Here is a 57671-nt window from a genome sequence, read left to right on the forward strand (position 1 = left end):
TATATCGTAACGGAAAGGTGTTTTTCTTGGTATAACCCTTGGCCTCCACCCGCATAGCGGGGGGTTTTATGTTTAAGAAGCTTACGCTACTTAAACTGGCTAAAGCCATAAACAAAAGAAACCCCACAACCTCTGCCGAGATTGTGGGGTTTCTACAATTATTTCATCATGCTCTCTGGTTTTCCTGTCTCGCTTCACTGCCTACTGTTTTGCAACCACGGATTCATTGTGAGGTAACCAGTAACGCCGATGTTCAAAAGCATATTTGGGTAATCGAATACGCAACGGTTTCTGCCCGGAAGGCCAGCAGGTACGCCAATCTATATCCTGACCTCGTAACCATAAAAATCGAGAGTCATCCTCTGCCATATGAAGCCATTGATCTTCTTTAGTTGAAGCAGACGAAGCAAAGTCCCGTAGCTGCTTCAGAAGATCCTGCCGTGATGTTGCAACAAATAATGCCCGATAAGATAACGCTGCCCTACCAAACTGTAATGTCCAGCTAACCGCTGGCAGTTCAATGCCTTCATCGTTCTCAATAAAATCCCCTAGTATAGCCACCATTTTTTGTAACGATGCCTGGCTATTAGCCGAGATGGGATAATAATACCCCTCTAAATTGGCTTTAATCTGTTGCTGCACTTGAGTTGGCGCCTCTTCCAGAATGACATGTGAATTGCTGCCACCCAATCCAAAAGAGCTAAGTCCAGCGAAACGTTTTTGCCCTACCCCAACCTGCCAAGGATTTTCCTCTGTAGCCAGTTGTAAACGCGAACCCACACTATCAATTTCAGGATTCAAACGCTGAAACGCGGCGCTAGGTACAATAGATTTATGCTGCAACATTAATAAAACTTTAACGATGCCAGCTAACCCCGCAGCGCCTTCTAAATGCCCAATGTTGGCTTTTACTGAACCAATATAGCAAGGTTGTGGCATCTCCCCTGAATTGTCATGGTTAAAGACTTCATTAAGCGCATTAAATTCTATGGGATCACCCAACGAGGTTCCCGTTCCATGTGCTTCAAGGTAACTGATTTGTTCCGCAGAAATTCCAGCCTGTAGCAAGCAATCTTTAACCAACGCAATTTGCTGCTCAGGATTAGGTGAAGTCAATGAATTAGCACGTCCGCCATGATTGACTGCCGATGCCCGAACGTATCCATAAATCGGATCCCGATCCTCTAAGGCCTGTTTTTGCGTTTTCAAGAATAGACAGACAGCCCCTTCACCACGGACAAAACCATTAGCATCCGCGTCAAAAACCCTACAACAGCCATCTTTAGATAACATTCCCGCCCGGTAATAAGCAGCCATGTTGAATGTGTTGCTCAATAGGTTAACGCTGCCAACTATCGCCTGTTGGCATTCCCCTGAACGCAATGAATTCACCGCTTGAGTCAGTGCCGTCAATCCACTTGAACACGCGGTATCAATTTGCAAACTTGGACCAATAAAGTTGTAATAAAATGACAATCTATTAGCCAGAAGGCAATTCAGTGTCCCTGTCGTTGCATAAGCATTTGCCATCGCCATATCGGCCGCAACAAGTTCACGATAATCATTACTGCACGAACCAATAAAAACACCCGTCTTTGATCCTGAATAGCCAAGCGGATTGGCGCCACTATCTTCGATCGCTTGCCAGGTCAGCTCTAATAGCATTCTCTGTTGCGGATCCATCATGGCCGCAACTCGCGGAGAAATACCAAAGAATGGCGCATCAAAACCATCAATACTATTGAGTAACCCCGCTTTCAGGGCTTTTTTAGGTAACGGAATGACGTAAGGTTTTCCGGATGCAAACCGCTGCTCTGGAATCTCTTCTATCACACTGCGTCCAGATCTTAAGATCTCCCACATCTGCTCTGGAGAATCTTCCGCCCCAGGAAGTCGGAAAGCCATGCCCACAATAGCAATAGGCATCTGTTTCGTATCACCCGCACTACTTACTGAGGAAGTCATGGAACTTAAATGCTCCAACAAGGCAGATTTAGCTATCCGTTGTTCATCCGGACTAAGCGAATGATATATGTGATACAGATTATCCATGCTTTCCTCCTTCTATGAGGCGCTGTAACCTTAATGCTGCTTCGCCATCAAGACTACGCATCGCATTAATAAAGTCATCTAAGGAATGTTTATTCTCAGTCAGTTCAGTTTTGGAAACGTCCAGATATTCAATCAATCGATGCGGCGAGCTATAACGCCAGAACAGCGTCGGCGATAATTTTCGACGAAAATGCGCCGACATCAACTCTGCAAGTTTTACTGCCTTGAGCGAATCAATGCCCAAATCAGCCCAAGTGCGCTGCATCATTGATTCAGTAAAATCTTCGTCCCAATTCAGGAAATCCGCCAGCAGCGTGCGTAATTGCCCGGAAACCGATTTACCTGATTTACCTTCTATCTGATGCGCGGTAGATCGTGGCCCAGACAGAACACGAACCTGAGTAATAATCTCGGTAATAAATTCAGACGCCTCTACCCCATTGAGCAGATAGTGATTAAATGCCAGAACGAGGTTCATCTCTTTGTTGTGAGGCGCACCGATGAACAATGTTGACTGAGATGGCGGCACAATAACAGGTACAGCAAAGGTAGCACCATCGTTGCCGGTATACGAGATCATCATAGGAACATCAATATCAACGGGCAGTTTTTCCACATCGGGATCAAGAACACCATTCAAGTGTTGCCTGAACTCAAAAAAGCTCATGGTCTGCGTTTCCGGTACTTTTAACGAGCTCAAATCGCCTTTTTCATCCAGAAAAGCAATACCCAAGTTGATATCCGTATAAGTGTGATAACGCTCTTGATCCAGCGCTCTCGAACGCAACATCGGGAATTTTTTCAATGCCTGAGAAATCGCATAAGTGATGACCTGAAATGGCGTTATCCATTCCTGTTGCCCGGAGGTTTCCGTTAAATGATGAATGGCGTTATCAACAAGCTCAATCGGTAGTGGTTTAGCTGCCCAACAAGGTTGTACCGTAGCACTATTTAACCGTATTGCACGATTAAGACGCTGCTGATCTCTGGACAGAAAACCCACATTGTCATTTTCTGCATTGCTCTTTTCTGACGGCTTAGTTTCACGGTACTGCTGGAGGTAATCATCTATATGACCAGGCAATAATGTCCCATGTTTTTCCGCCAGTTGGCTAAGAATGTGCGGCTCAATTTGGTGTTCTTGTGCGTACTGACGGGTTTTTGGCGGAATACGCGCAGGAGGAGCGGATACTTCTGGAGCCGCCTCTACTTTCTCTATTTTTTCTACTTCCTCCGCCACTCTCTCCATTTTCTCCGGCGGAGGCGTTAACTCTTCACTGACAGAGGAAGGCTCTGCCATCTCGCCAACAGCTCTGATGACTGCAATAGGCGATCCAACAGGGATAATATCATTTTCCGCCGCCAACCATTTTTCCAAGATCCCCTCAACATCAGACTCAATAGTAAAGGCGGCCTTATCCGTCTCCATTTCATAAACAGGTTCATCACGCTTGACATGATCCCCCACCTGCTTAAGTAACTGGATGATGACGACTTCAGTGGTTCCTTCTCCCATCGGGGGAATAAGCAACTGTGCCATAAGTTCTCCTTAGCTCATTACCGCATAGACGGAGGCCAAAATGTCATCCGTGCCGGGTAAAACAGCTTTCTCTAAACAAGGATTAAAAGGAATATGAATATCTTCACGCGTCACCAAGCGCGGAGGTGCCAATAAAGAGAAGAAATTGTCATTCTCATCCAAAATATCAGCAATAATGGATGCACCAACACTGGCCGTCCGGGTATCCTCCTGTACAACGATAAGCCGCCCGGTTTTGCGTAAAGATTCCGCAATCCGTTGTTTATCCCAAGGTACCAGACTACGTAATTCAATCACTTCAATGTCAATATTGTCTTTTTCCGCCTGAAGAGCTGCCATAGTCGCAAGTTGAATCGTATTTCCCCAAGCAACCAGTGTAATATCTTTTCCTGCCCTGACGATATTTGCCTGCCCAAGCGACACCGGACTCACCAACCGACGCTCATGGCGCTCTCTCATAAGGTGTTTAGGGATCAGGATCAGACTCGGCATATCCAGACTTAACGCGGTACGGAACAATGCGACGGTATCAGCCGGTGTCGTTGGAACAAGAACGTTAATACCGGGAATATGCGCCAGGATACCGTCCGAGCTTTGGCTGTGCCATATACCGCCGCCAGGGAGATAAGCGCCATAAGGAGCATATATCACTACCGGACAGCGCCATTTTCCTACCGTTCTCCAACTTAAAGTGCCAAGTTGTGACTGTAACTGATTGAGACCTAGCCCAACAAAGTCAATAAATTGCAGTTCAACAATCGGACGCCAACCACAGGCGGACAATCCAACAGACGAACCAATAATTGTGGCTTCTGAAAGGGGAGCATTAATAACACGATCAGGATAGCGAGTGGATAAGCCACGGGTGAAACCAAAAACACCACCTTTAGGATCTTCAATATCCTCACCAAATAGCAGCACATTCGGATGCTGACTCAATGCCTCGTCCAAAACCTGATTTACCGCTTTGACCTGTGTCTCTTCGGCTTCCATCTCAACATGTACGGTAGGCGTTCCTTCACGATTGCATAAATAGGTACTGACACTTGCAGGATCCGGCTCTTCTTCGTGGTAAACACGCTCAAATATTTCCGCGACATCCGCTTTAATGCGCTCTTTTTGTTCAGCCAGAGCTTGCTCGGTAATCGCTCCTTTTTCCTTTAAATAAGCGACATAATTTTCAATAGGATCCTGTAGTACCTCCAGTTCATCCGGGGTACGGTACAGTTTGTGAGAATCTGAATTGGAATGAGAATCTAACCGATCCATACGACAAACCAATATGCAGGGAGTCCGCTCAAATCTCGCCTTATTGAATACCTCCTGTGCAACAGGAAACAAAGTTTCCGGTTTGCGGGCATCAACACGGCGAATCAAACACTCGTTAAATATTCCCAACCGATACGGAGCCATCTTCTCCGTTGAGGTACTAATACCCAATTTATTATCGGAAACCACAAAGACTACCGGCAAACGCCTTTCAACTGCAAAGCTGACCGCTTCATAAAATTCTCCCTGCCGAGTCGCCGCATCGCCGACACCACACACGACAAGCCCATTTTTATTGTCCAACACGCTTGCCCAGGCGGCTCCAGCCGCGGGAATACATTGGGTTCCGGTCAAGCTGACTACCGAGAAGATATTATGCTCTTTGGAGCAGAAATGATTCGACATGGTTCGGCCGGCCGAGTGAGAAGTGGCCTTACCCATAAGTTCCCTTGTCATTTCAACAATAGACATACCACGCGCTAATACTAATGCCCGATCACGATAGTAAGGAACCAGTACATCATTCTTTTCCATAAGCTGAGGCAACACAGCCAACCCTTCATGTCCAGCAGCCGACACATGGAACCAAGCTCGACCTTGTCGTGTGACTATCGCACTACGATTATCAAATTCCCGTGACAGCAGCATGTCATAAAGTAACTTTTGCTCATCCAAACAATCATTAATTGAAGGGCTGTGTTCCTTAAGAGGTACTTCATTGATCTGTACGTCTATCACTCTCTTTTTCCTCACAAATAGTTAACGTGGTAGTTGTCGTTATTGCGCTTAATGCTTGATAAAAAAGCGAATACGGGGTAGTCCCGTTCATGATTACTTGAGAGACTATAGATCCCGATATAAGAAGTGAATGTAGGGCTATTGCCTACACGAATTGCAAAAGACAGAGGTATACGGTCACAATTTTTAATTACGTTTATACCCGTCATCTTTCAAGTTGCCTCTTTGTTGGCTGCACTCACTCACCCCGGTCACATAGTTCGCTATGCTCCCGGGGATTCGCTCCCTTGCCGTCGCGATGCATCTTGAAATCCATTGGGTATATACACCTAACATGGGGGGAAAAATTATCTCCATAACCAGAAATGGTTTCGGTCGTCATGGTATTCCCTAAATTTTTATCATTGTCCTGAACATAATGTGACACCATTTAAAAAACTCCAACCGATGAACAACCGCCATTCGTTAAGAGTAGGGCCAACAAGCACCGGCATTTCCATGATTACAATACAATATAATCACAATACAATTAAAAAATAGGTTCTTACCTATATCTTTGAGCTCTGCAATGATAAGACATAGGAATAATTCATTACTTTGCTAAATTATTTTGATAATCAGATTTTTTCGACAAGCTTTTCATTAGGTATTTTTATGTTTAACCAAGACATAGCCTCAATAATAACACGTATTATATCAATCGAACTTGAGCCTTTATGCTCACATTAGAATTCATTATGTTTTGTGATGAATATCAATAATGACCTCCTCATATCAAACAATAGATAAAGCTGAATTGACGACATCATCCAGCATCAATCCTGATATTTTATAAAAATTTAGCTTATTATCTCTTATGTTTTATCATAAAAAAAACTGTAGTAATGCGGGAATGATCACAAAAAGGGTAGCAAAAAATTTAACTATATGATTATTATGAAGTTATCATCCCAAACAGCGCTGATATTATAATGCAATCAGTAGGATATCAACATATAAAAATATATTTCATAACCTTTTGAATATATTACCAATCATTCAAATAGTAAATTTAAAAAATGATAAGATAAAATATAATTCCCAACAGATTGATTTTAATGAATTTATCTCTATAAATAATAGAATCAAATGTATCATTTCCACACTTCGAAAAATGATTAATTCATGCAATTATTTCTACTTCAGATACTCTTTCTCATTTCAAATAACAACAACTTTGACAGCCCCCTTTGTTTAACATTGACAAACAATTCCAGCACTTTCGTACCATGCCAATCATTCCTGTTGATCTTGAAAACGCAACCTTGACCACTCGGTGGTGGAAATCCATTCCACCGTTACTTATCTTTCATACCGAATTTGAGTATTCGATCACAATAGCTTTATCTGGTTAGTAGAGTTGATTGCGATCTGCTAATCAACTCAATTATCTTTTAGCCCAAAAACCAGCTTGATAATTTAACTACGATATAATAACTCATATCCCAAAAGGATAGCATATCATGAAAAACCTTCACTATCTGATTGTCATACCAGGATTAATATTTTCAGCCTCTGCCCTTGCTTCACCCACCAATAGCATCGAGGCACGCCTGGATGCACTGGAGCAGCGACTGCAACAAGCAGAACAGCGAGCTGCCCAAGCAGAAGCACGAGCCACTGCCGCCGAGCAACGCGCACAGCAACTAGAACAGCGCGCTATCGAAACCAAACAACAGACCATACAAATAGCACAAAGCACCACTCCGCTGGAAAACAGTGCTTCATCAACCAGCAACTTGAAATTGAATGATTTTGGCGATCTAAAATTGTACGGCGATGTAGAATTCAATCTCGATAGCGCCAGCCGAACCGGTCAGCTTACTTCACTTAAAACCAGCGATAATAAAGACTGGAAACCTGGCGACAAAGAGCGTTGGAATGTTAATGGCCGCATTTTGATCGGGCTGGACGGTTACCGCCGTGATCAAAACAACAACTTTGCCGGCTTTAGAGTGCAACCATTAGCAGACATGACTGGCAAAATGAATCTCGACGACGCCGCTTTTTTCTTCGGCAATGAGAAAAACTGGCAGGTAAAAATCGGGCGTTTTGAAGCTTACGATATGTTCCCACTCAACCAAGATACTTTTATTCAGTATTCTGGTAATACCGCCAATGATTTGTATGCCGATGGTTTCGGCTATATCTACATGATGAAAGAAGGACGTGGCCGCAGTAACAGCGGGGGCAACTTGATGCTGAGCAAATACGCTGGCAACTGGTATTTCGAACTCAATACTCTACTTGAAGATGGCACTTCGCTATTCCGAGATAACACTTACCACGGCAACACACTGGAAAATAAAAAAAATGTCGCCTATTTGCGCCCGGTAGCAGCCTGGAAAAAAGATCAGTTTAGTGCAGCCATAGCGATGGAGAGTAATGTCGTCAATAACGCCTATGGCTACCAGAATAATCAAGGGCAATGGGTCGATCAATCCAGACGCAATGGTTACGGCATGACATTAAATTGGAACGGTCTGGAGACCGATCCTGATGATGGCATTGTCGCTAACCTGAATACCGCCTATCTGGATGCCTCAGATGAACATAATTTCACTACCGGAATTAATGTGATGTGGCATCGTTTCGAACTGGGTTATATCTATGCCCATAACAATATCAAAACGTTCAATACTGACGATACAACCGCATATATTAATCACCCATTCAATGAGCCGGGTAAATACGATATAAATACCATCCATATGTCATATCAGATTCCTAATATTATGAATATGAAAAACTTTAATCTCTATCTTGGCGCCTACGTCTCTATGCTGGAAGCAAATGCCAACAACAAAATTGCCAACAGTAATAATGACCGACGCTACGGCGCACGCGCCAGATTTAAATATTTCTTCTAATTGCAAACTAATGGGTGTGCAGGACCAAGACGAGCAATGTCTCCAACTATCCACTACGGTTGGGTTCATAAAACATCTTGCGAAACTGGAAAAATAATCATGGCTACTTACAGAGAACTGTTGGCTAAAGAAAGTCCTGAAATGCAGGCACGAGTCGCGGAACGGGTCGAAGAAGCCAGTATCCAGATCGCCCTTAGCCAACTGCGTGATGAGTTAAAAATTTCACAAACAGAATTGGCCGCTGTTATAGGGGTTAAACAGCCTTCCGTTGCTCGGATGGAACAAGCTGACAATGATCCAAGGCTATCAACACTTAAGCACTATGTGAAAGCATTGGGCGGTGAATTGAGCCTTGAGGTGACTCTTCCAACAGGTAAGCGCATAGCTTTCCACCTTTAAGGAAGAAAGTCCGCAGAGCGGACTTTCTTCAGATCATTGACAACGTGCTGTTTTTTATCCGGCACTTTGGTTTAATTAATCTCGGTTTCGTTTAAAAATAGCGATATCACAATCCCGTAAACTCAAGCTCGGTTTTTAGGTTGGAATGTATAAGCAATTAGTCCAGCGACGATTTCCAATAAAAAACCGATCTGATTACAGTGTCTTAAATGCTCTATCTGAGAAATATTTCTTGAGTTGGTCCACGACTGGTTCTATCAAAAGTTTATCCCTGAGAGATAAAGACACATCAATAATATATTACATTCTTCACCTTGATTATGTATTTTAGCATTATATTTAATCTAAAAAAAAATAAAAACAAATAACGTAGAAATATATCTCCTATTAAATTAACTTATTGAAAAAATTAATAATTATATTATAAGTACTTTTAAAGCATATTAGTTACCATTAAACACACCACGTTCAGTACCATTACCCCAATTTTATTATAATTCCCCAATTATTCATATGGTTTAAAGATCTATTTTAATCCATGTTGAGTACCAGTATTAATACTAAAATCCGTAAAACAGATAAATGGAAGATAGAATTTAATGAGTATAGTGCCGTTCCTACAAGGAATAATCAGACAAAGATCGTATTAATAAAAGATTAGCATGAAAAATTAAATCCACGTTTTCTTCCGAAGATAGTAAGAATTGATGGATATTTGAAAAATTGGCAATCTATTTATATTCAAAAAATATAAATGGCAGAATTTTATTACTGACAAGCCTTTACTAGCTAAACTGGCACTAGATAGTCCATTAATTTCTTGAGTTGATGATATACCAGATTTAAAATCAATTAAAAATAATATAATATTCTAACACCCCTTTATATGTAAATTTTTTTTGACAAATAAAAAATAAAAACCCAAGTTGACATTGTATATTCTGCGATCTATTTTCTAATTAAATTTTAATGAAAATATTTTTATTGTTAGGCTGTTTATATGATTGGCGGAAGTTACAGCAAAGGCGCTTCACCCATTAAAAAAGGGTTAAAATAATGATGTTTAATAATGAGTTAGGATTTTCGAGTCATGAAATGATCAGTGAAGAATTTAGATAAAAAAATTGACTTTACTAATCCTTATGCGCTGCTAGCCAGGGATGATAAAGGAAAGATGGATGTCAAAGTATTGTCGGAGGACGCTATTGTTTCACCCAGCAAGAAAGGCAATGCTATTGAGGTGATTAATTCACTCAAAAAACGGTTGTTATACTATAGTAGATTTGTCTAATGGCCTATTGATTTAAAACTATCTCTCTCATTTATCTAGCAATATTCTTTACTATCTGACTTGTCAGAAATTGATTGATTGATTTTGTAGATCGACAAAAAGCATGGCAATGTTGTTGTACTTACTATGCGAAATCGAGATATTCTTATTTATAGGTGTTTTTTTAAATCATTAAATATAACTAAATAATCTTTTAAGTTAATTAGTATTAACTGGTTTTTCCTAAGATATCGTAATTAATTTAATACGATGTCATCGTAGTTCACCCTAATAAAGAGATATTACAATGGGCTGGAATATATTTATTAACGCACCAGATAGTTACCGTCTTACTACCGCACATATCCGCAACAGCTTGCATCAACAAGGGTTTGCCACTTTCAATGCCACCGATCTTGACCTTTCTGACAGTGAAAAAATCGATCTTATCTCTCTGTGTGAATTATCGAAGTCACTGCCGTTAGATCGATTTGGTGAAGATGGTCGTCACCGCAGTTATTGTGAAGGAGTGTGGAGCCGTGAAACAGAAACTATTGATTGGAAAACAGGTCATCAGCAGCCAGATGGTAGTATAGAGATTGATTATCATCAGGGAAGTGAATATCAACCTGAATTTGGTGGCGTGGTACGTAAATTCCTGCGCATGCCTGATGAAATACTGAATAAAGGACTGCTTAATAAACTCATTTGGCACGATCTGAGTCTAACCGGCATGGCAGAGCATTATTCCCGTTTGCTGTGTGGTGTACATTTGATCCGAATGCAAGCACTACCTGGTAAACCGGCAAAAATTACGCCTAACTGTTTCCATCGTGATGGTCAGCCGTTCACCGCTGTACATTTGATTGAACGTTACAATGTCGAAGGCGGTGCAACGCATATCGCGCCGCCTTTTTATGCAAATTGCCAGCTTGAAGAAGTCCCTGCTCATAAGATAACTCGCTTTACCCTTAATGATCCCCTTGATAGCTACATCATCGACGATGCAGCGATTTGTCATTACATCAATCCCGTAACTTGCGATGAAAACTCCAGCGTTGGAGTCCGTACTATCATTCTGATTGATTTCACCCCGCTAGAACAGAGTGACACGTGTTCCCAGTAGCGCTTTTGTCACGAAAACGGCCGACAACCAGGAACGATAGTTTTTACGGCAATCACTAAGCTTCAAGAACCCTTTTATCTTAGGAAAAATGTTGTGAGTAATCATTCAAACACCTCATCAAATGTTCCGTTCTTATTGCCAACACCTGCTCAACGCAGGCTATGGCTTATTAGCCAAGGAAATATGGACTCAGCATTATATAACGTGCCATTTTCGTTACGTTTGCGTGGTACGTTAGATAGGAAAGCGCTTGAACAAACTATTATTTTTATGATTGAGCGTCACCCCGTGTTGCGTTCACAATTTCATGTTCTCAATGGAGAATTGCAGATAACGTTGCATCCGCAGTGGCCTGAATTACGTATCAGTGATCTCAGCTATTACTCCCCGGAAGAATGCGAAACCAAAATAAAGTCAATCTATAATAACGAAGCCAGATATTGTTTTAATCTCAGTAACGATTTGCCTTTTCGTTGTTTATTGCTTCGTCGGCAAGAAAACGATCATCAGTTGATATTTACGCTTCACCATATTGTATTTGATGATTGGTCTACTCACGTTTTTCTTAATGATTTTAGCCATGCCTATAACCAGTATAAAATCGGTCAACAACCTAAGTTGGCAGCAATTACCTACCCGCATGTCAGTGACTCTGTAACAGATATTCATATGAATAGCGCCCGTCGGCAACGCTTACGCAGCTATTGGGGAAAACAGCTCGCGGAATTGCCTGAATTACATAAATTACCCACAGATCGGCCGCGGCTATTGGAACAACGGGGATGTGGCGCGGTATATCAGACGTCACTTCCTCTATCTTTCGTTGGACGTATTTCTAAAATCTGCCAACGTTATGGATTAACACCTTATATGGTGGCGATTTCCGCTTTTGCAGTATTACTGAATCGTTATTCACACGATGACGACATCGTTATTGGCAGCCCATTTGCGAATCGTCACAGTATTGATGAACATGTCCGTCTTGGCTTTTTTATCAATTTGTTACCACTGCGTTTTCGCTTTAATAAAGGGATAAGTTTCAGTGATCTATTGGTCCAAGCGCGCGATATATTGCTTGATGCATATGAAAATGCTGATTTGCCGTTTGATGAGATTGTCGATGTGGTACAGCCCCTGCGTTCTCTGAGCCATCCCCCTGTTTTTCAGATTATGTTTGATTATTTGAAGAGTCCGGGACAAGCATTGCAACTGGGTGGATTAGAAGCAGAAATACAATTTATCCATTCTGATACTGCTAAATATGATTTGACGTTATCGATAGAAGAATCCCCGACCTCACTACTCTGTCTGGTTGAATTTGATACCGATTTGTTTGATAACCTCACCATTATTCGCATGGTGAATCACTATGAGAAATTGTTGGATTCCTTGTTAAGTGAACCTGAACGTTCTGTCGCCACATGTAGCATGTTGCCGCCAGAAGAGCTGGAAACACTGGCTCGCTTCTCTCGGCCGGCAGAACCTCTACCTATATTGGAATTTATTTCAGTAGCTGAACGCATCAAGTCACAGGTGCGTAATAATCCAGATGCACGAGCGATTGTTTGGCGTGATCAACGTTTCACCTATGCTCAACTGGACGAGTACGCGCAATGCCTGCTCGCGAAGATGCGCCAGTGTGGCGTTGGGCCGGGTAGCCGGGTTGCAGTATTGATGAGCTACCGGCCAGAAATTGTCATCTCTTTTTACGCTATTCTCTCTGCCGGTGCGGTTTATGTGCCGTTGTCCCCCTCTGATCCTCGCTTCGCCGATAAGATAAATGATGCACAGCCAGTACTGATCCTCACCAGTGAACAGGATGCTGTTAATTTGCTTGATTTTCGTGCCATTGTGCTGGAAGTTGATGGGCTGTTTCGTCAACCAGCGCCGCCGGATGTGCAACCAATCTGGTCAGTTCAGGAGAGTGATTCAGCCTATGTTATTTACACTTCTGGTTCAACCGGTAATCCAAAAGGAGTAGAGGTAAGCCACGGTAGTCTGCATGCATCGTTCCATGCCTGGTGCCATGACTATCGTTTCACCCAACCCGGTGAGCCGGTATCACTACAACTTGCTGCACCTATTTTCGATCTCAGTATAGGGGATTTCAGTCGTACTCTGGGCTGTGGTGGATGCTTGGTTATGTGTCCGCGTGAGTGGTTGCTAGATGCCCCTGAAATGCACCGCTTAATGATGAGCGAAGGCGTGACCTTCGGTGATTTTCCTCCTGTGGTACTGCGTCAATTAATTCAGTTCTGTCAGGATAATGGGAAACGTCTGGATGGATTATCAACACTGGTATGTGGAGCTGATGTCTGGTTCGGTCATGAGATGCATGCAGCACAAGCGCTGTGCCGCCCAGACGCGCGTATTCTGGGTTCTTACGGTGTAACTGAAGCAACCATTGATAGCACTGTTTTTGATCCAGAAACACATCCATTGGAAGCCGGGCGAGTAATTCCATTAGGTAGGCCGCTGGCTAGCTGTGAGCTATTCATTGTTGATAAACACCTGCAACAAGTGCCGATTGGCGTTAGTGGTGAATTATTGATTGCGGGTGTTACCGTAGCAAAAGGATATCTCAATAATCCTCAACTCACGGCAGAGAAATTTATTACCGGCAAATTCGATAGCCAAGGCCGTTTTGTGGCAGACAATAACAATAATAGCAGTACGCGATTCTATCGTACCTCAGACATTTGCTGTTTCCTGGCTGACGGCACTATTGATTTCATGGGACGCAGTGATCATCAGGTTAAAATTCGCGGTTTTCGCGTCGAGTTAGGCGAGGTGGAGAGTGCATTACTGGAACACGCAGATGTGCGCCAGTGTGCGGTTGTCGCCTGTAATGACAGTACAAATAATAAAGTGCTGGTCGCCTATGTTGTGTCATCGGCTGATACTGACAAGTTACGTGGTTATTTGTCCCTGCGGCTACCCAGCCATATGATGCCGCGTGCTTTGGTGTTTCTCGATAAATTACCAACCACCCCTAACGGGAAGGTTGATCGCAAGCGCTTGCAAGTTCCAGATTTTTCGCTACCAGAAAATCAGGAATCTATGGCAGAACCGACTAACGCCTGTGAAGAACAATTGCTGGCATTATGGAGAACAGCATTAGGGGTTCAGGTCATCGGTACGGAAGATAATTTCTTCTATTGTGGTGGCAATTCATTAATTGCTGCCAATCTGATTACACAGATCAATAAGACATTTAATGTTCAGCTTAAGCTTTCCACTATTTTCAATCATCCGACTATCGTCGGGTTAGCCTCGTTACTGGACAGTATTGAAAAGGACAGCGTTAAAAAGAGCGGTGCGAAACAGAGTATTACTGTGCAACACGTTTCACAGGTCAGTGATTTACTCTCATTCGGTCAGCGCAGTTTGTGGTTGATTGCGATGCAACGGCCGGATGATTGCAGTTACAACTTGCCTTTCACATTGCGACTGCATGGTAATCTGCATTTTAGTGCATTAATGCAAGCGCTGAATGACGTCATGCAACGTCATGATGTATTGCGTACCACATTCTCTAGCCAAGTCAGCAAAGTAAGCGGGCCGGATGGAACATCCAGTTTTGAACCCAGTTATCAGGTTGCGTCTGCATTAACGCTAACCCTGCGCCAGCAAAATATCGCCGGCGATGAGTCAGCTCTGGCACCGAAGTTGCGGGAAGAAGTGATGGCAAGTTTCAATCTCGCCAATGGGCCACTCATCCGTGCAGTACTGTTTACGTTATCCCCGCAAGAGCATGTGCTTTGTATTACTCTGCACCACATTATTTCCGATGGCCGTTCGCTGGCAATACTTTTTGATGAGTTACGGCACTGCTATCAGGCACGTCTGGTCGGTAAGGTCCCCACACTACCCGTGTTGGAAGCAAACTATGGGCATTTCATTACCTGGCAGCGCACTCGACTGACTGAACCAGCGGTACAGCAACAGATTCATTTCTGGCGTCAACAATTGGCGGATGCGCCAGCGACTCTGATACTGAATGAGATGGCTGCGCCAACTGACGAAGCGGCTGCAATAAGTTGTGTTGTTCCCCAGGTGTATGTTGAAGGTGTAGAGAAACTGGCTCGCGAGCAAAACTGTACACCGTTTATGGTCTGGTTGAGTTTATTTGCACTCCTGTTGCGCCAGCAAAGTGGTGAGCAGGATCTTATAGTCGGAACACCGGTGTCGCTGCGCACCATACCTGCATGGGATGCGCTGATTGGCTACTTTGCTAATACTTTGCCGGTACGTATCAATAGCGGTAAGTTGCAAACTTTTCAGCAACTCTTGATGCATACGCGACGGGTTAGTCTCGACATCCTTGAAAATCGTGATTTGCCGTTCGATTATTTGGTACAAACACTCAATTTGCCTCGTATGGCAGGTAAAAATCCTGTTTTCCAAACTATTTTTTCCTGTGAATTGGATCAATCAAACGATGCAACATTGGGGGACATGAAGGTTTCAGACGTCGAGTTGGGGGACTATCGCGCCAAAATTGATTTGGAACTGGCTATTAACCGGGTAAATGGTCAGGTTTACGCTCACTTTATGGCAATGCCGGGGGTGTTATCTGCCGTTACTCTGGGACGGATGAGTAAGCATTTGCTGGCTATGTTGCCACAAATCATTGAAAAACCAGATACTGCATTGGCTGATTTGTTGGCGATTAATTCTGGCGATATTGCTCAACCAGAACTCGCTGTTGATAAACCACAGGGGCTGTTTCAGTTATTTCAGCAGAACCTGTCCCGGTATAGTGAACATGTGGCGCTGGAAAGTGATGAATTAAGTCTGAGTTATCAGCAGCTTGATACATTGACGGCATATGTGGCGCAGCGACTACAACAAGCAGGTGTAGGCCGTGGTGATCGAGTTGGCATTCTGATGGGGCACCATCCACATAATGTCACGGCGATGCTGGCAATTAACCGGATCGGTGCGGTGTTTGTGCCGCTGGCTCCTGATAACGCCGAACCAGCAAATCGGTATGTGATTAATAATGCGGAAATAAAAGCGATATTGTGCCGAAATGAAACAGCGCCTCTGTGCCAGCGTCTTGGTCTGGCGGCAATTAATATCGATGAGTTAGATATAGCCAATGCACCCTATATGACTATGGAGGCGATCTGTCAGCCGGATGATTGTGCTTACGTTATTTACACTTCTGGCTCAACGGGTAAACCGAAAGGTGTTGCTGTCACCCACCGCAGTGTCTGCCATAACATTCTGGCAATCCGCGATGAGCTGAGGCTTGAACCTTCTTCTCGCATAGTGCAGTACTCCTCGCCCGTGTTTGATGTGATGTTGGGAGAAATTTTTCCAGCGCTTGTAGCGGGTGCTTGCGTGGTCTTCGGTAAGAAACAGCAACTGTTGCCTGGCAGTGATCTGACAGAGTGGCTGGCACATAAACAGATTACGCATATGTGGATTGTACCTTCCGCGTTGGCGATAGTGCCGTTAGTACCGCTGCCTAATCTCCAGGTGCTTATCGTAACCGGTGAACCTTGTATGCCCGAAGTCGCCCAACGTTGGTCTGTAGGGCGCAGGCTGATGAATGGATACGGCCCTACTGAATGTGCGATTGTGGTATCCCTTACCGATTATCATGCCGAAGGACAAAATCTAGTGCTGCGTCCAATGGGCGATGTCCGCTTCCATCTGCTTGATGAACAGAGAAAGCCCGTGGCACCGGGGGAAATGGGTGAACTTTATTTAGCGGGAACCTGTGTTGCACAGGGCTATTTGGGTATGGATGAAAAAACCGCTGAGGTGTTTTTACCCGATAGCTTTGCACCACAATTAAAGGCTCGTATGTACCGTACCGGCGACATGGTGCGCCAACGCATGGATGGCGCACTGGAGTTTGTTGGTCGGGTTGACCGTCAGGTAAAAATCCGTGGTCATCGAATTGAACTGAATGCTGTGCGTGCCGCCCTAAGTGCGTTACCGGGTGTACGTCAGGCCGAAGCGCTGGCGATCACCGATAGCCAAGGGAATAAAGAGTTGGCGGGATACATTGTCGGCGAAACCAGCCGCAGTGAGATCCTGAGCGAATTACGCCAACAGGTTAATGAAGTGATGGTGCCAACAGCGCTGTTCTTCCTTGATGCCCTGCCTACCGGTATTACGGGAAAAGTCGATCTGAAAGCGTTGGCTGAAATGAAACTGACACGTGCCGGTCAGCATCAATCTTCTCCTTTGTCAGCCAAAGTTGTGTCATCACTCAGTCGCGTTGAGGCTATCTGGCGTGAACTGCTGGAGAGGGATGAGATCGGTTATGACGAAAACTTTTTCGATGCTGGCGGCCACTCACTACGGGTTATGGCGCTATTCCAGCAATTGAATGAGGCGTTTGGTGGAGGCTTGTCTGTGACCGATATTTTCGCTCATCCCACCATTCGACAACAGGCTCAACTACTGGACACGCTATCGCAGCAAAAAACACCTGTTGCAGTCGCAGTCACACCGCTGATAGTCACTGAAAAGAGAGCAAGACCAACGTTGGATGTTTCGACTCAGGATAGCAATGCCATTGCGATCATTGGTATGACTGGCCGCTTCCCACAAGCGCTAGATCTCGACACTTTTTGGCAGCAGTTGTTGGCAGGTTACGATGCCAGTGTGGAGTTGTCTGACGAGGAATTGTTACAACGTGGTGTCGATCCAACGCTGTTAAGTCACCCACAGTTTGTCAAACGCGCACGTTTGCTGGAGGGTTGTGCGGAGTTTGATGCACGTTTCTTTGGTTATTCATCACGTGAAGCGCAGGTGATGGACCCGCAACAGCGGTTGTTTCTTGAAATGGCATGGGAAACGCTGGAACTATCTGGCTACGGCAATGATAGTACACCGCGTTCAGTAGCTGTCTTTGGTAGCAGTGGCTTCAATTATTACCTGCTGGAAAACGTCATGCCAAATAAAGACCGGATGCACCTCGACCCCGGTCAGTGGCAAATAGGTAATGACAAGGATTTTATCGCTACACGTACTGCTTACAAGCTGAACCTTAGCGGACCGGCTGTCAGTATTGGCACCGCTTGTTCGTCATCACTCACCGCTATTCACTTTGCCTGCGAAAGCTTACGACGCGGTGAATGTGACATGGCATTGTCAGGTGCTGTAGCGCTGGACCCGCAACAGGTTGGCTTTGTCCATGTCAGTGGTGGAATTATGTCTCCAGATGGCCTTTGCCGACCATTTGATGCGGCGGCCAACGGTACAGCCAGCGGCAGTGGCGGTGGGATGATATTACTAAAACGTCTGTCCGCTGCTTTAGAAGATGGCGATACCATCCATGCGGTAATTAAAGGTTCTGCTGTCAATAATGATGGTGCACAAAAGGTGAGTTACACGGCACCAAGTATTGACGGCCAATCTTCAGTGATCAAAGACGCACTACGTAATGCCGGGGTATCGCCTGCCAGCATCAGTTATATCGAAGCACATGGTACGGCGACCTCTTTAGGCGATCCAGTAGAAATACGTGCGCTGACTCAGGCTTTCCTGGAACAATCTGATGGTGAAGTGTTACCTGTAGGGAGTTGTGCAATAGGCTCTGTGAAAGGAAATATAGGACATATTGATGCTGCTGCCGGTATAGCCGGTGTAATCAAAACCGTGTTGGCGCTGCGTCACCAGACTTTGCCACCAAGTATTCACTATCATCAAGCCAATCCTGCGATCCACTTCGAACAGACCCCGTTTTCTGTAATCAATACAGCATGCCCTTGGCCGCAAACAAGTAAGCCACGTCGTGCCGGTGTAAGTTCTTTCGGCATTGGCGGCACTAATGCGCACCTTATTCTGGAGGAAGCTCCGCGTCAGCAAGATGTCCGTATATTAGATAACGAGTGCTGGCATCTGCTGCCGATTTCAGCGAAAACGCCACAAGCGCTAATTCAGCAAGGGGAACGCTTGGCAGTCGCACTGACTACCGGTAATGAGCCATTGGCGGATATTGCCGGGACTTTGCAACAAGGACGCAGCGCTTTCAGTGAGCGTGCTTTTGTTGTGGGAAGAGATCGGGAGCAATTAATCAATCAACTACGCCGACTATCACCACAGACTAAGACTATGAGTCGCAAACAACAGCCTCGATCGGTGATTTTTATGTTTCCGGGACAAGGCAGTCAGTCTATTGAAATGGGTCAATCGCTCTATCTACGTAATGGTGTATTCCGCCAGCAATTTGATCGCTGTGCCGAACTGCTACAGCCACACATCAAACTGGATATCAGGCAGTTAATTTATCCGCAATCGGAACGCGACAATGCTGTCAGCCGGTTAAATGCTACACGTTATACTCAGCCTGCGCTGTTCACTGTTGAGTATGCGCTGGCCCGCCAGCTACAAGCTTGGGGTATTACCCCCCAAGCAATGATTGGTCATAGCCTCGGTGAACTGGTTGCGGCCTGTGTAGGGGGTATGCTTGAGCTGGAAGATGCACTGGCATTGGTAGCAAATCGAGCTGCAATCATGCAGCGCCAGCCCACAGGGGCAATGCTGGCGGTACAGGCATCATCTGAACGTATGGTTTCGCTGGCACCAGAGTGTGAATTTGCAGCGCTCAACGGGCCTGAACAGTGCGTGATAACTGGCAGCCATGACAATATTGCGGTACTGGAAGAGCAATGCAACAAGGCAGATATTTCTTGCCGGCGACTAACGACATCACATGCATTTCATAGTTCATTGATGGATGCTGCCGCGCAACAGATGCGGGAATTCAGCGCAGGCTTCACGCTACAATCCAGTACCATTCCGATGATATCCAATATCAGTGGCAGTTGGTTCAGTGAACAAGATCGCGATAATTCTGGTTATTGGGGAGATCATCTGCGTCGGCCGGTACGCTTTTATGATGGTATTCTTACGTTGCTGAACCATTTTGACAATCCAATCCTGCTTGAAGTCGGTCCAGGGCGTGCACTGACCAGCATGCTGAAAGATCTACAGCAGAAAGGCCAGGCTCAGACACTAACCACGATGCGCCATACTCACCAGCAGAAACTGGATGAAGAGGTACTGTTCAATACCATCGGGCAATTATGGCAGCAAGGAGTCGCTATCGATTGGGCTGCATTTGGTCATTCACACAAATTACATCGGGTTATACTGCCTGTGTATCCCTTCCAACGCCAACATCTCTGGCTGGCACCTCCTGTCACTACATCAGCCGCAGTAATGAATACACTACCGGCTTTCACACAGTTATCAGATAGAGAGGGAGTCACACAGTTTATTTGTAAGCTAGATGATAATGTCTGGTTTATTGATGAACATCGCATTTTCGCAGGGAAAGGTGTATTACCGGGCACAGGTTGCCTGGAATTAGTGCGCCGTGCTTTTCACGAATTGCAACCCGGGGGCACAGCTACTTTCAGTGAAGTTTACTTCCCCTCACCGTTGGTACTATCGTCAGGTGTTGAACGTCAGATACGCATCAGCTTGACCACCATTGATCGTAGCTTTGCCTTTACGCTGGAGTCTCGCGATGATGGTAATGATATGTGGCAACTTCATGCAAACGGCAACGTTACTGCCGTATGCTCTCCACCAGCAGAGATTGCTTCACCTTATGAGTTACGTCGGAATTTGCAGCTTGAAGCAGTTGCAGAGGCGCCGGAGCGGTTCAATCAGGCATTTGCTGACTATGGACCGCGCTGGCAATGCATTGCAGGTGTGTGGATGGGTGATCGCTGTGCGTTGGCACAGTTGCGACTCAATCAGGCATTTATCGATGATTTGCCTGATATTGCATTACATCCGGCTTTGCTCGACTTAGGCACGGTGTTCTTACATGCCTGTCTGTTGCCGGGTGATGCTTCAATACCGTTCCATTATGGTTCGCTGACGCTGCACCAGCCATTATGCGCCGAATTTTACAGTCTGGCGGTTGAAACGGCTCCACGGACTTATGACATAACGCTATTTAGTTGGGATGAGAGCCAGAATTGCAAGCAGGTGCTGGTTGAAATCCACGGTTACAATTTACGGCAGTTCAATTCTTTACCATTCCAGCCAGCAAGCGAGTCGAATGTAGTACGGTGGTGTCGTTACCCTCGATGGTTGCCGAAGCCTCTAGGCGAAGCAAAACAGAATCATGCGCCGTGGTTGATTTTTGGTGCCCAAGCCGCTGAGCTGAGTGATTTATGGGAAGCGGCGGCGCCCGGCAGTATCGTTGTTGAAGATGCTGATGAATTTCTGCAACAGAGTACCTACCGCTTTCGTTTGCGTAAGGATCAGCCCGAAGATTATCAACGACTGATAGATTGTCTGATACAGCAACAAATGCTACCAGAACGTATTATCTGGTGCTGGACTGCGGCAGGAATTTCTCAACCAGAGGCTGCATTTGAACAACTGGCGGCTGCAATTAAAGCGCTTACCGGTCATCACAGGGTTTTTAATATTACCCTAATTTCCCGTGGGTTACAGGCAGCCAAGGTGCTGGAAGCCTGTAATGCCGCACCCGCGCTTGGTTTGCTCGGAATATTGGCGGCCGAGTACCCGGGGTGTTCTGCACGTCATATCGATCTGGATGATGACACTGTTGCTACATATCAATCGCTGATTGCGGAACTGTATACGGATATGCAACCGGAAGAAGCAACAGAAGGAATACCAGTTACCAGCATTACGCTTAAGCAGGGTGAGCGTGAATTGCAGACATTTACTGAGCTTGATGAGATCCCGCACCGGCAAATTCTGCGTGATGGCGGTGTTTATCTAATTACTGGTGGGCTGGGAGGTATCGGTCAGTCACTGGCGCGTCACATCAGCAATAAATGCAGTAAGGTTAAACTCGGTATTTTGAGCCGCCGGGGAACTAATGCGGCAAGTGAAGCTTTACTCGATGTGTTACGGAAATCTGGTGCTGAAATCATGATGCTGTGCGCTGATGTTGCTGACGGTGTGGCATTAAATGAAGCATTGGCACAGATGCGAGCAAGATTTGGTGCTATCAACGGTGTGATTCATTCAGCGGGTATTGAAGCCAGTGGATTGCTGGAGCATGGCACGTCGCAGGATTGGCGGCATGTGATGGCGGCAAAAGTCAGTGGTACACAGCAATTGATGACGGCGATGAGTCAGGACTCTCTCGACTTTGTTCTGTTGTGCTCTTCACTTGCCTCATTGGTAGGTGGAATGGGTCAGGCAGACTATGCGGCGGCGAACCGTTATCTTGATGCTGTGGCACACTACTGGCGACAGCAGACTATACCGGTAACGTCAGTTAACTGGGATACCTGGGCAGAAGTGGGTATGGCCGTGGATTATGCTGCACGCCGTCAAGAAAGTGTGATTGGTCTCAGTAATCAAGAAGGCTGCGCTATTTTCGATCTGGCTATTGCCGGAAGGGAAGCACAGGTCGTTGTCAGTAAATTTACTCCTGTTCGGCGCGTACAATTGCAGAATTCATCGGCGATATCTGATTCTGCCAGCCCAGAGGAAGCAGTTCGTCAATTGTGGTATGAGCTACTGGGTGAAGAGACGATTAACCTGGAAGATGATTTCTTCGAGCTGGGCGGTCATTCGCTGTTGGCAACGCAGATGATCTCCCGTTTGCGTGACCATTTCCAGCACTGTCTGACGCTGGCGGAGTTTCTCGAACAGCCGACGATGGCACGTGTTGTCCGTTCACTATCTGACGATAAAAAGAGCCTGGCTCCTGAAAATGCTCATATCCGCTACTGCCTGGTACCAATTAATCACGGCGGTAATGGTAATTATTCACCTTTCTTTTGTGTGCCGGGTATGGGAGGCAATGTTACCCAATTTATGCCCCTGGCCGCGGCATTACCACGAGAACTGCCATTTATCGGTATGCAATATTTGGGGCTTGATGGAAAAACTGCGCCGCACCAATCGGTGGAAGAGATAGCAACACATTATATTGCCTGTTTGCGCTCGGCTCAAAAACAGGGGCCATATCATATCGGAGGTCATTCATTGGGCGGCAAAGTGGCTTATGAAATGGCACGGCAGCTTCATGCTGAGGGAGAAAGCATCGGTTCTCTGGTGCTACTCGACTCTGCCGCGCCACCCTATGCACCGGTTCCGTATCAGGAAGATGCTGATATTGCCAAAGTTATTCTTGGTATTTTTGCCTACTACACTGACCGACTGGAAATGATCGACAGCTTGGATGACGACGAAATGCGTGCATTACCCCGCGAGGCGTTACTAAGCTATATCAAAGAGCAGCTAAAACGTTTCTCGTTGATTCAGGCGCAGAATGATATGGGCTCAATTAACGGATTGTTCAATGTTTATCGGGCTGCGTCGGATATGTCACCGAAATATCGTCCAATACCCGTACAGTTGCCAATTCCTATGCTGTTAGTAAAAGCGGTGGAACCACTACCGAAAGGGGTTGTTGTGCCGGAGATCCGCGAGACCAATGCCTGGGGTTGGGAGAAGTTCTCCAGCCTTCCCATTCGTATCGCAGAAGTGCCGGGGAATCACTATAGCTGCCTGATGGAAGAGCACGTAGCACATGTATCGCGGGCGATAATCCATCACTTTCCGTCAATAATAAAAGGAGGACAGGTATGAATGATTCTTCCCCAACGGTTCACCTTCCTGAAAACCGCCAGCATAAACGCCGATTGGCCGTGATCCTAATGACATTGGCTGTGGATGCTTTGGGTATCGGGATTGTACTCCCGGTTTTACCCGATCTGTTGCGGGAGGTTGCCCCTCAACCACCGGAAGCGGGTGTGCCGTTAATCGGGTTATTTGTCTCACTATATGCTTTTGCACAGTTCCTTTTCGCCCCATTGTTAGGGGCGCTTAGCGACGCTTGGGGAAGGCGGCCGGTATTACTTTCAACACTGTTTGGCACAGCGCTGAGCTATACGCTGGTGGCGACAACACCGTCATTAGGATGGCTGGTAGCCGGTATATTTCTTTCAGGCTCCACTGCCGCCAGTACTTCCGCTGCATCAGCTTACGTAGCAGATGTGACACCAGAAGCACAGCGGGCAGCGCGTTTCGGTCTGGTCAGTGGTGTTCTTGGCTTCGGCATGGTTGCCGGGCCAGCCTTCGGAGGGTTATTGGGCATGATTGCACCGCGCCTTCCGTTTGTGATTGCTGGCTCACTGGCAGCCGTGAACGCTATTGCCGCTATGTTCGTTCTGAACGAAAGTCTGACCAAAGAGAACCGGCGTTCGTTCGACTGGCGCCGTGCCAACCCTTTGGGCAGCCTGAAACTACTGGCGACGGATGGGGTATTGAGACGACTGGTTTATGCTTCAGCTCTTGGCATGGTGGCTTATGGCATTTTTCTGGCCTGTTTTGTCTTACTCAATGAAATGCGTTTGGGCTGGGGACCACGTGAAAACGGTCTGGCTCTCACCGGGCTCGGCGTCGGGATCATCATAACGCAAACTTGGTTGCTAAAAATGTTCGTAGCGCACTGTAACGAATACCGCACAGCGATCATCGGTTACGGACTCTATATGTTGGCGTTTATCGCTTATAGCCTGGCGGTATCACCACTTATTGTTGCTGGTGCAATTGCTTTGCATGCACTGGCGTTGATCAGCGATTCAACGCTTCGTGCTTTGATTTCATTGCGTGCCGGTAATGAGCGACAAGGGGAATATCTGGGAGCACAGAACTGTATGTTGGGTCTGGCTATCACTGCTTCACCGCTGTTGGGAGCATTATTGCTGCATTTTTCATCTAGCCAAGGACAATCTCTCTATTTTCAAGGGTTTCCCTTTGTTATTGCTGTCGTTGTTTGCTTCTGCGCCATATTGATTTTGCTACGTGGTTCTCAGGCAGACATCACATTACGCAATTTATATAAATAAAAATATCACCAGCCTGTGAGGATTAATTATGAAACAACATCAAGGGAGCTATTACCCCCTGACCGCAGCACAGCAGGAAATTTGGCTGGCTGAACAATTAAATGTAAGCGCAGGAATTTATAACACGGGTTGTTATATCGATATTTCAGGCGCTATCGATATTGAGACACTTAACTCGGCATTGTCCCAGTTGATAGATGAAGCTGAATGTTTACGAGTGGTGGTTGTACCGCACCCACAAGGACTACAACAACAGATTGTTACCTCTCCGCAATGGAAATGTCCGCTTATTGATTTATCTAACCATGCGGATGCGTTAACAGAAGCTGAAATCTGGATGAAAGCTGAATTGGTGCGGCCGATGGAGTTAACACAGGGGCCGTTGTTTGGTTTTGCGCTGCTAAAAATCAGTGATGACCACTATTTTTTGTTTATCCGTGTCCATCATCTGGCTAGTGATGCTTTTGGCACTACATTGCTGATTCAGCGGCTTGCTGAACTGTATACCCAGAAATTGACTGGCGCTGCTGAACTGGAAAATCCTTTCAGGCCTCTTAGCGATCTGTTGGCTTTTGACGAAGAATACCGCCGCTCGGAAAATTTTCAACATGACCGTCAGTGGTGGTCACAGTATATGGCAGGCCGAAGTGAGCCACAGAGCCTTGCCGTAGGGGCGAAACCTGGTCAGTTCGCCGATTTGGGTTCGTTCAGTTGCACCCAGTGTAAAATCCCGGCAAAGGTCAATGATATTCTGCGTACTCTGAGTGAAGAGAGTGGAAGTAGTATGGCTCAAATTATTATTGCAATCGTTGCTTCCTGGATTTCTCGTATGACCGATAAGCAGGATATTACTTTGGGTATGCCAGTAACTGCGCGTTCAGGGCGTATGTTACGTAGTATTCCAGGTATGGTATCCAATGTATTACCTCTGCGTCTGACAATAGATCCTGCTCATTCCATAGGTGACATTAGTAAGCAGGTCAGCCAGGAAATCCGCCAGTTACTCAAACATCAGCAATATCGTTCTGAAGATATCTATCGTGATTTACAGCGAAATGGTTCTGCCCCCCGCTTGTTTGCACAGAATATCAATGTGATGCTGTTTAACAGCAATGTGAGCTTTGCGGGTAATTTGGGGCGTACCAAAAATTTGTCCAGTGGACCGGTAGAGGACCTCACTGTGACCATTTATTATCATGGCGAAGGCGACAGTTTGCAGTTTACGCTCGATACCAATGATAACCTCTACACTCCCCACGATATTAACCTTCAAAAATCTCTTTTTCAGCATTTCATCACTGAATTGCTGGCGGATATATCACGCCCCATTGGTGAACTGACATTGCCAGGTTGGCACATAGGAGGCAGCCTATTACCTGCACGGCGCACAGTATTAAATGAGGAAACTCTGACCTCGCGCTTTGAACAACAAACAATTGCAATGCCAGATAGTGTGGCGCTGACTTATCAGCAGGAGAATATTAGTTATACGGTATTGAACCAACGTGCTAACCAACTGGCGCGCTATCTGGTATCACGGCAAATAGGCCCGGAACAGCGTGTTATGGTCTGCTTACCTCGTTCTATTGAGATGATGGTGACACTGCTGGCTATCATCAAGGCTGGTGCTGCTTACGTGCCAGTGGAGGCGGATTATCCGCAAAGTCGTCTTAATTTTATGATTGACGATGCTGAACCTGCTTGTGTGATCACCAGCAGTGAAATTGCGCAACGCCTGACAACCAATACCCCCATGGTATTGCTAGATGATCCCGAATTGATCACCCATCTGGAAATGCAAAGTGTTGCTGATCTATCTGACAAAGAGCGCTTGCAACCGCTGATGTCAGCGCATCCTGCTTATATCATTTACACTTCTGGCTCCACCGGTGTGCCCAAAGGCGTGGTAGTGACTCATCATAATGTGATGCGTTTGCTACAAAGTACTCAGCGCTGGTTTAATTTCTCTGAAACTGATTGTTGGACAATGTTTCACTCTTATGCTTTTGATTTTGCTGTCTGGGAGTGTTGGGGAGCATTGTTGAATGGCGGAAGATTGGTGATTGTTCCCTGGGAAGTCAGCCGTTCACCTACAGATTTTTTGCAGCTTTTAGTTAGCGAAAAAGTGACGGTGTTAAATCAGACACCTTCAGCGTTTCAGGCGCTGATCCATGCTGATCGCGAAGCCCCTAAGCTTGGGCAGAGTTTGGTGCTACGCACGGTGATTTTTGGCGGAGAAGCGCTGAATGCGCATATTCTGGAGGAGTGGTATCAAAGGCACGATGACAACGCACCTCAGTTGATCAACATGTATGGTATTACTGAAACCACTGTACATGTGACCTATTTCCCTCTTTCACGTGAAGTCGTTGCTCAGCCTGCTTCAAGTCTTATTGGTGAACCTATTGATGATCTCGGTATTTATATTCTTGATGAGGCTCAGCACCCGGCTCCGGTAGGTTTTGTGGGTGAGATATATGTGGGAGGTGCAGGGGTAGCGCGTGGTTATCTGAATCGTCCTGAACTCACTGCTGAACGCTTTATTGCTGATCCTTTTATCGGCACAGATGCACGCATGTATCGCACGGGTGACCTGGCAAGATTGCGTCGGGATGGAGTACTGGACTTCCTTGGCCGCACTGACGATCAAGTTAAAATCCGCGGTTTCCGTATTGAATTGGGCGAGGTGGCGGCAGCGTTAAATGCGCACCCTGATATCGTGCAGTCTGAGGTCATTGTGCGTGAAGATGAAGGTCAACAGAAGCGGTTGGTGGGTTATGTCATTGCTCATAAGGGTATTACGCTTGAATCACAGTTAATACGGTCCAGTCTGACCACATGCTTGCCGGAAGCGATGATTCCAGCAGCAATAGTGCAGCTTGATCACTTCCCGTTGACCATTAACGGAAAGTTAGATCGTAAAGCGTTACCGAAACCCACGTGGAACAGTGTAGTAGTCAATGAAAGTGGCACCTTCAGCCCACAGGAACTCTCGCTTTGTCGTCTGTTTGCTGAGTTGTTGGGATTAGAAAATATCTCTCCAGAGGATAATTTCTTTGAGCTCGGCGGCGAATCTTTAGTTGCAATGCGGGTAATAGCAAGAGTGCGTAGTGACTTCGGCGTTGAAATAACGTTACGCGATCTATTTAACGCACCGAGGGTTAGACAACTGGCGCAGCGATTAAACGTTTTGCAGCAGGAAAATGAAGTAATCAGCCAGACCTAAATTTTTAACGCGATCATGCTGGCAAGTAAATAAAACAGAGGACAAAACATAATGAACCGAATAGATGAGTTAACCGCAGAACTTCTTAGCTCAATGAATCAGTATGACCTTAAACGACTGGATAATATTTTTTCTGAAGATATTTCACTTTATTATCCGGGCCTTCCTCCAATGGTAGGTAAAAAGATGTCGATTATTTTTCTCAAGAAGCTTTTCTCAAATTTTGAATATTTACATTTTAGGCAAACTGGTTTCATTGCTAGTAATAACCAGGCTTGCGTTATTTGGGAAAATGAAGGGCGCCGTAAAAATAGTGATATTTATAGCAATATGGGCGTGACATTAATCGAAATTATGGACGATAAAATAGTTCTCCTCAGCGATTACTTTAAATTTGCAGTGCCTCATTAAGTAGGATATCGCTGTAATAAAAATTTAGTGTTCTCTGGATGTTGTATTTGGTTTATACCTAATAGATTTCGAGTTGCAGCGCAGCGGCAAGTGAACGAATCCCTAGGAGCATAGATAACTATGTGACTGGGGTGAGTGAAAGTAGCCAACAAAGCAGCAGCTTGAAAGATGAAGGGTAATAGATATTATCGCTACGCTCTTGTTTTATTAGTCTGGCTTCCAAGGAGAAGGTGAAGAGAATAAGATTAATACCGATCAATACCATCAATCATATTTCCGAAAAATCTTTAATCCTGAGTGGCAGGTTTACCCCTGCCACGTTTATTCAGAAACCTAAGCTATCCAGTAGATCATCAACCTGAGCCTGATTAGCAATAACGCCCACGCCGTTTTGGTTCACCTGCGGACCATTTAGTAAGCTGTCAGCCTCTTTCTTAGTTTTCGCTATCTGATCAGCCGGCATGTTTTCCATTAATACCATCACCAACTGTTTTTCTATTTCCTGAATAACATCCATCATCCGCTTGATAACTTGACCGGTAAGATCCTGAAAGTCTTGTGCCATCATGATCTCCAGCAGTTGAGCGTTAGTGAAAGCAGTATGTTCAGGTACCGAATTGAGGTAATTCCGGGTATCCATAACCAACGAGCGTGCCACAGGCATCTCAACTGGGTTTTCAAACCACTCATCCCAACGTTTTTTCAGTGATATTGCCGATGACTCTAACTCATTCTGACGAGGTTGCGCCGCTTCAACGCAATTAAGCGCCCTTTCCGCCGCCTGCGCTGTCATCTGCACAACATAGTCCAGGCGTTCTCTCGCATCGGGTATTGCCTCAGCAGCTTGGGCAATGGTTTGATCCAATCCCAATTCACGTAAACTATCACGCAACATACGCGTAAGCTGGCCAATACGGCTGATAATTTCACTGGCACTAATGGTCTCATCCCTTGGCATGACTGGATTTACACTCATTATGTCTCCTTAGAGGCCCAGTTTTTCAAATATTTTGTTGAGCTTTTCTTCCAGAGTAGCTGCGGTAAAAGGTTTAACAACATAGCCACTGGCCCCGGCTTGTGCGGCTGCAATGATATTTTCTTTCTTCGCTTCTGCGGTCACCATCAAAACCGGTATCTTAGCCAATTGGGCATCTTCACGAATGATTTTTAGCAACTCTAAACCATCCATATTGGGCATATTCCAATCAGAGATGATAAAGTCAAATTGCGATGCACGAATCTTAGCCAGAGCTTCTGCCCCATCTTGAGCTTCTTCTACATTATTAAAGCCCAATTCTTTTAAAAGGTTACGAACGATGCGACGCATGGTTGAAAAATCATCAACCACCAAAAATCTCAGATCCTTATTCGCCATAAAAACTCCTTGAAATTATTTACCAGTCAGCGCAGAGCCGCTTAAAAAATTAAATTTATACCCGTCATCTTTCAAGTTGCCTCTTTGTTGGCTGTGCTCACTCACCCCGGTCACATAGTTATCTATGCTCCCGGGGATTCGCTCCCTTGCCGTCGCGATGCACCTTGAAATCCATAGGGTATATCCGATAGCCGTTAAATACGGACAGCTTGCCCCGAGCTTATTTTTGCCAGCATGCTCTTGCTCATTTTGAGTATATCCATGACCTCATCCACCGCCCCCATTTGTATTGCCGCTCTTGGCATACCAAATACCACACAACTTGCTTCATCCTGCGCCAATGTGTACGCTCCCGCTTGCTTCATCTCTAGTAAACCCGCTGCGCCATCACTGCCCATGCCGGTCAGTAACACTCCGACAGCATTCTTCCCGGCAAATTTAGCAATTGATCGAAACAACACATCTACAGACGGACGATGACGATTAACAGCCGGTGCATCGGAGATCAGAACCTGGTAATCAGCACCATTACGACATAGTTCCATATGACGATCACCCGGAGCAATGTAAGCATGCCCCGGCAAAATCCGTTCACCATTTTCAGCCTCTTTTACAGTAATTTGGCTAAGTTTATTCAGCCGTTCAGCAAAAGAACGGGTAAAACCAGGTGGCATATGTTGGGTAATAAGTAGTGCCGGGCTAGTGACAGGTAACGGTTGCAACAAATTCTTTATTGCTTCCGTTCCTCCAGTAGAAGCGCCTACTGCTATCAGTTTTTCACTGGATAACAAAGGTTTAAAACTTAAAGGAGCAGAACTTACGGGTGTGATTATTGGTACAGATAATTTAGCCTGTGCTGCTGTCCGTATTTTCTCCGCGATAAGTTCACTGTAAGCCAGCATGCCTTCACGAATACCCAATTGAGGTTTGGTTACAAAGTCAACAGCACCAAGTTCCAATGCCCTTAATGTGATTTCAGAACCTTTGGCTGTTAGAGAAGAGATCATAACCACCGGCATTGGCCGTAAGCGCATTAATTTTTCCAGAAAATCAATACCATCCATGCGTGGCATTTCAACATCCAGTGTGAGCACTTGTGGATTATGCTTTTTAATCAGATCACGTGCTACCAGTGGATCTGGCGCACAAGCCACTACCTCCATATCCGAGTGACTATTGATGATCTCTCGCATGATTTGACGCATAAGCGCTGAATCATCGACACAAAGAACAGTTATTTTATTCATGACCTCTCCTTGCCCGGCCTACACCGTAAACGGTCTGTCCTTGCAAGTAGAATTCCCGGCTTATTTGAGTGACATTTTCAGAATGCCCTGCAAAGAGCAATCCATCGGGTTTTAACAAAGCAACAAAATGGCGCAGTATCCGTTCCTGAGTCTTTTTATCAAAATAAATCATAACATTACGGCAAAAGATGGCATCAAATTTCTCTTCAAATGGCCAATTGGGATCTAACAGGTTTAGATGCTGGAATGTCACCATGTCAGCAAGTTGGGGCCGGACACGAGCATAACCCTCATAAGATCCAATACCTTTAAAAAAGTAACGTTTTCTCTGTTGATCGGTCAGTTGACGCAACTCATCCAGTCGATAAACCCCTCTGCGTGCTTTTTCCAATACATGGGTATCAATATCACTGGCAATAATTTTTGCCCGGTGAAAATGCTCCCCTAAGACATCACTTAGCGTCATTGCAATCGAATATGGCTCTTCTCCTGTCGATGCCGCTGCACTCCATACCCGGTACGATCCATTTTTTTTACTTGCATGTTTAGCTAACAGAGGAAAATGATGAGCTTCCCTGAAAAACGCCGTCAGGTTAGTTGTCAATGCATTGATAAATTCCTGCCACTCCTCACTATTCATGTCATTTTCAAGAACGAACAGGTATTGCCCAAAATCACGTATTTCAAGGGTACGCAAACGCCGAATTAAACGGTTGTAAACCATCTCCCGTTTATGTGCAGCCAGCACAATACCCGCACGTTGATATATGAGCTGGCAGATGCGCTCAAAATGCGCATCTGACATGGTGTAACGCTGAATCATGTGATGCAGTGGTGAAGATGGCAAACTTGTCACTGAAGCAATTAAATTTGATTTCATCTGGCCTCAGCGAGTCTGATTGACTGCCCATTCGCTATCCGCAGACTTCAGCGTCAGTGAAAGTTCATTTTCAAGCTTATTTTCTGAATTATTGGGTAACTCAAATTGTGCCACTATTTGCACCAAAATATCGGCCTGGTCTTCAAGTGCCGCCGCCGCCGCCGCTGACTGTTCAACCAATGCCGCGTTCTGCTGAGTAACCTGATCCATCTGTGTAACAGCTTGTGCTACTTGATGAATTCCCCGACTTTGTTCATCAGATGCCGCAGCAATTTCAGCCATCAGATCCGTAACCTGGTTTACAGAAACGACCAATTCATTCATGGTCTTCCCTGCATGACTAACCAACTCGGAACCTTGGCTTACCCGCTGAACGGATTCACTAATTAATGTCTTAATCTCTTTCGCTGCTTCGGCACTTCGCTGAGCGAGATCCCTCACTTCACCAGCAACAACAGAGAAACCTCGGCCTTGTTCACCTGCCCGTGCGGCTTCTACTGCCGCATTCAATGCCAAAATGTTGGTCTGAAATGCAATACCATCAATGACGCTGATAATGGCACTGATTTTCTGTGAGCTATTGGCAATTGCATCCATTGTTTCCACAACATCAACTGTCAGTTCGCCCCCTTTAGAGGCTGTTTTCGATGCAGATACCGCCAATTCACTGGCCTGGCGAGCATTTTCCGCATTCTGACGTACAGTTGCAGTCAGTTGTTCCATACTGGCTGCCGTTTCTTCCAGTGATGCAGCTTGCTCTTCAGTGCGGGAAGAGAGATCGGTATTACCCTGAGTAATTTCCTGAATACCGTTATACATCAAGTTAGTATTCTCTTTTACCAAAGTAATGGAATTAACCAATGAACGTTGCATTTCACGTAATTTTAGGAACACTTCACCAATTTCATCTTGAGTGAAAACAGAAACTTCTTTATTGAGTTTTCCTTCCGCAACATTCTGGAAGTGGCTACGCATATTGGCAAAAGGTCTGAGCAGATTCTTTTTCAACCACCAATGAGCCGCCCAGGCAACAACCAGTACCATTAATATCGCACCTGCAAACATGGCAACTGAAATTTGGTAATAAAGACGACCATCTTGAACGGCGGTGGTAATCTCCTCACCGATATATTGCATATAATGATTGAAATCAGATTCAAGTTGCTGCTGATACTTTTCTGTCGGCTGGTCTAAGAATGCATCATAATTACCACTTTCTAAAAAAGCCGAGAGTTCTCTAAGCGCTTTGATATATTCCTTATAACTGGTTTCTACCGAGGCCAGCAATACACTACTACCATCCTCGTCATTCAATTTAGGCAGCGCAATAAACTCAGCAAAATGCATCTCAGCCCTATCTAAGGTCTCCTTAACATTAGCAACCATACTGCCAATATGATCCTCAGATTGTTGCAGCGTTTTCCCTACAGCGATTCGATTAAGTGTATTACGCGATTGCAGCAGAGCTGCCCAGCTCAACCCTAAGGTATCCCTCTTCTGTGTTCCCAGATCAATCCGTTCAATATAAGACTGATCTGCGTGAATGATTCCAAGTGATAAACCACTTGAGATTATCTGCATTACACAAAACATCATCAGTAACAGATATAAACTGGTTGATATACGAAGCCTGCCTAACATGTAATCACCTCTGTTAACGGCTGCATGTGCAGCCGTAGTTATCGCTTAGTGTTTTAAAATGTTTCCCAATTAGCTTGTTCTTCCACATTGTTCGCTTTCTTCAACACCAGTGGATTCGATTTAGCAGGAGGAGTCTTAGCCACAGGTAAATGCTCAATTTTCATTTCGGGTTGAGATTTATCGTCAAGATTCGGCAATTGGAACAGAGAAACTAGTTTCTTCAATCCAGCAGCTTGATCTTCCAGTGCAGCCGCTGCTGCCGCGGATTGCTCAACTAAAGCAGCATTTTGCTGTGTTACACGATCCATTTCGGAGATAGCCAGGCCAACCTGAGTTATCCCTCTGCTTTGTTCATCGGATGCAGATGCAATTTCACCCATAATGTCAGTGACACGGGTGACTGAACTGACAATGTTATTCATGGTTTCACCAGCGCTTTCAACCAAGACAGAACCGGTATCTGCGCGGCTTACTGAATCTTCTATTAATGCTTTGATCTCTTTTGCCGCCTCAGCACTACGCTGTGCAAGGTTACGCACTTCTCCTGCCACAACAGCAAAACCTCGCCCATGTTCACCGGCACGTGCTGCTTCCACTGCGGCATTCAACGCCAAAATGTTAGTCTGGAACGCAATAGCATCAATAACACTGGTAATATCGGAAATCTTCTGAGAACTACCGGCAATTTCACGCATTGTCTGTACAACATTCGCCACGACTTTTCCACCCTGGCGTGCAACTTCAGAAGCACTATCAGCTAAGTTACTTGCCTGACGAGCATTTTCCGCATTTTGGCGTACAGTTGCTGTCAATTGCTCCATACTGGCGGCGGTTTCTTCCAAAGAAGCAACTTGTTCCTCAGTGCGAGAAGAAAGATCATTATTTCCAGCAGCAATTTCACTGGTTCCGTTATAAATACTTTCACTGCTTTGACGAACACTACTGACAGTAGTGATAAATTCTTTTTGCATATGCTTCAAGCCAACAGCCAGCGTACTCATCTCATTTCTGCCTGAAACAGTCACATTTTGTGTTAAATCACCGGTAGAAAGTGCCTTAATATTCTCCAATAATTTGTTTAACGGATTCAGCAAACTATGTTTAATGCTAACCCAACTAAAAATCATGGCTGAAACCAGAATCAGCATGATAATACCCAACATAATCACCGCATTTCTGTAAGAGATACTTGCATCAAATACCACATCAGAATAGAGATGATCGTTTTGGGTCAAATAGAAGTTATATTCTTCCTCAAAAGCACTCTGATATTTGCCCGTTGGCTGGTTGAAAAATTCTACCGCCCGATCATGTTCAAGCAGAACAATAAGCTCATGAAGCGCTGAAATATAAACATCATAGGCTTTTTTAAGGCGATTAAGACTTTCTGATTCATGAATAGGCAATTTAGCGGTCTGTTCGTATTGTTCAAAACGCTGCTCTGCGATAGAGAGGTTACTTCTGGCATCTGTCAGTAACTGCTCCAATGTGTAGTAATTATCGATTCCCTCATCTTTTTTCATCATGTAACGAATGCCAGCACGGTTCAAGTTGTTACGGGCCTGTAACAAATTAACCCAAGTGTCATTCAAAAATGTCTGCTGTTCCCGCATTTTATCCAGTATTTCTAGATTTTCCTTGTTACTTTTCAACTCATGGAAGAAAAGCCCTCCAGATATAAATTGCAGAGCACCAAATAATATGATGACCGCCATCAGTCCGGTCACTATTTTCATTCGGTTAAACATGTTTTCCCTTTTTACAATAGATCAGCATGGCTCTGTTATCGGCATCATCAAAGGAAACTTTACTGGTCGTATAAAAGAAATTTGAATATTTTTTCTGACGAAATTAACGAGGGATAGACAAAAAGTAGCTGCCATCTGTCGATGTCGATGATGGCAGTGATATTTAATGATTAACTTTTAGCTACTGAATCTACCAGAGCCATCTCTTCACTGTTAAGCAACTTCTCAATATCCACCAAAATCAGCATGCGATCATCAAGTGAACCCAATCCTGTTAGATATTCGGTAGATAATGTTACTGCAAATTCAGGCGCCGGACAGATTTGCTCAGCTTTGAGCGATAAAACATCCGAAACACCATCAACTACAATACCTACCACCCGGTTTAACAGATTCAAAACAATAACAACGGTATTATCATTATAGGTAACCGTTTCCTGAGCAAATTTAATTCTCAGGTCAATGATAGGCACAATAACGCCACGCAGATTGGTTATCCCTTTAATGAATGCCGGCGTATTTGCAATACGGGTAACCTGATCATAGCCCCGTATCTCCTGTACTTTCAGTATTTCGATACCATACTCTTCATCACCTAGGGTAAAAACTAAATATCCTTCCCCGGCAGTTTCTCCTGACAATTTATTAAACGCTTCTATGGCCGACATGATCTTACCTTTTACTGTGAGATTGACGATTTTTCATGGGGATCCCCCCATTCAGTGCTTATTTTTTGCTAATAACTCAGCTTTGTTGAGTGCCAATTGGTCATGATTGAGTTGCTGCAAGGCAGAAATATCAATAATCAACGCCACACTGCCATCACCCATAATTGTGGCAGCGGAGATCCCGGGTACCTTGCGATAGTTACTTTCGATATTTTTCACAACCACTTGATGCTGCCCAACTAATTGATCAACCAGCAAGGCATAACGACGGCCGGCACTTTGTACAATCACAATAATCCCTTTCGTCGGATCTGTCTTTGCATCAGGAATATCAAAAACTCGATATAACTTAATGAGTGGCAAGTATTCTCCTCTGACATGCAATAATTTTTCATCTCCCGCCAAGGGATAAATATCTTCTTCCTGCGGTTGAAGAGAACTTACTACTGCACTTAACGGCAAAATAAACACTTCGTCATTCACTTTCACTGACATACCATCAAGGATTGCCAGTGTCAGAGGTAACAAAATCCGCGTCACTGTCCCTTTACCTGCCTGGAAGTTAATTTGGATTTGCCCTCCCATTTCCTGAATATTTCGCTTAACTACGTCCATTCCTACACCGCGGCCAGATACATCTGTTACAACTTCAGCCGTGGAAAAACCAGGCGCGAAAATCAACATCGCAACCTCTTCGTTACTCATGTTTTCACTGACTGAAAGCCCTTGTGATGTCGCTTTGGCCAGAATCTTTTCACGGTTCAACCCGGCGCCATCATCTACAACTTCAATACAAATATTCCCGCCCTGATGTTCAGCAGAAAGTGTCAAGTTGCCCGTTTCAGGTTTACCCACAGCAAGCCGAGCTTCTGGTTCTTCAATACCATGATCTAGACTGTTACGGACTAGATGAGTCAGCGGATCAATAATGCGCTCGATTAAACTCTTATCCAATTCTGTGGAACTGCCAACCAAAGTGAGATCCACTTTTTTATTCAGCTTGCTAGCAAGATCCCTGACTAAACGCGGGTAACGGCTGAACACATATTCCATCGGCATCATACGGATAGACATCACAGATTCTTGCAAATCTCTGGAATTTCTCTGTAACTGAACCATGCAATTTAGCAAATCGCCATGCAAAGTCGGTTCAAGAGCGTTACAGTGCTGAGCCAACATAGATTGAGTAATAACCAGTTCACCAACCAGATTTATCAGTTGATCAACCTTCTCAACCGCAACCCGAATACTGGAAGATTCTGCCCGTTGACGTGGCGATCCAGCCGGTGGTATCGGCGCAGGACGCCCGGCAGGCGGTGTGGAACCTTTCTCCGGCGTAGTTGTTTTAACGACTTTAGCTGTATCTTTATTTTTAACTTTGTCTTTGGGTTCAGCTACCGGCAAGAAAGTGATCTGTTCCGGTTCAATAACAAAACAGAGAACTGCCGTGATATCATCCTCTGTGGCTGATGTTACCAATGATGCTTCAACACTATCCCTAGTCTGTTCAGCATCATAAACCTCCCCCAGATTACTCAGCTCATCAAGCATCAGAGAAACTTCACGCTCTTTCAGACCAGAAAGATGAACCCGAACTCTACCTTGCTGATTTTCAGTCGCAACAGGCTCCGATTTTAATTCTGGTTCAGATTCAGTCACCTCTGGCATCACCGCATCTATGACAGACTCAACCCCGCCTTCATTCTCTCTCTGTACTTCCAATGCAAGCTGGCGCAAAGTCTCACAGATGTAGGTAAACGCACTTTCATCCGGCTCCTGAGAACTTTTATAGGCATCCAACTGTTGCTGCATAATATCTTTCGCTTCTAAAAACAGGTTGATAATATCAGTCGTCAGACTCATTTCATCTCGTCTGGCACTGTCCAGCAAATTTTCCAGAACATGCGTGGTTTGCTGTAGTTTGATAAAACCAAAAGTCGCAGCGCCACCTTTTATTGAGTGAGCACTACGAAAAATAGCATTCAATTGCTCCTGATCTGGCGCATCAGGATCGAGCTGCAATAGATGCTGCTCCATATCCTCCAGCAATTCGTCTGCTTCATCAAAAAAAGTCTGATAAAACGCGGTAATATCCATCGTTACTTTGTCACCTTGGTCGGTACACGATTAGGCTCAGCACTCAACGACGCTGGTGCTGGCTGGGCCAATACTGTGATTTCATTGGACTGTTGTGTTGGCCTACTTTCAGCTGAATCCTTTCCAATCACCTCGTGAATTTCCTTACTATCATTAATAATCAAGGAATCGCTGCCGGTGTTTTGCTGTTCAATCCGCTCTTCCGCTTGTTTATTGAGCACTAAAATACTGATGCGACGGTTAACCGGTGCGCTGGCATCTTCCTGTTTCAGACGAACCGTTGAAGCCATACCAACCACCCGCAATATCTTTACTTCATCCAGCCCACCTATCAACAGCTCTCTCCTTGATGCATTCGCCCGATCTGCGGAGAGTTCCCAGTTACTGTAACCACGCTCACCATTAGCATATTTCAAGTCATCAGTATGACCTGATAGGCTGATTTTATTGGGAATATCGTTCAAGATTGGTGCAATAGCCCGCAAAATGTCACTCATGTAACTTTCAACTTTTGCACTGCCAACCATAAACATTGGCCGGTTTTCCCGGTCAATAATCTGGATACGTAACCCTTCATCCATCATGTCAATCAACAGATGTGGACGTAATGCTTTAAGGCGAGGATCAGTAATGATCAACTGATCGAGTTGCTCACGCAGCCTATTTAACTTGCGAGCCTCATCATTAGCTTCAACGACTTCAACCTGACGCAAAATATCGCCTTCCTGATGAAGCACATCTTCCCCCCCTCCGGGAATAGGATTCGAGCTATCACTGCTACGCTCCCCTTTATTGATTGCAACTTGTAATGGGGTACGAAAATATTCTGCAATTCGGGTCAATTCTTGTGGGCTGGAAATTGCCAACAACCACATAACCAGAAAAAATGCCATCATGGCGGTCATAAAATCAGCATAAGCAATTTTCCATGAACCACCATGATGTTTGATGCCATTCCTTTTACGTCTTTTTACCCTAATGACAGAGACGTTACGCGCCTTCATGCCTGTTCTTCAGTTTCTTGTTGAACAGGTGATTTTACCCGGCGAACATGTTCTTCCAACTCAGTGAAAGAAGGGCGATCTGTGAGATACAGTGTCTTACGGCCAAATTCAACCGCAATTTGCGGAGCATAACCATTCAGGCTGGATAATAATGTCACTTTAATGCATTGCATCATTTTAAGATGTTCACCGCTGCGCTGACGTAACAATGTTGCCAATGGCGAGATAAAACCATATGCCAGCAAAATACCGAGGAATGTCCCAACCATTGCATGAGCAATCAGCACGCCAAGTTCTCCTGCCGGGCGATCTGCCGAACCCAAAGCATTAACAACCCCCATAACAGCAGCGACAATACCAAAAGCAGGAAGAGAATCTCCAACCATCATCAAGCTGGTTGCCGGAATCTCGCTTTCCTGCTCATAAGTTTCAATTTCTTCATCCATCAAAGCTTCAATTTCATGGGGATTCATATTGCCGCTGACAATCAATCGCATGTAGTCAGTGATAAAATCCATCAAATGCTTATCCTTAAGCAAACGCGGATACTGGGTGAAAATATCGCTCTGCTGAGGATGTTCGATATCTCGCTCTAATGCTAAGAGACCCTGCATGCGAGATTTTGCTAACAATCGAAAAAGCAACGCCATCAGATCCATATACATCACCTTGTTATATTTAGATCTACGCATTACCTTTGGCAAAACACGTAATGTTGCCTTAATCGCTTTTCCGTTGTTACCAACAATGAAAGCACCGATACCAGCACCAGTGATAATTAAAAATTCAGCGGGTTGATAAAGTGCGCCCAAATGACCACCTACAATCAGGTAACCACCGATTACCGCACCAAAAACTACGATATATCCTAAAAGTACTAACACGCGATATCCTTTAGCTAAGTTGGTGAGCGGATGGGAAGTTGAGCAGTTTGAATCCAGAATGGTTGTGGTTTCAATACAGGTTACAGGAGAAAAAGTAAAATCTGTAACCTGTAGGAATAATTTTCCCATTTAAATTCACACTGCGTGCTGAGCAAGTCCATCCAGCAGTTGTGAATTAGTATCGGCAGACTCAGAGGAAAGTTTACGTTTTTTTACTGCACGTGATGGCGGTTGGCAAAGGCTACAAACAAAGCTATTCACAGGTTGATGAGCATGAGTAATAAAAGTTCCACCACAGGTCCGACATTGTGAAGGTTGCAACATGCCACTGTCCACAAAACGTACCAACGTCCAGGCACGAGTCAACGCCAAAACCGGTGCGTCCCCTTCAACAGGAGGACATTGTTCAAGATAGAGTCGATACGCTTTAACAACAGCCTCTACACCTTCACAATAACCACTCTTGAGTAAAAAACGATAGGCATTATAGAACATCGATGAATGAATATTCTGTTCCCACGTCATAAACCAATCTGTTGAAAAAGGCAGCATCCCCTTTGGCGGAGGACTCCCCCTCAATTCTTTATAAAGTTTAATTAGTCGCCCTCTGCTCAATTGCGTTTCACTTTCAAGCATTTGTAACCGTGCCCCCAAAGTGATGAGTTCCATCGCCAACTGTATATCCTTAGCTTCTTGAACTATACTTTTCTCGGCCATCTCTTATGCTCTTTTTTTCACTGACGTATCGTCTTTCGAAGATAACTTCTGAAATAAATGAGTAGATAACAAAATGCCTGTATGTATTTGTTGTAAATCATCCACTCGAGATTCCCTAGTAAGCTGCTGAATAGTCTCACTGTCTTCGAACCGGAAATTACAGACTAATTGATTAGTCTCAGCGAGCTTGACCAACTGAGGTAATGACAATTCAGACAACGTATCAGCCATAGAATCGCTAATACCTAAACGGAACATCGCTGACGCTTTTTCATGGTTAATTAATCGCTGAGCTAAAAGCAAATACGATAAATTTATGTCATAAATATGTTTGAGCAATTCAACCGTACTCATTTCTCTATCCCGTCCGATTACATTAAAAAATCAGTTAAGTGTTCGAAAAACCACTCGTGACAAAATTCCTAAAATAGCTTAGGGATTAATAATCTCTTACATAACTAAAATATACAGGCTTAGTCAGAGCAGTAACCATCCTTTGTATTACTTTTGATTCATCCAACTTCAAAAATATTGCGGTAGTGAGCTGCAAAAGTATTATTGCGTTACCTGATATAACATTTTTCATTAGCGATTAAGAATATTCTTAATGCAGAACAACTTTACTCCTGAATCATCAACTTATACAACGGAAAGAGGGCGCAATTTTAAATACTATGTGACATAACTCACAAAAACAAGGGCTTTTAATATGCATTTAATCGATGAATTGCTCATTAACTATTCAAACAATTAAATAAAATCCGAATTCTCAATTTTAATAAGTTAAATTATCTAAATAAAAATATTAGATATATTTTTTGATTTTATACGATCTATTAAACTTATAAATTTAAAATAACGATAAAAAATCCTATCCTGAGTCAAACTAACACTAAAAAAGACAGTTTTATCCCTGAGTAATAAGTGTAAACAATAATCTTATTCTGAGATCCAGAATCTCCATTTGTACGATAAAACAGATTGGGTTTATGTAAAATTTGGTTGTAAAAAAGATACTGGTATGATCACTTTTCGTTTAGATTTGTACTTTCTTTAACCAAAAGGTTTAACTAAAAATGCATACCTCAATGCACAGATAACACTAACCATACAAAAATAGCATAAAATACAGTAAGATAATGAATAAAAAAACAACTATAACAACATTTTATTGATTGCATAACAATCAATATCCAGCACAGAGATAGCCAGAAAAATCGGTCTATTTCGACTCCTGACAACCCAAATAGCAGCAAAATTAATTAGAAAAACTTATCAAATATTGTATTTCATAATATAATAATACGCAAAACCTCTCTATCAATTACTTTATCTTTTTCATCTTTAGTCTTCATACTCAAAATTAACCATTAATTAAATTTACACATGGTCAATATATATATTTTAAAAACATTAGGCATTTTAAACGAATTGAATATGATTTATTATCCCTACAATCTGCTTTAAAATTCTATATAAGAAATACAATTCCAGAAATAAAACCTCCAAACCACATAAATATATAATCCTATTAAATACCTATCATAAATTAAATTACCACTCTTTATATAATACAAGAAATGAATAGTTTACACATTAATATTTAAATAAAAACATACGCTATTTCCCAATTCATATTCTTATGATACAAATCAAGTGAAATATTAAAAGTCATTTTTTCCATTTTTCATTATTTCATGTAATATTTACGACTGTCATCCCAAAAAAATTATTTATACATATAAAAAAAACAGCTAATAATGTCATTAACATATATCAAAAATGTCATTTTCTTAAATGATAAGAATAGATAAAACAATTAACTCTATAGGAACAAAATAATTAATTGAGATTTACCGCACAAATAACTAATAGGAATAGAGATAAAAATCAATATCATTTCCCATCAGAATAATGAAATCAATAATCATTGGTGATATAAATATCCTGATATTCCATAAAAAAGATGAAAAAAATAGGATTTTGATAAGAAATTTATTTTCCTATATAAATAATAGTGATAATTTTCCGAGTAATTATAACTATTCCTCAAATATGACAGTTAATGCAACAACAGATTACAACCTAACCTAATCACAGAAACACTCTCAGAACAAAGGCACTAAACCCAATAGTTCATCAAACAAGAAGGGAATATAGCTATCGAGAATCATTATCAATTATGTAATCAATAACACTGGAAATGCATCTGTTTTTTGGACAAAACACATCCTTTATATGCACAATATATGAACAAAAGATATCTGAAAAAATAACAATTCAATACACTAATCTGGCTAAAATAAAACCTGATGAACAAAATTTTTCACTAAAAAATTATAAATATCAACATATATATCTATAAGATAAAAATAAAACAAACTAGCTCCACCAATACCATAGAATATCCAACATTTTTAATACCTCATTTATAATGATCTTCTCAAGAACCGTTTAATCCATTTTACCTCAATGTAAAAAAACCAAGAAATATCACACATCAGATCTTGTACTAGTAAATGAATATTTTGCGCCAAAAAGAATGGAATAAAGACTCTGGTAACCAATATTGAAAAAACATTCCAAAATTCAAACTTGCCGTTATATTCAAGCACTTGATAATACTCCCACTCGCCTCTCTTCTCTTAACGGCCCTTCATTTGACACCCCTAAACTCTTATCAAGCCTAGTAATATCTATCGCTTTTTTTGCACTATCTGTACCTTTGCTAACAAAAACTCCTACATCAGCGTATCTCAATACCACAGCACCATTAATGTTATCATCAAGAAACCAACTGTATGCCCGTTCTTTTGCAATACAGGATTTTTACGATACACAGTTTGCTAAATACCAATCTGATTTCATTTCTCAAGATTTCAGTCACCATCAACTCTGTTTGTTAGAATGCTAAAATAACTTTGAGTTCTAACCCTACATCATGACAAATCCTGACAGTAATAGCAGAATTATCCACGGTAAGAACTCCTGCTGCTGTGTTACTCTTTCTTAATACAGAAATAACAGGGACCACACTCTCCTCCACTGGATCAAGGAAAGTTAGCAACTCCTGTAATATCATCACTCTTTCATCACCATAAAGATGACAAACGTTTTTACTTTATCATCGGATAAATATCGAACTGTTAAATTAATACTCTAAAATTTTGTCTGATGGTAACCATCAGCCACTTCCATTATTTTTTCACGACATTCTCCATCAAGCAGAATTATTATCTATTTTACTCTTATATAAGAACAAACTTAGATCACTTCTTCTACTTACCCTTTGAAAATAATTGATATTTTCACTGAAAATTCTGAGCAATAATGAGCAGCTGATGGAGAACCAAATTAAATATCAACTCATCAATTTTTCTGTACCCGCGTATGATACCTATATCAGGTTTACCACGGCTAAATTCTGATATGAGAATAGCAATGTTCAACAGTCAGTCCAGTGACAAAACCAAGGCTAAAAATACCGCATCGAACGATTTTTACTTGGAGAAGCCATTAATCAACAATAGATTTAATTGTAACAATAGTAACTATTTGACCAATACCACTTCGCGTATCTGCCTCAAATAGCAGCAAGAACATAATCTCTCTTGGTACAAGATATGCGATCAATCATTCTGAGTACCAGGATCTGTAAAACTACAACGCAGTACTGTTACCACCACTCTAATCACAAGCTTCACAGCTTTGTTTATAATTTATCCTTGCCAAAATCACCAGCATATAAATAAAAGCATTACGGACGAAATATTCACCTTAATTATTCGGAAAATAGTTCTAAATAATTTCTTAATTATACGTTGCCTAACTGGGGAAACACACCATAGGCAACGCTTTGTTTGTTTCTTATGACGAAAATTATGATTCCTTATCAAATTAGTGATAACTGTTTTACACAAAAGACTTTCAGATCGGTAGTTCAGAAACAATTTTCCAGTTTATTGAGCTAACGCTCTTTTCCAGACTTATACGACAAACAATTGCTTCAATCTCTTTTTGCTCATCCAGAGTTGCTAACACTTCAGCGCACACTTCAAATTTTCCAGATTGAACTCTAGCAGCGAAACTCAGTGATCGTAGCCTCACAGCGACTCCATTGAGAGCCTGTAACACCAAAGTTCTCACCAGAATTTCGTCATCACTGTCACACACTATGTGAATTTTATAACACTGTACTTGATCAATAGCCTGCTGCCTGGGTTGTAAATTAATGCGCAAAGCTGCTTCACGTAACAATATATTTGCGCAAAGAATAATCGCTGTCGCTATCCCTGCTAGCCAATATTGTCCCAAGCCACACAGCACACCAATTCCAGCCGAGCACCATAAAGTTGCTGCGGTATTTAATCCATGAATGTTCATACCTTCCCGCATAATGACACCCGCACCAAGGAAACCAATACCTGAAACAACTTGTGCAGCAATACGACCAGCACTATCGGGTGAAGTTGTTATTGAACTGAGGATAAAAACTGCTGCACCGGTCGCAACTAATGCATTGGTTCTTAAACCTGCCATACGTTGACGCCATTGGCGCTCAGCACCAATTAATGCGCCAAAACACATAGCCGATAATAAATGAAAGACAAAAGGAGTTATTAACATGACATTCTCCATACAACCAAATGGATAAATAATCATGTGCATTTGTTTTGCACACAGAAATGTATGCTGAATATTTAATTCAGCCCTATTTTCTGTCCATACCTGGAGGTAACAAAGCGTAAATATATAACAGCATAATAAAAACCCAACATACTATCCCGGTTATTTGACCAAAACCGGATAACATCATTCTTTGAGTAAGTACAGCTCAGATATTTTGAGTGGTACTGCCCGCTTTATTTGGCAAGCAGCAAATCGGAAGGAAATAAATAGCTTGCCGTTTTATTGTCTATTTAACCGAAAACTTTGACTATCCAATGGCTATCTCTCCAATAAAATTCGTACGAAGTATAATCAGGAGTAATTAATAAGTAAAGAAGGATATGGCTTTAGCAAAGAAAAAGCCCGTCACTATAGAAAATAGTGACGGGCTTCAAAATCATCCAAGCAATCAGATAGCCATTACGTTTGCTGCTGCTGGGCCTTTTGCACCATTTTCAATGGTGAATTCTACGTTCTGGCCTTCTGCCAAAGTTTTGAAACCGTTACCCTGAATGGCAGAGAAGTGAACGAATACGTCTTTGCTACCGTCAGCTGGGGTGATGAAACCGAAGCCTTTAGACTCGTTGAACCACTTCACTTGACCTTTCATTTTGTCAGACATTGTGACTTTCCTATATATCAAAAAAATTTTGCCACCATTGGGCATGTATTGGCCAGTTATATCAGCTATTACTTATGGAGGCACTAAGAAGGAAACGCGTCAACAAAGGCTATCTGAGGATAACACTTACACATAACTCATTAACTCAAGATGTCGTACATAAAGTAGGTCTGTTAATCAGGCCGGCTGCATTAACTCATGATAGAAAAGGAATAGCAACCTTTTTATGCATTGGTGTTTTAAAAAAAATATTTATGCTCATTATTAAAGCAATAATTTAACAAACAATGTCATTAGTTATAAATTTTTTTGATTTATTCAACCTTTATCTTAATGAAAGCATTAGAGTTAATCTTAGTCAATAACAATTGGCAGATTAAAATAAAACAACTGATCTACGTAAGATCACCTCCCCCATGCTAGCCTTAAGGGCAATATATACCCGTCATCTTTCAAGTTGCCTCTTTGTTGGCTGCACTCACTCACCCCGGTCACATAGTTCTCTATGCTCCCGGGGATTCGCTCCCTTGCCGCCGCGATGCATCTTGAAATCCATAGGGTATAGTTATGAAAATATTTCACTTTTCTTTTGCTTAATCAGGTCAATATATGAATATCATTAAACAGATACTGATTCAGGATCTTGAACGAATCAACATCGAAGAACAACGTGATGGTAAACCCCGTTTTAACAGCCAATTTATCAGCAACCATCCTTATCTCTGCCTGGCTATGCTTGTATCCTACCTGTTTCTCGCTGCACTTATCTGGTATGCCCCATATTTTAGTTTACTTTCACTGCTAGCTTTTACAGTACTCTTCATTATTATGTCGGCGGTTTTATTACTCGAAATCAAACCTGTGTATCGGTTTGATGATATCGGCGTACTTGATCTACGGGTATGTTACAACGGCGAATGGTTCGTCAGCGAAAAAATCTCAGACTGCGCAATCAAAGAACTTTGTTCCCACCCTCATGTTCCATTGGCAATAAAAGATGAAATCAAGCGCATTATACAAATGAAAGGTGAAATTCATTTTTATGATGTTTATATCATGGTGTTTCCTGAGCAATCACATATAGCAACATCGTTACCGATCATGAATAGCCGATAAAATGAACAAAAGTACTCAACTTCAGTGAAATAGCACAGTTATAAGACAATGCGCTCATATGGCAAGCAAATAATAAACTAGTAAGCTTTTTTGCGTTGACAGCGTTTCAATTGATCGCTAGTATCCGCCCCGTTCTCAAGAACGATTCCTCCATAGTTCAGTCGGTAGAACGGCGGACTGTTAATCCGTATGTCACTGGTTCAAGTCCAGTTGGAGGAGCCAAATTCAAGCCTGGAGATGTTAAAGAGAATCTCTAGTACGCATAGAATAGCTGGTATACAAAAATATGGCTAGCATGCAAAAAAGCCCAATAAGAATTGGGCTTTTTTTCTATGTAAGCAACAACACATTCGCCGGCACCAAAATAATCAATCCAGAACTACCTTATAAATCTTCTCTTTAGATTTATGCAATATATTCACTTCACCAACAAATGATATTTCGTAGTGAATTCTTACCTGACCATTACCTATATAATTAAAGAAATCAACTCCACCCGGCTGACCATCTGCATTTTCTTCAGGCTTAATTACAGCTAACCGAAAAATATTATCTTCACTACCTTGTAAAGAATCTATCTTTAATACTAATTCCCCTGTATCTCGATTGTCAGCAGAATACCCTCTTATGTGTACTGTACCTTTTTTCAACTCCTTATCTTTAAGTTTTACATCGTTGACCAAAATATTGATGTCATAATCAATAATACTCTCACCAATTGGTCGGCCCCTATTTTCATCATACTCTTCAATATAAGGCACTTCTAAATCACGACGGACCTGGACTGTTGCAGAATCTTCATCAAGCTCTACAAGTACACGTTGAATAGCAGAAAATCTAGCAGTACCGCTTTCGCTAATAGTATAATAAAGGCTATCATGTTTACCTTCAGTAAGGAGATCATTTTTCACCGGCAAACTACGAATATCACCGCTATTTTGCACACCAGGAACAACTTCAACATTATCATTATCAAAAACAAATTTCAGTTCATGTTTATCTAAAATATTAGAATCAGTAAAAAGTACTCTAACTCCTGCTTTTATATCATCACCGCTAATAACATTATCATAATGTGCCGGATATACAGGTGCTGCCAATCCCACTGACTTTAGTTTAAATCGACTCAGAGCGGCTTTCGCTACCACACCACCACTCGCATCCGTTACTTCGGCATCAAAGCCAATTGTTGCATTAACTCTCTGATCTGTCTTGATTTTTACTAATATTTCAGATGCTCTACTAATGGGATCAAATATGCTATTGTTATTTACGATTTCATATTCGCCTTCATTCAAGCCATTCACCACAATTTTACTTTTGTAATTTTCTAATGATACAGAACCATCATCATCCTGTAGAACTACAAACAATCGTAATGGAACGTTAAACCAGTCTTTATGTGAAACCCAGTTAGTTACATCAGTATTAATTAAAAACTTCATGACTTCTCCTCATCTGTTTTATAAAAATCACCAGAAAATTAACCACTCTTTTCGGGGGGAATATTATCTGCTTGTTTTATATTTAAAATTATTTCCACCTCCTTACCAATTATTTAATTTAAAATATTTTTTGAAATAGTTTTTATTCATTTCATTGCATTTTATATGCATATGCAAATACATTATTAGATCGAGAATATCTTAGTATACTAGCAGAAAATGAGATTTCATTATTAATGTCAAACTCTTTATCATTCGCTTTGGCGTGGATTAATATCATGTTTGCCAAATCAGATATTAAATAATAAATTACTTTTTCAGTTAATAATTATAGACAAGTAAATCCGATAATAAATATCAAAATACAATAAGTGATCTGTTAAAACAGATAAAATAGGAAAATTACCATGAAATATAAAAATATCATAAATAACACAAAGAAAAAATTATCTAATATATATTTAATTATATTTTTAATGCTCATAATTAATTATTTTCTAAATAAAAATATAGATGGTATTTTCACCATCTAATTATCATGGGTAAATATCAGTTAACTCTCGTGTTTCTTGCGCTGAAAAATTTAATTGACAAAAAAATGGTAAAAAACATCATTATTGAACATCAGTTAACCAATCAAACTCAATTTTTACTTTTCCCCTTTGACAAGCCCAAAATACCCAGATATTATTCGCCTCGTTGTCAAGGACAATTCCTCCATAGTTCAGTCGGTAGAACGGCGGACTGTTAATCCGTATGTCACTGGTTCGAGTCCAGTTGGAGGAGCCAAATTCATAAGAAGCCCGCCAAGTGCGGGCTTCTTGCATTCCTAATTCCACCCGTCGCTTACAACGTAGTATAACAATTCTAATCAACATCAATCCGCTTCTATAGCATACATCTCCAGCAAATAAGCCTTATTTGGCATAAAAATAGATCAAAAAGTTCAGTTTGACAGCAAACAGACCATTTTTGTTATTTTCTGCTTTGACAAAGCAAAAGCATATCGTTAATATTCACCCCGTTGTGAAGGAGTTCCTCCATAGTTCAGTCGGTAGAACGGCGGACTGTTAATCCGTATGTCACTGGTTCAAGTCCAGTTGGAGGAGCCAAATTATGAAAATCCCGCTTAATGCGGGATTTTTGCTATTCTGACTTCTCTACTTAATTCTCCCAACTATTTACTCATAACATAAGCACGGTAGTTCTATTCAACTTACGTTAATGGAATAAAATTCCATCAAATCTCAAGTAACTAGCATAAAAATATAACAACAAGTGCATTTTGCCAGCAAACAAACTTTTTCTATTGTTTTATACTTTGACAAAGCCGAAACATATCACTAATATACGCCCCGTTGTGAAGGAGTTCCTCCATAGTTCAGTCGGTAGAACGGCGGACTGTTAATCCGTATGTCACTGGTTCAAATCCAGTTGGAGGAGCCAACTTCATCTCTTTTTTACCCTCATATTTTATTTTTCCTTTGTTATAAGAAAATCCACCTCTGACTACCCTAATCTAATTGATTTGGCTGAATTTTTTTCTAAAAATTATATTCATTAATAGCTATTCAACCATTTTAGCTTTATCATCCATTCCCGGCCTGGATATGCTGAACTCAGCATCTTCGTTCCTATCATATATACTGGAGCCGGTTTCTCATGACCACTGAATCATACACAATAAAAATCCGCCGCCCTGATGACTGGCACATCCATTTTCGTGATGGTGAAATGCTAAAAACTGTCGTTCCCTATACCAGTCGTTACTTTGGCCGTGCTATCGTCATGCCTAATCTGCTTTCGCCGATTACAGAAGTGGTCAGTGCTAAGGCCTATAGAGACAGAATATTGGCAGCCATTCCCGAAGGGCATAACTTCCAGCCCCTTATGACCTGTTATCTTACTAACACTACTGAAAGTTCTCAGATAGAAATAGGTTATAAAGAAGGCATTTTTACCGCCTGTAAGCTCTACCCTGCCAATGCCACAACCAATTCAAGCCACGGCGTCTCTGATATAAAGAATATTTATCCACTATTAGCCGTTATGGAAAAACTGGGGATGCCTCTACTCGTCCACGGTGAGGTTACTGCTTCTCATATTGATATTTTTGATCGAGAAGCCCGTTTTATTGAACAAGTTATGGAACCACTACGTAACCAGTTCCCGGCACTGAAAGTTGTGTTTGAGCACATAACTACTAAAGAAGCTGCGCAATATGTGCTGGAAAGCGATAACAATTTGGCAGCGACATTAACTCCACAGCATCTCATGTTCAACCGCAACCATATGCTGGTTGGTGGGATCCGTCCACATCTGTACTGTCTGCCTGTGCTGAAACGTAATGTGCATCAAGAAGCTTTACGAGCAGCCATCGCCAGTGGTTGTGATCGCTTCTTCCTGGGCACAGACTCGGCACCACATGCTCAACACAAGAAAGAATCCTCCTGTGGTTGTGCCGGCGTCTTTAACGCACTATCAGCGTTACCTGCTTATGCAACAGTGTTTGAGGAGATGAATGCATTACCGCATTTTGAAGCTTTCTGTTCACTTAATGGCCCTAAATTTTACGGGCTACCTGTCAATGAGGGCTTTATCGAACTGACTCGCAAATCCTCTACCATCATTGAATATATCGATTGTAATAATGAAAGGCTTATTCCATTTTTGGCTGGCGAAGATGCCCGTTGGGATGTGAAAGTAGCAGACTGATATAACATGGGGATGGTCATCATCCCCATTAATTTACATAGTTATCAACACACCAACAAATTGACTTACAATTCCTAACAAAAAACCTTCTTACTTTCATTAAAAAGCATATACTAACTAATGACTCATTCAAGAATGAGGTAGTTTGCTCTTAGTCAATGATATTAATAAATAATGCAGTGATCTGATTAGGAGGTTTTATGGGCAGTAAAGATGAGGTTATTCAAACGCATCCTGTTGTAGGTTGGGATGTCAGTACCGTTGATACATATGATGCAATGATGCTACGCCTTCACTATTTGTCCTCCCAAGATCAAACACCAGAACATGTCATGGTAGATCGAACCTTATGGTTGACAACTGACATTGCAAAGCAATTGATATACATCCTCCAAGCAGGAATTGAAAAGATCGAATCTTCAGAATACAGTGATCTAACCCATACGAAACATTAATAATCTTAAACCCGGACACCCGTACAAATGGGTGTCCGGGCAGGAGACACATCAATTCATCTCAAAGATTTTGTCTGGAATACCATATCACTATATAATAATTTCGGATTAAGTTAACTTAACCATCACAATTGCCGAGTTGACTACTAATAGATGGGGCGTTTATTGTGAGTTTGGCCAAACAGGAACAGGGATGTACAATAATGAAAATCTTAATTGTTGAAGAGTGCTATTATACCCGTTCAGGTATCAGAGAGTTTTTAAAGAAAAATGATAATGCCGAAGATCTTGAAATTGTTGACTCACCGTCAATTAATGAGGCTATAAATATTGTCACTCATTTTGCTCCTGATATTGTTTTAGCTAATTTGACACATTATTGTCATCATGCCAGTTACTGTTCCGATTTACAGAAATTCATTACACTTATAGATAACACTCGTATTTATATATACCTCGATAGCGCCTATCCTTATTGTGATCATTATATTACATTGAAGGATAGTGTTTTTATTCTGGCAAAGAGAAATCTTACCTACCTGCTTAATAAGATTAGCAAAATTACATTACAGGAAATTCAGAGACATAAAACAACAGTTGACCAATGCTGTTCTATTTTCAGCCCTCAAGAGCACAAAGTTATCGATTACTGGATGCAAGAAATCCCTAATTACCAGATATCAAAAAAGTTAAAAATCAGTAATAGCACAGTCTATTCTCATAAAAGACACATTACTGAAAAAATAAATGTGCATAATAGAATTGAACTCTGCTTTATTTACAATGTATTTAAATACCTCTATTAAAGTATTCTATTAACTATACCCTATGGATTTCAAGATGCATCGCGACGGCAAGGGAGCGAATCCCCGGGAGCATAGATAACTATGTGACCGGGGTGAGTGAGTGCAGCCAACAAAGAGGCAACTTGAAAGATAACGGGTATAAATCAAATAAACTGGCACATTGATCGCTGTGCCAGCGATTAATCACGTTATTCAACAGACTGTAGTGAAGTACTGTTCAACCCATCCTGTAGACGATGCCGGGATTTATTAAATATTTTTGCTCCATTTTCACGACCGGCACGGCGAGCACGCTGCTCGGTTTCCGGTAACCTGACTTCTTCTCTGCACATTTCACTACAACAGCCTTCAAATTTAGTTGCACACTCTGGACACTGAATAAATAGCAAGTGGCAACCTTCATTTTTACAATTAGTATGGCTGTCGCAAGACACGCCACATTGATGGCAATGAGCAATCACATCGTCTGAAATACGCTCTCCCATCCGCTCATCAAAGACAAAGTTTTTACCAATAAAACGTACCGGTAATCCCTGTTCTCTCGCTTTACGGGCATATTCGATAATACCGCCCTCTACGTGATAGACGTTTTTAAAGCCATTGTGCAGCATATAAGCACTGGCTTTTTCACAGCGAATACCACCGGTGCAGTACATTACAATATTTTTATCCTTATTATCCTGCAATATTTCCGCAGCCATTGGCAGCTGTTCACGGAATGTATCAGAAGGAATTTCAATTGCATTTTCAAAATGCCCGACTTCATATTCATAGTGATTGCGCATATCAACAAATAGCGTATCAGGATCATCCAGCATCTGGTTGACCTGCTCAGCTTTAAGGTACTCGCCGGTTTTTGATGGATCAAAAGTTTCATCTTCAATCCCATCAGCCACTACGCGGTCACGTACTTTCATACGCAAAACCCAGAAAGATTTCCCATCATCATCAAGCGCAATATTCAGCCTCAAATTATCCAATGCAGGATCAACGCTATACAGCAAAGCTTTAAATGCTTCTAAATTATGAGTTGGTAAACTTATCTGAGCATTGATCCCCTCTTTAGCAATATAAACCCGGCCAAATACTGAAAGATCAGTAAATTGTTGATACAAGCTGTTGCGAAAAGCCAGAGGATCTAAGATGTTAAAATATTTATAAAAAGAGATGGTCGTACGAGGTTGAGTCTCCGCCAACATACGTGCTTTCAGCTCTTTATTAGAAATGCGGTTGTGTAACACTGACATGGTGTACTTTCCTGAATTTCAAGTCATAAAATAGGGATGTATACCCTATGGATTTCAAGATGCATCGCGACGGCAAGGGAGCGAATCCCCGGGAGCATAGCGAACTATGTGACCAGGGTAAGCGAGTGCAGCCAACAAAGAGGCAACTTGAAAGATAACGGGTATATAAGTGATAGCCTCCGCTATCAAGCGTAATATGATAACGAAAATGATTTTCAACGAGTAGTCATTTGTAACGCAATGATAGGAAATCAGTAATAATAAAACGGGAGGGCCCTCCTCCCATCAATTGATTACGCAGCCCTTTGCTCACAGGACAAAGATAGATACGCCAAACGACTAGCAACCAGCAAGTTTAACTGGCAATGGCTTAATCTCTATCAAGGCTGGAACCAATCATCAGCGCTTTCCCATGTCTCTTGTAGAATCTCTTCAACGGCTTTCCTGTCATCAGGAGTTCCACCACGAATAGATAGCCCATCATGACTTGCCAACTTCACATTGGTTTTAATATCAGGCCAGCGACGTTTAAGACGGTTATCCAGTTCTACAGCAAGCGCAGGGACGGCACCTTTTGGCAGTTTTTTAGATTTATCGATAGTGACTTCTACATGCATAATTTTTCCCTCCACAAACAACACTGTTCATATAAACAGTAATATTATCTACATGAATTGTAAATAGCTCTGTAAAACTATTTTAATTTTTATTTATCAGTAAATTATGAGCTATCATTCTTTACCAATGACAAGAGCTAAGTGCACCAAAATTGAGATCATAAACATTTCATACTTGAAAACTTCGATATCCCGTTAAAAAATGTCACAATAGAAAAATTGTTTTGTCCATCTTATTGGAACTATAAAAACCTGAGAATCCATGATACAAGCACCTTCTTTTCAACGTTCACTACTTCATCCCCGTTATTGGCCTACTTGGTTTGGTATCAGCCTGCTTTACTTACTGGTTCTGCTCCCCTACCCCATTATTTACCGGATAGGCACTCGTCTGGGCAGATTTTCTATGCGCTTTCTGAAAAAACGTGCCAAAGTTGCCGAAAGAAATCTTGAGCTATGTTTTCCTGATATGCCACAAGAGGAGCGCAACGCGCTATTAATAAAAAACTTTGAATCCGTCGGAATGGGAATATTTGAAACGGGTATGGCTTGGTTTTGGCCTGACTGGCGGATAGAACGCTGGTTTAAAGTTATTGGGCGAGAAAATATTCAGAAAATTCAAACTACTGGGCAAGGAATTATTGTTATTGGTATCCATTTCCTGACGCTGGAACTCGGTGCCCGCATTCTCGGTTTGCTCAATCCTGGAATTGGAGTCTACCGACCAAATGATAATCCAGTTATGGATTGGCTACAAACATGGGGACGACTGCGCTCCAACAAATATATGCTGGATAGAAAAGATGTCAAAGGCATGATCCGCTGTCTGAAAAATGGCGAAATTGTCTGGTACGCCCCCGATCATGATTACGGCCCACGAAAAAGCGTATTTGCACCACTATTTGCTGTAGAACACGCTGCAACCACCACAGGCACGTCGATACTTGTACGCCTCGCTGATCCGGCAATGATCCCATTTACTCCCCGTCGTCTGCCTGATGGAAAAGGTTATGAACTGATTATTCAACCAGCAGTGGCAGGATTTCCAAAAGATGATGAAGTGAAAGCAGCTGCTTTCATGAATAGAGTTGTCGAACAGGAAATTTTACAGGCACCTGATCAATATATGTGGTTGCATCGTCGCTTTAAAACCCGGCCTAAGGGTATGCCTTCTCTGTACGGACAAGCTGATAAAGTCCATTAAATTTATTCATGGCTGTTTCTTCATCCAGGAAACAGCCATAATCACTTTCGTATCCCCCCAATAATTCACTATCTCATCTTAATGCTGATGCCATATTTTTTAATCTAATTTATTTCCAATTTTTATATAAGAAACAAGGACTAATCTAAAATTTCCTAATAAATACTAAGTTGACAATCAGGTTACTTTACTTTCTTTATCTTTCATTATCACCGTTAATATCTAGCCTTTGAAAAGATGTCTTATATATTATAGTTATTACTTAATTTATTATTTTAAAATATTTTCCCCATAAAAAGACATCGAATATAAATAGAAGTAAGTCAATAGGTCTTATCCTCATTTTAACCAATCAATGATGAGAAATGAGATTTATGTCGGATTTTGCTCTGAAAAATGAAATATAAAGTAAGAGATATCTTACTTGTTAATAAAATTGACCGAAAAATATGTTAAAAATATATTAACAAAACAGGACATCATTTAATAAAAACGTGGCTTTTTTGTTTGCTCTAAACCTAAATTTGAAAGAGCTTGTTAAAAGCTTTATTTGTCACACACACTGCACTCTTAGAGTGTAGTCTTATAGGAAAACTTAGATGCAATCCTCCATTAACAATACGAAAACCAGAACTTTCTTTGGGCATCCTTATCCATTAAGTTCTTTGTTCTTCACAGAAATGTGGGAACGTTTCTCTTACTACGGCATTCGTCCACTGCTGATCTTATTCATGGCTGCAACCATCTATGATGGTGGTATGGGTATTCCTCGTGAACAGGCCGCTGCCATTGTCGGTATCTTTGCAGGCAGTGTTTATCTGACCGCACTACCCGGTGGTTGGCTAGCGGATAACTGGTTAGGTCAACGTCAAGCAGTCTGGTATGGCTCAATCATTATTGCACTAGGGCACTTGTCTATCGCTCTTTCCGCTTTCTTGAGTCATCACCTGTTTTTTATCGGCTTACTACTGATCGTATTAGGTACAGGGCTGTTTAAAACCTGTATCACCGTCATGGTCGGCACACTGTATAAAAAAGATGATCCACGTCGTGATGGTGGTTTCTCTCTGTTTTATATGGGGATTAATCTGGGCTCCTTTATCTCTCCATTAATTACCGGTTTACTCATTCAAGATTATGGTTGGCATTGGGGTTTTGGTATTGGTGGGCTAGGGATGTTGATTGCCCTACTGATATTCCGATTTTACGCTGTTCCTCTGATGCGCCGTTATGACAAAGAGGGGGGATTGGATTCAAACTGGGATCGCCCCACAGTCAAACGTAAAAATGTCGGCAAATGGGTTTTTACCGCTATTATTGCTATGATTGCGATTATTGCCCTACTTATCCTCGGTATTATTCCATTTAATCCCGTGGCTGTAGCCAGTACGATGGTCTATATCATCTCATCTTGTGTAACACTTTACTTTGTCTATCTGTTCCTGTTTGCTGGTTTGAGCGGTAGTGACCGTTCTCGCCTACTGGTTTGTTTTATTTTACTGGTATCTGCCGCCTTCTTTTGGTCTGCATTCGAACAGAAGCCAACCTCATTTAACCTATTTGCCAATGATTATACTAACCGCTTAGTCATGGGATTTGAAATCCCAACAGTATGGTTCCAGTCAATCAACGCACTATTCATTGTCCTACTGGCTCCCGTATTTAGTTGGCTATGGCCCGTATTGGCAAAAAGTAATATCAATCCAAGCAGTATCAGTAAATTCATTATTGGTATTCTGTTCGGTGCCG

Annotated in this window: 35 protein-coding genes and 4 tRNA genes (1 of these 39 running past the window's edge); 18 read left to right on the forward strand and 21 right to left on the reverse strand. The window is 42.6% G+C overall.

The features are described 5' to 3' along the window. Window positions 1-201: 201 nt before the first annotated feature. From ACGF5R_RS12590 to ACGF5R_RS12600, 3 genes are read right to left on the reverse strand one after another with little or no spacing between them, the layout of a single operon-like run. Complete coding sequence (locus ACGF5R_RS12590) at window positions 202-2052, reverse strand: beta-ketoacyl synthase N-terminal-like domain-containing protein (RefSeq protein WP_387691130.1); 1851 nt, start codon at window positions 2050-2052, stop codon at window positions 202-204. Next, window positions 2045-3592, reverse strand: coding sequence for a biotin/lipoyl-containing protein (locus ACGF5R_RS12595; protein WP_112877912.1), 1548 nt, complete (start codon window positions 3590-3592; stop codon window positions 2045-2047). Before ACGF5R_RS12595 ends, ACGF5R_RS12590 begins: the two co-directional genes overlap by 8 nt. Before the next feature lie 9 nt (window positions 3593-3601). Continuing rightward, on the reverse strand, window positions 3602-5599 hold the full coding sequence (locus ACGF5R_RS12600) for an alpha-ketoacid dehydrogenase subunit alpha/beta (RefSeq protein ID WP_228900291.1): 1998 nt from the start codon (window positions 5597-5599) through the stop codon (window positions 3602-3604). A gap of 1502 nt (window positions 5600-7101) precedes the next feature. On the opposite strand from ACGF5R_RS12600, the gene ACGF5R_RS12605 reads away from it, so the two are divergent. The 8 genes from ACGF5R_RS12605 (at window position 7102) to ACGF5R_RS12640 (ending at window position 28766) form a co-directional block, all read left to right on the forward strand. Continuing rightward, window positions 7102-8508: a carbohydrate porin gene (locus ACGF5R_RS12605; RefSeq protein ID WP_387691132.1), complete on the forward strand. Its 1407-nt coding sequence runs from the start codon at window positions 7102-7104 to the stop codon at window positions 8506-8508. Window positions 8509-8607: 99 nt separating this feature from the next. Next, window positions 8608-8907: a helix-turn-helix domain-containing protein gene (locus ACGF5R_RS12610; protein ID WP_387691134.1), complete on the forward strand. Its 300-nt coding sequence runs from the start codon at window positions 8608-8610 to the stop codon at window positions 8905-8907. A gap of 1102 nt (window positions 8908-10009) precedes the next feature. Beyond that, window positions 10010-10198: a hypothetical protein gene (locus ACGF5R_RS12615; RefSeq protein WP_112877907.1), complete on the forward strand. Its 189-nt coding sequence runs from the start codon at window positions 10010-10012 to the stop codon at window positions 10196-10198. A gap of 286 nt (window positions 10199-10484) precedes the next feature. Beyond that, window positions 10485-11303, forward strand: a complete 819-nt coding sequence (locus ACGF5R_RS12620; RefSeq protein ID WP_112877906.1) for a 2OG-Fe dioxygenase family protein — start codon at window positions 10485-10487, stop codon at window positions 11301-11303. Between the two features lie 93 nt (window positions 11304-11396). Beyond that, entirely contained in the window at window positions 11397-23867 is a 12471-nt protein-coding gene (locus ACGF5R_RS12625; RefSeq protein WP_387691136.1) for an amino acid adenylation domain-containing protein, read from the forward strand. Further along, window positions 23864-25129, forward strand: coding sequence for an MFS transporter (locus tag ACGF5R_RS12630; protein ID WP_262980567.1), 1266 nt, complete (start codon window positions 23864-23866; stop codon window positions 25127-25129). The genes ACGF5R_RS12625 and ACGF5R_RS12630 overlap by 4 nt, the downstream gene beginning before the upstream one ends. 28 nt (window positions 25130-25157) lie before the next feature. After that, the gene (locus ACGF5R_RS12635; protein WP_387691138.1) at window positions 25158-28355 is read left to right on the forward strand and encodes an amino acid adenylation domain-containing protein; all 3198 of its coding nucleotides are present in this window, start codon (window positions 25158-25160) and stop codon (window positions 28353-28355) included. A 51-nt stretch (window positions 28356-28406) separates the two neighbouring features. Then, entirely contained in the window at window positions 28407-28766 is a 360-nt protein-coding gene (locus tag ACGF5R_RS12640; RefSeq protein WP_112877903.1) for a nuclear transport factor 2 family protein, read from the forward strand. Window positions 28767-29091: 325 nt separating this feature from the next. Here ACGF5R_RS12640 and cheZ read toward each other — a convergent pair whose 3' ends face one another. The 15 genes from cheZ to cspE form a co-directional block, all read right to left on the reverse strand. Continuing rightward, window positions 29092-29742, reverse strand: coding sequence for a protein phosphatase CheZ (gene cheZ, locus ACGF5R_RS12645; RefSeq protein WP_112877902.1), 651 nt, complete (start codon window positions 29740-29742; stop codon window positions 29092-29094). Between the two features lie 9 nt (window positions 29743-29751). Next, entirely contained in the window at window positions 29752-30141 is a 390-nt protein-coding gene (gene cheY, locus ACGF5R_RS12650; RefSeq protein WP_011146127.1) for a chemotaxis response regulator CheY, read from the reverse strand. 194 nt (window positions 30142-30335) lie between these two features. Beyond that, entirely contained in the window at window positions 30336-31388 is a 1053-nt protein-coding gene (locus ACGF5R_RS12655; protein ID WP_112877901.1) for a chemotaxis response regulator protein-glutamate methylesterase, read from the reverse strand. Continuing rightward, window positions 31381-32268, reverse strand: a complete 888-nt coding sequence (cheR, locus tag ACGF5R_RS12660; protein WP_112877900.1) for a protein-glutamate O-methyltransferase CheR — start codon at window positions 32266-32268, stop codon at window positions 31381-31383. Before cheR ends, ACGF5R_RS12655 begins: the two co-directional genes overlap by 8 nt. Before the next feature lie 6 nt (window positions 32269-32274). Next, on the reverse strand, window positions 32275-33909 hold the full coding sequence (locus ACGF5R_RS12665) for a methyl-accepting chemotaxis protein (protein ID WP_262980571.1): 1635 nt from the start codon (window positions 33907-33909) through the stop codon (window positions 32275-32277). A gap of 53 nt (window positions 33910-33962) precedes the next feature. After that, window positions 33963-35657, reverse strand: a complete 1695-nt coding sequence (locus ACGF5R_RS12670; RefSeq protein WP_387691141.1) for a methyl-accepting chemotaxis protein — start codon at window positions 35655-35657, stop codon at window positions 33963-33965. A gap of 170 nt (window positions 35658-35827) precedes the next feature. Further along, window positions 35828-36325: a chemotaxis protein CheW gene (gene cheW / locus ACGF5R_RS12675; RefSeq protein ID WP_011146122.1), complete on the reverse strand. Its 498-nt coding sequence runs from the start codon at window positions 36323-36325 to the stop codon at window positions 35828-35830. 51 nt (window positions 36326-36376) lie between these two features. Further along, window positions 36377-38422, reverse strand: a complete 2046-nt coding sequence (gene cheA, locus ACGF5R_RS12680; RefSeq protein ID WP_112877897.1) for a chemotaxis protein CheA — start codon at window positions 38420-38422, stop codon at window positions 36377-36379. 2 nt (window positions 38423-38424) lie between these two features. Beyond that, entirely contained in the window at window positions 38425-39426 is a 1002-nt protein-coding gene (gene motB, locus ACGF5R_RS12685) for a flagellar motor protein MotB (RefSeq protein ID WP_112877896.1), read from the reverse strand. Beyond that, window positions 39423-40310 (reverse strand): flagellar motor stator protein MotA, encoded by an 888-nt coding sequence (gene motA, locus ACGF5R_RS12690; RefSeq protein ID WP_112877918.1) that lies wholly within the window; start codon window positions 40308-40310, stop codon window positions 39423-39425. Before motA ends, motB begins: the two co-directional genes overlap by 4 nt. 135 nt (window positions 40311-40445) lie before the next feature. Then, window positions 40446-41027, reverse strand: a complete 582-nt coding sequence (gene flhC, locus ACGF5R_RS12695) for a flagellar transcriptional regulator FlhC (protein WP_112877895.1) — start codon at window positions 41025-41027, stop codon at window positions 40446-40448. Between the two features lie 3 nt (window positions 41028-41030). Beyond that, window positions 41031-41381: a flagellar transcriptional regulator FlhD gene (gene flhD, locus ACGF5R_RS12700; RefSeq protein ID WP_112877894.1), complete on the reverse strand. Its 351-nt coding sequence runs from the start codon at window positions 41379-41381 to the stop codon at window positions 41031-41033. A 2548-nt stretch (window positions 41382-43929) separates the two neighbouring features. Next, on the reverse strand, window positions 43930-44112 hold the full coding sequence (locus ACGF5R_RS12705; RefSeq protein WP_387691143.1) for a hypothetical protein: 183 nt from the start codon (window positions 44110-44112) through the stop codon (window positions 43930-43932). Between the two features lie 842 nt (window positions 44113-44954). Then, window positions 44955-45653 carry an MgtC family protein gene (locus ACGF5R_RS12710; RefSeq protein ID WP_192881017.1) on the reverse strand — a complete coding sequence of 233 codons (699 nt, stop codon included), beginning with the start codon at window positions 45651-45653 and terminating at the stop codon, window positions 44955-44957. 451 nt (window positions 45654-46104) lie between these two features. Then, window positions 46105-46317: a transcription antiterminator/RNA stability regulator CspE gene (gene cspE, locus ACGF5R_RS12715; protein WP_011146114.1), complete on the reverse strand. Its 213-nt coding sequence runs from the start codon at window positions 46315-46317 to the stop codon at window positions 46105-46107. A gap of 609 nt (window positions 46318-46926) precedes the next feature. Between cspE and ACGF5R_RS12720 the strand changes: the two genes are divergently transcribed. Both ACGF5R_RS12720 and ACGF5R_RS12725 read left to right on the forward strand, forming a co-directional pair. After that, entirely contained in the window at window positions 46927-47433 is a 507-nt protein-coding gene (locus tag ACGF5R_RS12720) for a YlaC family protein (protein ID WP_112877892.1), read from the forward strand. A 146-nt stretch (window positions 47434-47579) separates the two neighbouring features. Further along, window positions 47580-47655, forward strand: a tRNA-Asn gene (locus ACGF5R_RS12725). 146 nt (window positions 47656-47801) lie between these two features. On the opposite strand, the gene ACGF5R_RS12730 is transcribed toward ACGF5R_RS12725, so the two are convergent. Further along, entirely contained in the window at window positions 47802-48878 is a 1077-nt protein-coding gene (locus ACGF5R_RS12730) for a hypothetical protein (RefSeq protein ID WP_112877891.1), read from the reverse strand. Window positions 48879-49591: 713 nt separating this feature from the next. Between ACGF5R_RS12730 and ACGF5R_RS12735 the strand changes: the two genes are divergently transcribed. The 6 genes from ACGF5R_RS12735 (at window position 49592) to ACGF5R_RS12760 (ending at window position 52854) form a co-directional block, all read left to right on the forward strand. After that, window positions 49592-49667, forward strand: a tRNA-Asn gene (locus ACGF5R_RS12735). A gap of 247 nt (window positions 49668-49914) precedes the next feature. After that, window positions 49915-49990: transfer RNA gene (locus ACGF5R_RS12740), tRNA-Asn, on the forward strand. Window positions 49991-50248: 258 nt separating this feature from the next. Continuing rightward, window positions 50249-50324: transfer RNA gene (locus tag ACGF5R_RS12745), tRNA-Asn, on the forward strand. Window positions 50325-50540: 216 nt separating this feature from the next. Continuing rightward, window positions 50541-51593: a dihydroorotase gene (pyrC, locus tag ACGF5R_RS12750; protein WP_387691145.1), complete on the forward strand. Its 1053-nt coding sequence runs from the start codon at window positions 50541-50543 to the stop codon at window positions 51591-51593. Between the two features lie 200 nt (window positions 51594-51793). Further along, the gene (gene bssS, locus ACGF5R_RS12755) at window positions 51794-52048 is read left to right on the forward strand and encodes a biofilm formation regulator BssS (RefSeq protein ID WP_112877889.1); all 255 of its coding nucleotides are present in this window, start codon (window positions 51794-51796) and stop codon (window positions 52046-52048) included. A gap of 203 nt (window positions 52049-52251) precedes the next feature. Further along, the gene (locus ACGF5R_RS12760; protein WP_112877888.1) at window positions 52252-52854 is read left to right on the forward strand and encodes a response regulator transcription factor; all 603 of its coding nucleotides are present in this window, start codon (window positions 52252-52254) and stop codon (window positions 52852-52854) included. A 188-nt stretch (window positions 52855-53042) separates the two neighbouring features. Here ACGF5R_RS12760 and ACGF5R_RS12765 read toward each other — a convergent pair whose 3' ends face one another. Then, window positions 53043-54101, reverse strand: coding sequence for a rhodanese-related sulfurtransferase (locus ACGF5R_RS12765; RefSeq protein WP_112877887.1), 1059 nt, complete (start codon window positions 54099-54101; stop codon window positions 53043-53045). 380 nt (window positions 54102-54481) lie between these two features. Continuing rightward, complete coding sequence (locus ACGF5R_RS12770) at window positions 54482-54718, reverse strand: DinI family protein (RefSeq protein ID WP_112877886.1); 237 nt, start codon at window positions 54716-54718, stop codon at window positions 54482-54484. Between the two features lie 262 nt (window positions 54719-54980). On the opposite strand from ACGF5R_RS12770, the gene ACGF5R_RS12775 reads away from it, so the two are divergent. Both ACGF5R_RS12775 and ACGF5R_RS12780 read left to right on the forward strand, forming a co-directional pair. Next, complete coding sequence (locus ACGF5R_RS12775) at window positions 54981-55922, forward strand: Kdo(2)-lipid IV(A) acyltransferase (RefSeq protein ID WP_112877885.1); 942 nt, start codon at window positions 54981-54983, stop codon at window positions 55920-55922. A gap of 599 nt (window positions 55923-56521) precedes the next feature. After that, window positions 56522-57671, forward strand: partial view of a peptide MFS transporter gene (locus ACGF5R_RS12780; RefSeq protein WP_112877884.1) — the 5' portion only. Its footprint extends 389 nt past the window's final position; only the first 1150 of its 1539 coding nucleotides appear in the window; its start codon is at window positions 56522-56524; its stop codon lies off the right edge, out of view.

The organism is Photorhabdus sp. RM71S (genome assembly GCF_042879355.1).
Taxonomy (GTDB): Bacteria; Pseudomonadota; Gammaproteobacteria; order Enterobacterales; family Enterobacteriaceae; genus Photorhabdus; species Photorhabdus kayaii.

Excerpts from the sequence above, each read along its gene's own strand:
- ACGF5R_RS12775 (WP_112877885.1), top strand. The coding sequence starts at position 54,981 with ATGATACAAGCACCTTCTTTTCAACGTTCACTACTTCATCCCCGTTAT.
- ACGF5R_RS12605 (WP_387691132.1), top strand. The coding sequence starts at position 7,102 with ATGAAAAACCTTCACTATCTGATTGTCATACCAGGATTAATATTTTCA.
- cheZ (WP_112877902.1), bottom strand. The coding sequence starts at position 29,742 with ATGAGTGTAAATCCAGTCATGCCAAGGGATGAGACCATTAGTGCCAGT.
- ACGF5R_RS12670 (WP_387691141.1), bottom strand. The coding sequence starts at position 35,657 with ATGTTTAACCGAATGAAAATAGTGACCGGACTGATGGCGGTCATCATA.
- cheA (WP_112877897.1), bottom strand. The coding sequence starts at position 38,422 with ATGGATATTACCGCGTTTTATCAGACTTTTTTTGATGAAGCAGACGAA.
- cspE (WP_011146114.1), bottom strand. The coding sequence starts at position 46,317 with ATGTCTGACAAAATGAAAGGTCAAGTGAAGTGGTTCAACGAGTCTAAA.
- ACGF5R_RS12635 (WP_387691138.1), top strand. The coding sequence starts at position 25,158 with ATGAAACAACATCAAGGGAGCTATTACCCCCTGACCGCAGCACAGCAG.
- ACGF5R_RS12770 (WP_112877886.1), bottom strand. The coding sequence starts at position 54,718 with ATGCATGTAGAAGTCACTATCGATAAATCTAAAAAACTGCCAAAAGGT.
- cheY (WP_011146127.1), bottom strand. The coding sequence starts at position 30,141 with ATGGCGAATAAGGATCTGAGATTTTTGGTGGTTGATGATTTTTCAACC.
- ACGF5R_RS12640 (WP_112877903.1), top strand. The coding sequence starts at position 28,407 with ATGAACCGAATAGATGAGTTAACCGCAGAACTTCTTAGCTCAATGAAT.
- pyrC (WP_387691145.1), top strand. The coding sequence starts at position 50,541 with ATGACCACTGAATCATACACAATAAAAATCCGCCGCCCTGATGACTGG.
- ACGF5R_RS12620 (WP_112877906.1), top strand. The coding sequence starts at position 10,485 with ATGGGCTGGAATATATTTATTAACGCACCAGATAGTTACCGTCTTACT.
- flhC (WP_112877895.1), bottom strand. The coding sequence starts at position 41,027 with ATGGCCGAGAAAAGTATAGTTCAAGAAGCTAAGGATATACAGTTGGCG.
- ACGF5R_RS12655 (WP_112877901.1), bottom strand. The coding sequence starts at position 31,388 with ATGAATAAAATAACTGTTCTTTGTGTCGATGATTCAGCGCTTATGCGT.
- ACGF5R_RS12760 (WP_112877888.1), top strand. The coding sequence starts at position 52,252 with ATGAAAATCTTAATTGTTGAAGAGTGCTATTATACCCGTTCAGGTATC.
- flhD (WP_112877894.1), bottom strand. The coding sequence starts at position 41,381 with ATGAGTACGGTTGAATTGCTCAAACATATTTATGACATAAATTTATCG.
- ACGF5R_RS12630 (WP_262980567.1), top strand. The coding sequence starts at position 23,864 with ATGAATGATTCTTCCCCAACGGTTCACCTTCCTGAAAACCGCCAGCAT.
- ACGF5R_RS12595 (WP_112877912.1), bottom strand. The coding sequence starts at position 3,592 with ATGGCACAGTTGCTTATTCCCCCGATGGGAGAAGGAACCACTGAAGTC.
- ACGF5R_RS12765 (WP_112877887.1), bottom strand. The coding sequence starts at position 54,101 with ATGTCAGTGTTACACAACCGCATTTCTAATAAAGAGCTGAAAGCACGT.
- motB (WP_112877896.1), bottom strand. The coding sequence starts at position 39,426 with ATGAAGGCGCGTAACGTCTCTGTCATTAGGGTAAAAAGACGTAAAAGG.
- ACGF5R_RS12590 (WP_387691130.1), bottom strand. The coding sequence starts at position 2,052 with ATGGATAATCTGTATCACATATATCATTCGCTTAGTCCGGATGAACAA.
- bssS (WP_112877889.1), top strand. The coding sequence starts at position 51,794 with ATGGGCAGTAAAGATGAGGTTATTCAAACGCATCCTGTTGTAGGTTGG.
- ACGF5R_RS12730 (WP_112877891.1), bottom strand. The coding sequence starts at position 48,878 with ATGAAGTTTTTAATTAATACTGATGTAACTAACTGGGTTTCACATAAA.
- ACGF5R_RS12610 (WP_387691134.1), top strand. The coding sequence starts at position 8,608 with ATGGCTACTTACAGAGAACTGTTGGCTAAAGAAAGTCCTGAAATGCAG.
- ACGF5R_RS12665 (WP_262980571.1), bottom strand. The coding sequence starts at position 33,909 with ATGTTAGGCAGGCTTCGTATATCAACCAGTTTATATCTGTTACTGATG.
- ACGF5R_RS12710 (WP_192881017.1), bottom strand. The coding sequence starts at position 45,653 with ATGTTAATAACTCCTTTTGTCTTTCATTTATTATCGGCTATGTGTTTT.
- ACGF5R_RS12720 (WP_112877892.1), top strand. The coding sequence starts at position 46,927 with ATGAATATCATTAAACAGATACTGATTCAGGATCTTGAACGAATCAAC.
- cheW (WP_011146122.1), bottom strand. The coding sequence starts at position 36,325 with ATGTCGGCCATAGAAGCGTTTAATAAATTGTCAGGAGAAACTGCCGGG.
- cheR (WP_112877900.1), bottom strand. The coding sequence starts at position 32,268 with ATGAAATCAAATTTAATTGCTTCAGTGACAAGTTTGCCATCTTCACCA.